Source organism: Bradyrhizobium sp. (genome assembly GCF_035570375.1).
In the GTDB taxonomy this organism is placed as follows: Bacteria; Pseudomonadota; Alphaproteobacteria; order Rhizobiales; family Xanthobacteraceae; genus Bradyrhizobium.
Map to the genome: position 1 here is coordinate 1 of NZ_DATMLW010000137.1, position 57,671 is coordinate 57,671.

Annotated in this window: 47 protein-coding genes (1 of these 47 running past the window's edge); 16 read left to right on the forward strand and 31 right to left on the reverse strand. The window is 61.3% G+C overall.

Annotated elements, in window-relative coordinates; all coding sequences use genetic code 11:
* Positions 1-413 precede the first annotated feature (413 nt).
* Positions 414-1,262 carry a metallophosphoesterase family protein gene (locus tag VNX23_RS14680; protein ID WP_325631140.1) on the reverse strand — a complete coding sequence of 283 codons (849 nt, stop codon included), beginning with the start codon at positions 1,260-1,262 and terminating at the stop codon, positions 414-416.
* A 308-nt stretch (positions 1,263-1,570) separates the two neighbouring features.
* Here VNX23_RS14680 and VNX23_RS14685 point away from each other — a divergent pair, with 308 nt between their 5' ends.
* Positions 1,571-2,482, forward strand: coding sequence for a tetratricopeptide repeat protein (locus VNX23_RS14685; protein WP_325631141.1), 912 nt, complete (start codon positions 1,571-1,573; stop codon positions 2,480-2,482).
* Between the two features lie 286 nt (positions 2,483-2,768).
* On the opposite strand, the gene ispG is transcribed toward VNX23_RS14685, so the two are convergent.
* From ispG to VNX23_RS14705, 4 genes are read right to left on the reverse strand one after another with little or no spacing between them, the layout of a single operon-like run.
* Positions 2,769-4,049, reverse strand: a complete 1,281-nt coding sequence (ispG, locus tag VNX23_RS14690; protein WP_325631142.1) for a flavodoxin-dependent (E)-4-hydroxy-3-methylbut-2-enyl-diphosphate synthase — start codon at positions 4,047-4,049, stop codon at positions 2,769-2,771.
* A 6-nt stretch (positions 4,050-4,055) separates the two neighbouring features.
* Positions 4,056-5,009, reverse strand: coding sequence for a DMT family transporter (locus VNX23_RS14695; RefSeq protein WP_325631144.1), 954 nt, complete (start codon positions 5,007-5,009; stop codon positions 4,056-4,058).
* A gap of 20 nt (positions 5,010-5,029) precedes the next feature.
* Positions 5,030-5,518, reverse strand: a complete 489-nt coding sequence (locus tag VNX23_RS14700) for a Fur family transcriptional regulator (protein ID WP_325631145.1) — start codon at positions 5,516-5,518, stop codon at positions 5,030-5,032.
* The gene (locus VNX23_RS14705; RefSeq protein WP_325631147.1) at positions 5,515-5,730 is read right to left on the reverse strand and encodes a hypothetical protein; all 216 of its coding nucleotides are present in this window, start codon (positions 5,728-5,730) and stop codon (positions 5,515-5,517) included. Before VNX23_RS14705 ends, VNX23_RS14700 begins: the two co-directional genes overlap by 4 nt.
* 122 nt (positions 5,731-5,852) lie before the next feature.
* On the opposite strand from VNX23_RS14705, the gene VNX23_RS14710 reads away from it, so the two are divergent.
* Genes VNX23_RS14710 through VNX23_RS14720 form a run of 3 tightly spaced genes read left to right on the forward strand, consistent with a single transcriptional unit; the run spans position 5,853 to position 9,048 of the window.
* The gene (locus VNX23_RS14710) at positions 5,853-6,329 is read left to right on the forward strand and encodes a MarR family transcriptional regulator (RefSeq protein WP_325631149.1); all 477 of its coding nucleotides are present in this window, start codon (positions 5,853-5,855) and stop codon (positions 6,327-6,329) included.
* Positions 6,322-7,482 (forward strand): HlyD family secretion protein, encoded by a 1,161-nt coding sequence (locus VNX23_RS14715; RefSeq protein ID WP_325631150.1) that lies wholly within the window; start codon positions 6,322-6,324, stop codon positions 7,480-7,482. Before VNX23_RS14710 ends, VNX23_RS14715 begins: the two co-directional genes overlap by 8 nt.
* A 6-nt stretch (positions 7,483-7,488) precedes the next feature.
* Complete coding sequence (locus VNX23_RS14720; RefSeq protein ID WP_325631151.1) at positions 7,489-9,048, forward strand: MDR family MFS transporter; 1,560 nt, start codon at positions 7,489-7,491, stop codon at positions 9,046-9,048.
* Between the two features lie 45 nt (positions 9,049-9,093).
* Here the strand turns inward: VNX23_RS14720 and VNX23_RS14725 are convergent, their stop codons facing one another.
* The 5 genes from VNX23_RS14725 to pcaF all read right to left on the reverse strand — a co-directional run bounded on the left by VNX23_RS14725 (position 9,094) and on the right by pcaF (position 14,488).
* Positions 9,094-9,492, reverse strand: coding sequence for a hypothetical protein (locus tag VNX23_RS14725; protein WP_325631152.1), 399 nt, complete (start codon positions 9,490-9,492; stop codon positions 9,094-9,096).
* A 325-nt stretch (positions 9,493-9,817) separates the two neighbouring features.
* Entirely contained in the window at positions 9,818-11,536 is a 1,719-nt protein-coding gene (locus tag VNX23_RS14730; protein WP_325631153.1) for a methyl-accepting chemotaxis protein, read from the reverse strand.
* Positions 11,537-11,794: 258 nt separating this feature from the next.
* The gene (gene pcaG, locus VNX23_RS14735; protein WP_325631155.1) at positions 11,795-12,400 is read right to left on the reverse strand and encodes a protocatechuate 3,4-dioxygenase subunit alpha; all 606 of its coding nucleotides are present in this window, start codon (positions 12,398-12,400) and stop codon (positions 11,795-11,797) included.
* 2 nt (positions 12,401-12,402) lie between these two features.
* The gene (pcaH, locus tag VNX23_RS14740) at positions 12,403-13,095 is read right to left on the reverse strand and encodes a protocatechuate 3,4-dioxygenase subunit beta (RefSeq protein WP_325631157.1); all 693 of its coding nucleotides are present in this window, start codon (positions 13,093-13,095) and stop codon (positions 12,403-12,405) included.
* Positions 13,096-13,279: 184 nt separating this feature from the next.
* Positions 13,280-14,488: a 3-oxoadipyl-CoA thiolase gene (gene pcaF, locus VNX23_RS14745; RefSeq protein ID WP_325631158.1), complete on the reverse strand. Its 1,209-nt coding sequence runs from the start codon at positions 14,486-14,488 to the stop codon at positions 13,280-13,282.
* A 338-nt stretch (positions 14,489-14,826) separates the two neighbouring features.
* Here pcaF and mutS point away from each other — a divergent pair, with 338 nt between their 5' ends.
* Entirely contained in the window at positions 14,827-17,589 is a 2,763-nt protein-coding gene (gene mutS, locus VNX23_RS14750; protein WP_325631160.1) for a DNA mismatch repair protein MutS, read from the forward strand.
* A 4-nt stretch (positions 17,590-17,593) separates the two neighbouring features.
* Here mutS and VNX23_RS14755 read toward each other — a convergent pair whose 3' ends face one another.
* The 5 genes from VNX23_RS14755 to VNX23_RS14775 form a co-directional block, all read right to left on the reverse strand.
* The gene (locus VNX23_RS14755) at positions 17,594-18,469 is read right to left on the reverse strand and encodes a hypothetical protein (RefSeq protein ID WP_325631162.1); all 876 of its coding nucleotides are present in this window, start codon (positions 18,467-18,469) and stop codon (positions 17,594-17,596) included.
* A gap of 180 nt (positions 18,470-18,649) precedes the next feature.
* Entirely contained in the window at positions 18,650-19,159 is a 510-nt protein-coding gene (locus tag VNX23_RS14760) for an OsmC family protein (RefSeq protein ID WP_325631164.1), read from the reverse strand.
* A 57-nt stretch (positions 19,160-19,216) separates the two neighbouring features.
* Positions 19,217-20,005 carry an ABC transporter ATP-binding protein gene (locus VNX23_RS14765; RefSeq protein WP_325631166.1) on the reverse strand — a complete coding sequence of 263 codons (789 nt, stop codon included), beginning with the start codon at positions 20,003-20,005 and terminating at the stop codon, positions 19,217-19,219.
* Positions 20,005-20,850, reverse strand: coding sequence for an ABC transporter permease (locus tag VNX23_RS14770; protein ID WP_325631168.1), 846 nt, complete (start codon positions 20,848-20,850; stop codon positions 20,005-20,007). Before VNX23_RS14770 ends, VNX23_RS14765 begins: the two co-directional genes overlap by 1 nt.
* Before the next feature lie 246 nt (positions 20,851-21,096).
* Positions 21,097-22,071: an aliphatic sulfonate ABC transporter substrate-binding protein gene (locus VNX23_RS14775; RefSeq protein WP_325631170.1), complete on the reverse strand. Its 975-nt coding sequence runs from the start codon at positions 22,069-22,071 to the stop codon at positions 21,097-21,099.
* A 591-nt stretch (positions 22,072-22,662) separates the two neighbouring features.
* On the opposite strand from VNX23_RS14775, the gene VNX23_RS14780 reads away from it, so the two are divergent.
* Positions 22,663-25,446, forward strand: a complete 2,784-nt coding sequence (locus VNX23_RS14780) for a [protein-PII] uridylyltransferase (protein ID WP_325631172.1) — start codon at positions 22,663-22,665, stop codon at positions 25,444-25,446.
* Positions 25,447-25,459: 13 nt separating this feature from the next.
* Here the strand turns inward: VNX23_RS14780 and VNX23_RS14785 are convergent, their stop codons facing one another.
* Positions 25,460-25,897: a DUF1330 domain-containing protein gene (locus VNX23_RS14785; RefSeq protein WP_325631174.1), complete on the reverse strand. Its 438-nt coding sequence runs from the start codon at positions 25,895-25,897 to the stop codon at positions 25,460-25,462.
* A gap of 277 nt (positions 25,898-26,174) precedes the next feature.
* On the opposite strand from VNX23_RS14785, the gene VNX23_RS14790 reads away from it, so the two are divergent.
* The 3 genes from VNX23_RS14790 to VNX23_RS14800 all read left to right on the forward strand — a co-directional run bounded on the left by VNX23_RS14790 (position 26,175) and on the right by VNX23_RS14800 (position 30,629).
* Positions 26,175-26,537 carry a DUF1304 domain-containing protein gene (locus tag VNX23_RS14790; protein ID WP_325631176.1) on the forward strand — a complete coding sequence of 121 codons (363 nt, stop codon included), beginning with the start codon at positions 26,175-26,177 and terminating at the stop codon, positions 26,535-26,537.
* Between the two features lie 457 nt (positions 26,538-26,994).
* A complete protein-coding gene (locus VNX23_RS14795; RefSeq protein WP_325631178.1) occupies positions 26,995-28,221 on the forward strand; it encodes an ABC transporter substrate-binding protein in 1,227 nt (408 codons plus the stop codon).
* Between the two features lie 209 nt (positions 28,222-28,430).
* Positions 28,431-30,629, forward strand: coding sequence for a penicillin-binding protein 1A (locus VNX23_RS14800; RefSeq protein WP_325631180.1), 2,199 nt, complete (start codon positions 28,431-28,433; stop codon positions 30,627-30,629).
* An 80-nt stretch (positions 30,630-30,709) separates the two neighbouring features.
* On the opposite strand, the gene VNX23_RS14805 is transcribed toward VNX23_RS14800, so the two are convergent.
* The 5 genes from VNX23_RS14805 to VNX23_RS14825 form a co-directional block, all read right to left on the reverse strand.
* The gene (locus VNX23_RS14805) at positions 30,710-32,098 is read right to left on the reverse strand and encodes a TolC family outer membrane protein (RefSeq protein WP_414643000.1); all 1,389 of its coding nucleotides are present in this window, start codon (positions 32,096-32,098) and stop codon (positions 30,710-30,712) included.
* 215 nt (positions 32,099-32,313) lie between these two features.
* Positions 32,314-33,153, reverse strand: coding sequence for a SprT family zinc-dependent metalloprotease (locus VNX23_RS14810; RefSeq protein WP_325631184.1), 840 nt, complete (start codon positions 33,151-33,153; stop codon positions 32,314-32,316).
* A gap of 238 nt (positions 33,154-33,391) precedes the next feature.
* Positions 33,392-34,735: a polyhydroxyalkanoate depolymerase gene (locus tag VNX23_RS14815; RefSeq protein ID WP_325631186.1), complete on the reverse strand. Its 1,344-nt coding sequence runs from the start codon at positions 34,733-34,735 to the stop codon at positions 33,392-33,394.
* Positions 34,736-34,865: 130 nt separating this feature from the next.
* On the reverse strand, positions 34,866-35,633 hold the full coding sequence (locus tag VNX23_RS14820; RefSeq protein ID WP_325631221.1) for an ABC transporter permease: 768 nt from the start codon (positions 35,631-35,633) through the stop codon (positions 34,866-34,868).
* 47 nt (positions 35,634-35,680) lie between these two features.
* Complete coding sequence (locus VNX23_RS14825; protein ID WP_325631188.1) at positions 35,681-36,475, reverse strand: ABC transporter ATP-binding protein; 795 nt, start codon at positions 36,473-36,475, stop codon at positions 35,681-35,683.
* 410 nt (positions 36,476-36,885) lie between these two features.
* Between VNX23_RS14825 and VNX23_RS14830 the strand changes: the two genes are divergently transcribed.
* Both VNX23_RS14830 and VNX23_RS14835 read left to right on the forward strand, forming a co-directional pair.
* Positions 36,886-38,208, forward strand: a complete 1,323-nt coding sequence (locus tag VNX23_RS14830; protein WP_325631190.1) for an ActS/PrrB/RegB family redox-sensitive histidine kinase — start codon at positions 36,886-36,888, stop codon at positions 38,206-38,208.
* A gap of 118 nt (positions 38,209-38,326) precedes the next feature.
* Positions 38,327-38,881, forward strand: coding sequence for an ActR/PrrA/RegA family redox response regulator transcription factor (locus tag VNX23_RS14835; RefSeq protein WP_325631192.1), 555 nt, complete (start codon positions 38,327-38,329; stop codon positions 38,879-38,881).
* A 174-nt stretch (positions 38,882-39,055) separates the two neighbouring features.
* On the opposite strand, the gene VNX23_RS14840 is transcribed toward VNX23_RS14835, so the two are convergent.
* The gene (locus VNX23_RS14840) at positions 39,056-39,541 is read right to left on the reverse strand and encodes an MmcB family DNA repair protein (RefSeq protein ID WP_325631194.1); all 486 of its coding nucleotides are present in this window, start codon (positions 39,539-39,541) and stop codon (positions 39,056-39,058) included.
* Positions 39,542-39,693: 152 nt separating this feature from the next.
* Between VNX23_RS14840 and VNX23_RS14845 the strand changes: the two genes are divergently transcribed.
* Positions 39,694-40,368 (forward strand): MBL fold metallo-hydrolase, encoded by a 675-nt coding sequence (locus VNX23_RS14845; protein ID WP_325631195.1) that lies wholly within the window; start codon positions 39,694-39,696, stop codon positions 40,366-40,368.
* Between the two features lie 10 nt (positions 40,369-40,378).
* On the opposite strand, the gene VNX23_RS14850 is transcribed toward VNX23_RS14845, so the two are convergent.
* Both VNX23_RS14850 and VNX23_RS14855 read right to left on the reverse strand, forming a co-directional pair.
* Complete coding sequence (locus VNX23_RS14850) at positions 40,379-41,641, reverse strand: PHB depolymerase family esterase (protein WP_325631197.1); 1,263 nt, start codon at positions 41,639-41,641, stop codon at positions 40,379-40,381.
* 180 nt (positions 41,642-41,821) lie between these two features.
* Complete coding sequence (locus tag VNX23_RS14855) at positions 41,822-43,291, reverse strand: glycosyltransferase (protein WP_325631199.1); 1,470 nt, start codon at positions 43,289-43,291, stop codon at positions 41,822-41,824.
* A gap of 229 nt (positions 43,292-43,520) precedes the next feature.
* Here VNX23_RS14855 and VNX23_RS14860 point away from each other — a divergent pair, with 229 nt between their 5' ends.
* Entirely contained in the window at positions 43,521-44,765 is a 1,245-nt protein-coding gene (locus VNX23_RS14860; protein WP_325631201.1) for an LLM class flavin-dependent oxidoreductase, read from the forward strand.
* 221 nt (positions 44,766-44,986) lie between these two features.
* Positions 44,987-46,363 (forward strand): cytochrome P450, encoded by a 1,377-nt coding sequence (locus VNX23_RS14865; RefSeq protein WP_325631203.1) that lies wholly within the window; start codon positions 44,987-44,989, stop codon positions 46,361-46,363.
* Positions 46,364-46,386: 23 nt separating this feature from the next.
* Here VNX23_RS14865 and VNX23_RS14870 read toward each other — a convergent pair whose 3' ends face one another.
* Positions 46,387-47,229 (reverse strand): glucose 1-dehydrogenase, encoded by an 843-nt coding sequence (locus tag VNX23_RS14870; protein WP_325631205.1) that lies wholly within the window; start codon positions 47,227-47,229, stop codon positions 46,387-46,389.
* A gap of 206 nt (positions 47,230-47,435) precedes the next feature.
* On the opposite strand from VNX23_RS14870, the gene VNX23_RS14875 reads away from it, so the two are divergent.
* Positions 47,436-48,398: a sensor histidine kinase gene (locus VNX23_RS14875; protein WP_325631206.1), complete on the forward strand. Its 963-nt coding sequence runs from the start codon at positions 47,436-47,438 to the stop codon at positions 48,396-48,398.
* A gap of 103 nt (positions 48,399-48,501) precedes the next feature.
* Positions 48,502-48,906 carry a YccF domain-containing protein gene (locus VNX23_RS14880; protein WP_325631208.1) on the forward strand — a complete coding sequence of 135 codons (405 nt, stop codon included), beginning with the start codon at positions 48,502-48,504 and terminating at the stop codon, positions 48,904-48,906.
* Between the two features lie 160 nt (positions 48,907-49,066).
* On the opposite strand, the gene VNX23_RS14885 is transcribed toward VNX23_RS14880, so the two are convergent.
* The 6 genes from VNX23_RS14885 to VNX23_RS14910 all read right to left on the reverse strand — a co-directional run.
* Positions 49,067-50,782, reverse strand: coding sequence for a SulP family inorganic anion transporter (locus VNX23_RS14885; protein WP_325631210.1), 1,716 nt, complete (start codon positions 50,780-50,782; stop codon positions 49,067-49,069).
* 727 nt (positions 50,783-51,509) lie between these two features.
* The gene (locus VNX23_RS14890) at positions 51,510-53,282 is read right to left on the reverse strand and encodes an adenylate/guanylate cyclase domain-containing protein (RefSeq protein ID WP_325631212.1); all 1,773 of its coding nucleotides are present in this window, start codon (positions 53,280-53,282) and stop codon (positions 51,510-51,512) included.
* Positions 53,283-53,318: 36 nt separating this feature from the next.
* Positions 53,319-54,602: an NAD(P)-binding domain-containing protein gene (locus VNX23_RS14895; protein WP_325631214.1), complete on the reverse strand. Its 1,284-nt coding sequence runs from the start codon at positions 54,600-54,602 to the stop codon at positions 53,319-53,321.
* Positions 54,603-54,630: 28 nt separating this feature from the next.
* Positions 54,631-55,188: an OsmC family protein gene (locus tag VNX23_RS14900; protein WP_325631216.1), complete on the reverse strand. Its 558-nt coding sequence runs from the start codon at positions 55,186-55,188 to the stop codon at positions 54,631-54,633.
* 84 nt (positions 55,189-55,272) lie between these two features.
* Positions 55,273-55,440, reverse strand: coding sequence for a hypothetical protein (locus VNX23_RS14905; RefSeq protein WP_325631218.1), 168 nt, complete (start codon positions 55,438-55,440; stop codon positions 55,273-55,275).
* A gap of 35 nt (positions 55,441-55,475) precedes the next feature.
* Positions 55,476-57,671, reverse strand: part of the annotated coding region (locus VNX23_RS14910) for an AAA family ATPase (protein ID WP_325631219.1) (this coding region is incomplete at its 5' end). Its footprint extends 467 nt past the window's final position; 2,196 of its 2,663 annotated nt are in view.

The following is a 57,671-nucleotide window of genomic DNA, read 5'->3' on the forward strand; positions in this document are numbered from 1 at the left end:
TCGGACTTTTCCGCGCGGCAAGCGCCGTGCCGGGACTCGATCCTATCATTGCCTCGTTAGCCAGTCATCGACCGTTCGGCTTTCCCCCACCCTAGTCCTTCGAGTTGTTTCATCTTCTGCGACGCCAACGGCTAGGCGCTCCGCCTTCGAGGAGGAGGAGCCACGGGCGGCGGGCAGATCGTACTCGATCCACCATTTGTCGCCCCGATTGCGATGATTACCCACCTTCAGACCCAGCGTCTGTTCGTAGAACGTCCGCGCTCGCCTTATGTCAGTGACCGGATATATGACGACCAAGCGACCACACAGGAACTTCGCTAAGCGTTCATCTTGATAGTGAGCGCGAACTTTCTTGAGCCGAACTCGTCCTTTCAACAGAGGGGGCGAAAAGCACGGTCCAACGCGAGCCCATGTCAGCCAGCGTAGGGCGGAGGAGAAGGCGGCATATCGCGCAGGAACTGATAGCGGCCGTGCCCCTTGATCGCGGCCAGATCGTGCGAGATCAATCCCCGCGGCCGTTCGATGGTGACTTCGACATTGTCTTGTGAGAAGTCGAGCACGGTGACGCCGCAACGGCCGTCACCGCCATGCGCCTGCGGGGCAGCAAAGGCAACAGCAGGCAGCCACAGATGCCGCTGGCCGCCGAATGTGCGATCAAGATGTTGATGCAGGTGACCGCTGACGATCAGGCGCACGCCGTAACGGCTGAGTTTGTCGAGCAGTTGTGTCCGAACCGACGGTACCATGCAGGCGGGACTCACGACATCGTCGGTTGGACGTTCCAGGAAGAGAGGCTTGTGCAGGAACAGAGCGGTGGGCCGTCCGGCGGTACGTAACTGCTCGTCGAGCCACTGATCCTGTGCCTGTTCCCGCTCCAGGCCCGAGCCGAAAAGCTGCGCGTTGACACCGACCAGGCGCCAGTCTCCGGCGTCAAGGTTAAAGCGATCGGTGGCAAAAGAGCGGTTCCATCGTGCGAGCCGATCTGCATCGATGATCTGGTCAGGGTCCTGGCCGGGTGGCTCGTCGCCGACGTCGTGGTTGCCAGGCAGGGATAAGGCATGCGTGCGCAGCTTCCCCAGCGCGGAAGCCGCGAAGGCGATTTCGAAGTCACTGTCAGGCCCGTTGATCGTCAAATCGCCATTGACGATCACCGCATCGGCCTTTGCCGTATTGGCAAACTCGCGCGCGACGCACCAGTTATCCCAGAAGAAACCGTGTGTCGGCGATAGGTGGATATCCGAGAGGATGACGATACGGGCCATGCTGGCTCCTACGCTGTGCAGGGCAGGCTAGGACACCGAGGCAACACTGATGTGAAAAAAGATTACCGTTGAGGTTTACCCGGGGTGCCAGCCAGTTCTGCCCGCCATTTGATGCCCGCTCGGCGCCGAAAGCGACCTGATTATTGCACCACGTGAAACGACGCCATGGGCCAGGAACATGCAAGGCAGCATTTTCGACGAGGTTCGCCGCAATGTTTGAGCAGGTCCGTACGGCGGGCCAGCCCGGAGGTCAGCTATTGACGCGCCATTTTAAGCCAACATAGTTTTCAGACAGATCAGAACCCGAAATGGTCGTCGTGTTCAGAAATCCATCTATATCGTTTGCCGTCACTTTATGGACCTTGGCGTCTGTCCTTCCTGTTCACGCAGGCCAGTTCGAGGACGTGGAGGCGGCGATCAATATTGGCGACTACGTCACCGCGCTGCGACTGCTCGGGACCCTGGTAGATCAAGACAACACCTATGCCGAGCGGCTTCTCGGGATCATGTACATCAAAGGCCGTGGCGTCCCGCAGGACTACGCTTTGGGAATGAGGTGGATGCGAATTGCAGCGGACAAGGGACTGGCGGACGCGCAGAATGAGGTTGGGATTTTGTATCAGCGAGGCTGGGGTGCCGAGCGAAACGAGGCCGAGGCGGTGAAATGGTTTCGTCTTGCTGCGGATCAGGGCCTGGTCCTGGCCCAAAACAATCTCGCGGATACCTATGCTCTGGGACTCGGCGTGTCGCAAGATTTTGGCGAAGCCCTCAAGTGGTATCGCCTCGCCGCGGATCAAAGCTCTTCTTACGCGGAAAATGTCATTGGCATCGCCTACGAACAGGGCCTTTACGTTGCACAGGACCATGCCGAGGCATTTCGATGGTACCGGCGTGCGGCGAACAAGATTTACGAGCGACCCGGTAACACGTGGATACACAGTCCGCAGTACAACATCGGCGCCATGTATGCGTCAGGTCGCGGCACGGCTCAGGATTATGTCCAGGCACTCATGTGGTTTACTTTGGCCGCAGCGTTTGGGGATACAAAGCCACCTGGTCCGCTTGGCATCAAGCTGGTCGATAGGTCGAAATACACAGCGTTGGAACAACGAGACAGGCTCATGGCGCTGATGACGAGCGCGCAAATCGCGGAGGCGGAAAGGTTGGCGCGCGAGTGGAGGCCACATCCAATCGTGACAATTGAACCCGGAGTAAAATAAATCCCCACTGCCGGCTGAAATTTACAGTCTGGACCGATCCGCCCAACGTCACTCCCTGAAAAGCACCGACAGTGCCCGCTCCGACATTTTTTGCGAGCGACTTCCGCAACGGATCATTCGCGCCTTTTCGGCGGTCCGCCGCCCAATTCCGGTCTTCGCCGCCAAGAGACATATCTGGATCGCTCGGCATGTCGCTGGGGACCAAAAAACGGGCCTGCGCCAGTCGTCGCCCGTCGCCTTGAGGCCGTCGATATCTGTCGTTGAGATATCCGAGCGCGCCGACAGCCTACTCCGCCGCCTCCGGCGGCTTGGCGCCGGCACCATAGCGCTGGTCGATGTAATCGATGACAAGCGCCTTGAACTCGGCGGCGATAGTCGGACCGCGTAGGGTGCGGAACTTCTTGCCGTCGACGAACACGGGCGCAGCCGGCGCTTCACCTGTGCCGGGCAGCGAGATGCCGATATTGGCATGCTTGGATTCGCCGGGACCGTTGACGATGCAGCCCATTACCGCGACGTTGAGGGATTCGACGCCGGGATAACGCGTTTTCCAGTTCGGCATTTCGTCGCGGATGAAATCCTGGATCGAACGCGCCAGTTCCTGGAATGTGGTCGAGGTGGTGCGGCCGCAGCCCGGACATGCCGCCACCAGCGGCACGAAGGTGCGAAAGCCCATGGTCTGCAACAATTCCTGCGCCACCTGGACTTCCAGGGTGCGATCGCCGCCGGGTTCGGGCGTCAGCGAAATGCGGATGGTGTCGCCGATGCCGTCCTGCAGGAGGATGCCGAGCGCGGCAGAAGAGGCGACGATGCCCTTCGATCCCATGCCGGCTTCGGTCAGCCCGAGATGGATGGCGTAGTCGGAACGGCGGACGAGTTCCTGGTACACCGCGATCAGATCCTGCACGGCGGAGACCTTGGCCGAGAGGATGATGCGATTCTTGGCCATGCCGAGTTCCTCGGCGCGCGCCGCCGACAACAGCGCCGACTGCACCATGGCCTCGCGCGTAACCGCGCGCGCATCGCGCGGATTGGGTGACGCCGCGTTCTCGTCCATCAGCTTGGAGAGCAGTTCCTGATCAAGCGAGCCCCAATTGGCGCCGATGCGCACCGGCTTGTTGTTCTTGTTGGCGATCTCGATGATGTCGGCAAATTGCGTGTCGCGCTTGTTCTTGAAACCGACATTGCCGGGATTGATCCGGTATTTGTCCAAGGCCTCGGCGCAGGCCGGGTATTCGGCGAGCAGCTTGTGGCCGATGTAATGGAAGTCGCCGATCAGGGGCATGGTGATGCCGCGCTTGCGCAAGCCGTCGCGGATATGCGGGACGGCGGCGGCGGCCTCCTCCCGGTCGACCGTGATGCGCACCATTTCCGAGCCGGCGCGCGACAGCGCCGCGACCTGGGCCACCGTGCCCTCGACGTCGGCGGTGTCGGTATTGGTCATCGATTGCACGACGATCGGCGCGCCGCCACCGACGGCGACATTGCCGACCATGACTTTTGTGGTTTTGTGCCGGTTTTTGGGGCCGGCGATATCGCTTTCGAGCGGCTTTATTGGCTTGTTCATGGCGTCTCAGATATCGGTTTTGGTGACGGACAGCAACGGATCAATGGAACCGGAATTGGGCCGATTCACGAGGTAAAGACCCGCAATCACCAGCAGCGCGGCGGCGCCGAAGGCCGGTGTCAGGGCATCGTGCAGGATGAAATAGCTAGCCACGACACCAAACAAAGGGGTGATGAAGGTAAATGCCGACAATTTGCTCGCCGAATAGGTCTTTACCAGCCCAAACCACAGCAAAAACGTCAGTCCGACCACCCAGATCGCCTGATAAGCCATAAGCGATAGCGCCAGAGGGCCGGGAACCCGGGACAGCGTTTCGCCGAAAATGGCGGCCGCCGAACCCAGAATCGGGATCGATATCGCTACCTGGTAGGCGAGCGCCTTCTCCGGCGGCGCGTAAAGCAGGCGGGTCGCCTTCACGAGCAGGGTGGTGGCCGCCCACAGGGCTCCGCCGCCGACGATCAGGAGGTCGCCAACGAGCACGTTCGCGTCCACATCGCTCTGCGGGACCCCGATCGCAAGCGCGACGCCCGCAAAGCTCAAAGCCAGTCCCAGCCATTGCGAGGCGCGAAGCCTTTCGCCGAGAAACTGATAGGAACCAAGCGCAACGAAGAACGGCGCGATATAAAGGAAGACCACGGCGCGCGAAGCCGAAGTCTTAAGCAAGCCGCGATAGATCAGCACGAATTCCAACCCAAACAACAGCCCTGCCACGAGACCTGCCGCAAGCGTGCCGTCGGAGGCAAAGAGTTTTACGCCGCGCAGCCGCGCGATCAAGAACAGCACGGGCAGGGCGCCTGCGGAGCGGATGGTGGCCTGCAGTAGCGGTGGAATGTCGGGCAATGCCAGTTTCACCGCGACCTGGTTGAAGCCCCAGCTGACGCAAAGCATCAGCACCAGCGCGATCGCGCCTGCGGTGAGCGGACGCTCAGCCGATTGCACCCGCAATCTGTTTGAAGACATGAACCCCCGCGCCAGAAACTTCAGTTTTGCTGGCAATGCGCGCAAATGCCGGTGATCTCGACCACCGACATTTTTGGCGCAAAACCGGTGGTGCGCGCGGCCGCATTGAGGCTTTGCGCCACTACCGCCGCCGGGATTTCCCCGACCGAGCCGCAAAACTCGCAGATCAGGAATGCAACCATCGCCGCCGCGTCATGGTCATGGCCGCAGGCGAGAAACGCGTTGCGGCTTTCGATGCGATGGACGAGTCCGTTCGCAATCAAAAAATCGAGCGCGCGATAGACCGTGATCGGTGCCGGCAGCGGCATCGATTTGGCGAGTTCGTCGATCACCTCATAGGCCCCAAGCGGCCGGTGACTCAAGAGCAGCGCTTCAAGCACCTGCCGGCGAATCGGCGTCAATTTCTGCGCCCGAACCTTGCAGACCTTTTCGGCATGCTCGATCGCATCCGCGGTGCAGCGGCCATGATCGTGGCCGGGGGCGGGAAATGTCGGTTTTGTCAGCCTCATTTGCGCCAATCTAGCACTTCGGCCGGCAAACCCAAATCCCGGAAGGGTTTTTGAGGTTCCGTCGGAGGAGCCATGCCGTTGGAGCGGATCAGCCCTTCGCTGGCCGGGACGTGAAATAATTCATAAGCAAGCTTATTATTGTCAAAGCTTAAGGAAAACGCCGGCGCTGCCGATTTGAAGTTCCGGCGATACCCGCCGCAAAGTTCGCTCATCGGAACTTCAAATCGAAAAGCAGCTCCGGCAAACCCAAAATTTTTCTGTTGCCCCTCTTCTTTCGAAGTTCGTGTCAGAGGGGCCGCAAAGTCTGACGAACTTCGAAAGAAGGGTGCAACGCATGCCCCGTGGCTCCGTGGATATGAACTTCCTGTTCGCGCTGGCCGAACTGCAACGGCTGGTACGGGCCTATGCCGACAAGCAGGCGGCGCGTTACGGCATTACCCGCGCGCAATGGGCGGTTTTGGCCAAGGTGGAGCGCAACGAGGGGCTCAAACAGACGGAACTCGCCGAGCAGATGGAAATGCAGCCGATCACGCTGACCCGATTGATCGACCGGCTTTGCGACAATGGCTGGATCGAACGCCGCAGCGACGACAGCGATCGCCGGGTCAACAGGCTCTATCTGCGCAAGGCCGCGCGGCCCTTGCTCGCCAAACTGGCCGGCTTGCGTTCCGAACTCACCGCGACTGCGCTCGATGGCATCAATCCGTCGGAGGCTCATCGACTTCTCACCCAGCTGGAATTGATCAAGGAAAACGTCCGCAACGCGATCCAGGGTGGAGAAACTGCAGGGAATGAACGGCGCTATGGCTGACCATGTATTGAAATTTCCCCAGGAACAGAAAGGCAGTCCGCACGAGCCTGCTCCTGGCAGGGGTTCGGCAAAGCCGCGCCGTTTGATGGGCGCGATGCGGCGATATCGCCGTACGCTGTTGCTCGTGGTGTTGCCGCTTGCCGCACTCCTCGGCGGGATCGTGTTTTATCTCAACGGCGGCCGTTACGTCGCAACCGACGACGCCTATGTCGGGGCGCAAAAGGTTCTGATCACGCCGGACATCTCCGGCAAGATCGAAAAGGTCGTGGTGCGCGAGGGCCAGCGCGTCACGCAAGGCGACGTGCTGTTCGAGATCGATCCGGTGCCATTCCGTCTTGCCGCGGATCAGGCCAGGGCCACGCTCGACCAGGCCCGCACGACTTACGACAATCTGGTCGCCAACGTTAAAATCTACACCCAGATGCAGGATCTCGCGCAGCAGGCCGTCGACCTCAAGCAGCGTGACGTCGACCGCAAGTCGACCCTCGTCAAGAGCAGTTTCGGTTCGCAGCTCGACCTCGACAACGCCTCGAACGCTGTGGTTACGGCGAAAGCGCAGCTCGAATTCCTCAAACAGCAGCTTTCGAGCGCCAAAACCCAGTTGCTCGGCAATCCCGATCTGCCGCTCGATCAGTTCCCGCCTTATGCGCAGGCCAAGGCGGCGCTCGCCCAGGCAGAGCGCAATCTCGATCACACCGAGATGCGTGCTCCGATGGACGGCATCGCGACGCAGGTCGATCAGATTCAGCTCGGCCGCTTCGTCGCGGCCGGAACGCCGGTGTTTTCGATCATCGACACGTCAAAGCCCTGGGTCGACGCCAACCTGAAGGAATCCGATTTCACCTATGTCACCGAGGGCCAGCCGGTTGAAATCGAAGTCGATGCGTATCCCGATCACGTCTTCAAGGGAACCATCGGGTCGCTCAGCCCCGGGACAGGCGCGCAATTTGCGATCCTGCCGCCGCAGAACGCCACCGGCAACTTCGTCAAGGTGGTGCAGCGCCTGCCGGTGCGAATCTACTTCGACGGCCGCGACAGGTATGTGCAGAAACTGAAAGCCGGCATGAGCGCCTATACCACCATCGACACCGGTCACCGCCGCTCGCTCGCGGTCCTGCTCGGACTTTCTCCGGCGGCCGCCAGGCAGGATTAGTTGAACATGGAGACGTCCGCCTCACCTCCGAGCGCGGTCCCCGGGCTGCGCCGCAATATGGTGACGATCTGCGCCATGACCGCCACCATCATGCAGGCGCTCGACACCACGATCGCCAACGTCGCGCTGCCCTACATGCAGGGCAGCCTGTCGGCGTCGCAAGACCAGATCAACTGGGTGTTGACCTCCTATATCGTCGCCGCCGCGATCATGACCGCGCCGGTGGGGTGGATTGCCAACCGCTTCGGCCGCAAGCGCATCTTCATCATCTGCGCCGCTGGATTTACGGTCGCCTCGGTGTTGTGCGGACTGGCGCAGGACATCAGCCAGATGGTGCTGTTCCGCCTGCTGCAGGGCGTGTTCGGCGCGGCGCTGGTGCCGCTGTCGCAGGCGGTGATGCTGGATTCCTACGCGCTGCACGAGCGCGCCAAGGCGATGTCGATCTGGGGCATGGGCGTGATGATGGGACCGATCATGGGCCCGTCGCTCGGCGCCTGGCTCACCGAAACCTATTCCTGGCATTGGGTGTTCTTCGTCAACCTGCCGTTCGGCATCATCACCGTGCTCGGGCTGCTCGCGTTCATGGATGAAACCAGGGCGAACCGAGCCTTGCGATTCGACTGGTTCGGATTTGCAGCGCTCGCCCTCGGTATCGGCGCCATGCAGCTCGCGCTCGACCGCGGCGAACAGCTCGGCTGGCTGGAATCCAACGAGATCATCGCCGAGATCATCGTCTCGATCGTCGGCTTCTATTACTTCTTTGCGCATTCCCTGACGACCGAAAAGCCGTTCATCCAGTTTGCGATCTTCAAGGACCGCAATTTCATCGGCGGCTGCGTGTTCATGACCGTGATCGGCCTCGTGCTGTTCTCCACCATGGCGCTGGCCTCGCCTTATCTGCAGAGCGTGATCGGCTATCCGATCATCACGGCAGGCCTTTTGCTTGCAAGCCGCGGCTGCGGCACCTTCGTCGCCATGATGCTGGTTGGCCGATTGATGCGGCATATCGAGGCGCGCACGCTGATCATTGCAGGTCTTTGCCTCACCTGCCTGTCGCTTTACTACATGACCGGCTGGACCGATCAGACCGGCGTCGGCGAAATCGTCACCTTGAGCATCCTGCAGGGATTCGGATTCGGTCTCGTCTTCGTGCCGCTGAGCACCGTGGCCTTCCTGACCCTGCCCAACCACTTGCGAACCGACGGCACGGCGATGCTCACGCTGCTGCGCAATGTCGCAAGCTCGATCGGCATTTCCGTCGTCATCGCGCAACTCACCGAAGGTTCACGGCGCGCCTACGCGGTGCTGGATGAGCATGTCACCCCGTTCAACCATGCCATGCAGATGCCGGACGTGCACGGCATCATCAACATGGGCACCGATGCCGGGCGTGCGCTCGCGGACGTGATGCTGAACCTGCAGGCGCAGATCATCGCGTTCTCGCACGACTACCAGTTGGTGATGATCGTTACGTTGTGCGCGATCCCGCTCACGCTGATCATCGGCTCGACCAAGGCCGCGCTGCGCAAGCAGGCCGCGGGGCCGGAACATGCGGTAATGGAATAGCGGACACCGGCGACCCTTACTGCGTGCACGCGGAAAAAGCCGGGCTCACTTCGACCTGGTTTTCCTCTTCGCGGCTTTCTTGACAGCCTTCTTGGCCCTCTTGGCCGACTTGATCTTCAAGCCCTTCGGCTTGTGCTTGATCAGGCTGAAAGCCGTTAATAGCATATTTGATTTTTCCGTCGCGCTGGCCGGAAGGTCTGTGACGACGACGGTCGCCGAGAACGGGTCATTGCCCGAATTTACACGAAACACGTGAAACCGCGTCCGCGTCATCTTCGGAACGACCGTGCCGTCGCCTTTATGAAGCTCCGCCGTGTCCTTTGCCGTGATGACATGAACGTAGACGTCGGGCGCGCTGGTGGCCGAGCAGAGGACAGAGCTATCCTTCACAATGCCCCGAACTACTTCGCGATGGTCGCGGTCGAGATTGATCGTTTCGCTCATGACAATTCCTTATCGAAAATTGATTTATTCGGGCGGTGCCGCAGTCGGTCAAATACCACCACAGGCTGTGGTCGTATGTCCAGTGGATTTGAAGGTGATTGGCTCAATGCGTCGCTAGCCGGCGATCATGATCGAGGCAGGCCGCGGGGCCGGAACATGCGGTAATGGAATAAATCCGCGCACGAGAAAAAAAAAGAGCGTTGCATGCCGCAGCGTCGACCTCGACCGATGCTGCGCTACGAAAGCGAGGGGAGGGAACCGGGCATGCTGCGATCGATCACTAACCTGCCCAGGTTCTGCCGGAGGGCAAGAGCCGCATCGCCGGTCAGGCGGCCCGTTCCCTTTGGTCTGAACCCGATGCTGTCATCGATTGACGAACCGTGCGAATTAGAACGGATCGCAGTGATGTCAAATTACCCGATACACTCGAAATCGCCTGACGGACCTCCACCGTCCGACTGTCTACGGAATCGGCGTCGCGGCTGACATCGGCGATTTTGGAAGAGACTTCCCTTGCGGCTGCCGCCGATTCGGAAATGGAGCGCGCGATCTCGCGTGTTGCCACGTCTTGCTCTTCCATCGCCGCCGCCACAGAGGCTGCAACGGCATCGATTTCGACGATATGGCTTCCCATTTCCTCGACTGCATCGACTGTGGCCTGCGTCGACGTCTGCACTTCCGAAATCAGGCGCGCAGTCTCGTCGGTCGACTTCGCCGTTTGGTTGGAAAGCGATTTCACTTCGGCGGCCACGACGGCAAATCCGCGGCCCGCGTCGCCGGCGCGCGCAGCCTCGATGGTCGCATTCAAGGCAAGCAGGTTCGTTTGACCGGCGATTCCCCCGATGAGGTCGCTGACTTCGGCGATCTTCTGGACTGCGCTCGACAACTTCTGAATGGTCGACCTTGCGTACTCGCGGCCTGCCACCGCTGACTTGGTCGCCGAACTCGTCCGCGCGACCTGAGAGGCGATTTCCCGGATCGATGACGTCAGCTGCTCCGCCGCGGAGGAGACGGTTTCCGCGTTCGCGAGCGCCTGCCCTGAGGCGGCGGCTACTGCTTGCGATCGCTCCGACAGGGTGCGCGCGATTTCGGAAAGGCTAGACGCCGCCCGCTCCACGTCCGCGGTTGCCCTCGCTGTGGTCTCGACGGACGTATTTGTTTCGCGTTCAACGGTATCCGCCATGCCCAGCAACGCTTTTTGCTGGGCCTTGGCCGCTTCATCCTCGGCACGGACCTGTTCGTCCCGAAGCCGGGCGTTTTCGATCGCGGCTTGCCTAAAGACCGTCAGTGCAGCCGCCATCGAGCCAACCTCGTCCCCTCGATTGGCGAACGGGATATCCGTCGCGAGATTGCCGGTCGCGAGTTGCCGCATTGTATCAGTCATCCGCACGATCGGGCGAACGACTCCCAATACCACCGACAGCAGACCGGCAACGATCAGCGCGAGCACGACTGCGGACACGGACCACAGCACATAGGAAATCGAACTGTCGCGCTGTGATGCCAATCCCTCGATCAGGGCATTCTGCCTGTTGGCGCTTTCGACGATTCCGTCGATGATCGCGCGGTGCGCTGTATAAACACCTTTCAATTTTGCGTAGGCGAGCTCGGCCCCTCTGGAATCCTGGGCTTTGAGCGCTGGCAACAGCTCATCTGCGATCAATTTCCAGAATTTCTGCACCTCCGCATCGGATGTGGATACAAGCCGCGCCTTGAGTTCGGGTGCAAGATTCGAGGCGGCCCAAAAAGCCTTGCGATCTTCATAGTCTTTCCGGAGCTGGACCAGGCGCTCGCCATGCGCCATGAGCTGATCGGGCTCGCGCATCGCCAGCGTGGCTTCCAGATAGGCTTCGAGAACGTAGGCGGGCGGCGGAAGAATATCTGCGACCAGATCGTTGCCAAGCTTGATCTCGGAATACAGCGACCCGCCAATTTTCAGTTGCCGAAGCGCGTAGACGCTTGTCGAGACAATGGCTGTGAAACCGACGAGAAGAACAAGACCGAACACGGCGATCGCCGAGGCGATGGTAAGATGTCGCTTCATGTGAACTCTCGGTGTGGCGCCAACGACGTAGGAGGTATCAACGAACGGTTAATATTCGCTGAAGGGTTGCATTGTTTTCAGGCTCAACCTTGGTTGCGCTCGATAGCGCACATTCGCCACAAGCTCTCGTCGTGTGTCGTTCAATTGCCTTTTGAGAAGTTTGCAAAGACCCTTGATCGGCGAGTCTTCTGGAGCAGGCGCCGCTCGTTCAACGGATTGTACAGGTTCTCCTGTGAGCGAATCGATCGGGTGGGAGACTCAAATCTCGAAAAACACGGTTTCGTCATCCCCCTGGAGATGGATGTCGAGATGATAAATCGCGTTGCTGCCGCTTGCCTCGCGCTTGGCAATCAACGTGGCGCGGCGATCAGCTGGCACCAGTGCCAGTACGGGGTCGGAGGCGTTGGCAGCCTCGCCGTCGAGATAAATACGGGTGAGGTTATGCAACAGCATGCCGCGCGCGAAGATCGCGAGCAGAATGTGCGGCGCCTGCGGCTTGCCGTCGGGATCGGGCACCGAGCCCGGTTTGATGGTGTCGAAGGCGTAGCCGCCGTTTCCGTCGGTGCCGCAGCGGCCAAATCCGCGAAATTTGGAATTCGGCATCGCGCGCTTGTCCTTGGGGTCCGCGAATCGACCCTGCGCATCTGCCTGCCAGATTTCCAGCATGCAATCGGGAACCGGCTGCCCGTCGCCATCGAACACCCGTCCTTCGATCCTGATACGCTCGCCGGTCGCATCCACCGTCACCAGATTGTTGCTGAACGCGTCGTTCCAGTCGTATCGCCCCGTCGGCGTCAGGCCATAGGCGAAAAACGGGCCGACGGTCTGCGACGGCGTAATTCCCTTTACCTTGGTTTCCGGCACGATCAGGTCTCCATCGGCGTGGCGTTGCGGCCGCGCAGCACGATGTTGAAGCGATAACAAAGCGCCCATTCCGGCTGAGTATTTTCCAGATCGAAGGCGGAAATCATCCGCGCGCGCGCGTTGGCGTCGGTGACCGAATTGAAGATCGGGTCGAACGGGAACAAGGGATCGCCGGGGAAATACATCTGCGTCACCAGCCGCGAGATGAAGGCATGGCCGAACACCGAAAAATGGATATGGGCCGGCCGCCATGCATTGTGATGATTGCCCCAGGGATAGGCGCCGGGCTTGACGGTGACGAACCGGTAATAGCCTTGGGCGTCCGTCTGCGCGCGCCCCGCCCCGGTAAAATTCGGGTCGAGCGGCGCAGGATGCTGGTCGCGGACATGGATATAGCGGCCGCAGGAATTGGCCTGCCAGATCTCGAGCAGCGTGTGCGGTACGCCGCGACCTTCCTCATCGAGCACATGGCCGTGCACGATGATGCGTTCGCCGAGCGGCTCGCCCTTGTGCTGCGTGGTGAGGTCATTGTCGCCATCGCGAACGGTCTCGTGGCCGTAAAGCGGACCGGTCAATTCCGTGAGCGTGTGGCGCATGACGATCAAGGGCTTTGCGGGCGAACGCTTCACCGTGCTCTTGTAGGCCGGCGACAGCCGCGGCGGGTGCGCCGCAGCGATGGGATAGGCGAGTGTCATGTTTTCATCCTCCACGTCATCAATTGCGAGGAGCGTAAGTAATCTACCTCCGTCATTCGGGGGCGATGCAAGGCATCAAACCCGGAATCTCGAGATTCCGGGTCTGGTGCTAACGCACCATCCCGGAGTGACGAACGTGGATTGCTTCGCTTCGCTCGCAATGACCCGTTGCTAGAGCGAAACCTCAGTTCAACTTCTCGATCGCCATCGCAACGCCCTGGCCGACACCGACGCACATCGTCGCCAGCGCAAGCTTGCCGCCACGCTTCTCCATTCCGTGTACCGCGGTCAACGCCAGCCGGGCGCCGCTCATGCCGAGCGGGTGGCCCAGCGCGATGGCGCCGCCATGCGGATTGACGAAGTCGGCATCTTCCTTGACGCCGAGCTGACGCAGACACGCTATCCCCTGGCTTGCGAAGGCCTCATTGAGCTCGATCAAATCGAAGTCGGTGATTTTCAGCCCGAGCCGCTCCATCAGCTTGCGTGTCGCCGGCACCGGACCGATGCCCATGATCCGCGGCGGCACCCCGGCTGAAGCCAGACCGAGAATACGCGCCCGTGGATTAAGCCCGTGCTTCTTCACCGCAGCTTCTGATGCCAGAATCATGGCGGCCGCGCCGTCATTGACGCCGGAGGCGTTGCCGGCCGTCACCGTGCCGGGATTACGCACGATCGGCTTGAGTTTTGTCAGACCTTCGATCGTGGTCTCGGGGCGCGGGTGTTCGTCCTTGTCTACCGTCACCGGTCCGGCCTTGCCGCCGGGCACCGAAATCGGCGTGATCTCCTCCGCAAAATAGCCGGAGGCGATCGCCTTTCCCGCGCGCTGTTGCGAGCGGATCGCGAATGCGTCCTGATCGGCGCGGGACACCTGGAACTCCTCGGCGACATTCTCGCCGGTTTCAGGCATCGAATCGACGCCGTACTGCGCCTTCATCAGCGGATTGATGAATCGCCAGCCGATGGTGGTGTCGAAAGTCTCGGCCGAGCGCGAAAACGCCTCCTGGGCCTTGCCCATCACGAACGGCGCCCGCGTCATCGATTCGACGCCGCCGGCGATGGCAAAATCGATCTCGCCGGCGCGAATCGCCCGGCCCGCCGTCCCCACCGCATCAAGGCCCGAGGCGCAAAGGCGATTGAGCGTCTGGCCGGGAACCTGTTCCGGCAGACCCGCGAGCAGAAGCGCCATTCGCGCCACGTTGCGGTTGTCCTCGCCGGCCTGGTTGGCGCAGCCGAAATAGACCTCGTCGACGTCGGACCAATCGACGTTCGGATGTCGCGCCATCAAGGCCTTGATCGGAGCGGCCGCCAGATCGTCGGTACGCACCTTGGCCAGCGAACCGCCGAAGCGGCCGATCGGAGTCCGCACGGCATCGCATACGAATACATCACCCATCGCTCTCTCCCTGGACACCCGGTTTCGCGCCGCCCGACTTGAATTGAGGGCAAGTTTTAGGAGCGCATATGCAACAGGTCAATTGACAGTGATGGTATCAGCGGCGCATTGGCGCAAGGTCGGTCATGCCAATAAATCAGGCGTCGCGCGAACGGCCTGGCGAGCGGGAGTGGAAAACACGCTTTGCCAGAGCAAACTGAATAGGATCGGTGGCCGAAATTTTGTAGTTTGCGCGGCCGGAGCTCGGTTCTGATTGGATCAGAACCGAGCTCCGGATTTCTCATTTTGACGCGTTTTCTTCACGCGAACCGGAACCCACTTCACTCGAAAACGCTTTGATGACCATCCACCCCCCATTGCCGCCGCCGCCGGATGCCCAGCCTCCCGCCGAGGCGTCATCGCGCGTCACGCCGATGATGGAGCAATATCTCGAGATCAAGGCCGCCAATCCCGGATTGTTGCTGTTTTACCGGATGGGCGATTTCTACGAATTGTTCTTCGAGGATGCCGAGATTGCCTCGCGCGCGCTCGGCATCGTGCTCACCAAGCGCGGCAAACATCAGGGCGTGGATATCCCGATGTGCGGCGTGCCGGTGGAGCGTTCGGAGGACTATCTGCATCGCCTGATCGCGCAAGGCCATCGGGTCGCGGTATGCGAGCAGACCGAGGATCCGGCTGCCGCGCGCGCCCGCGGAGCCAGGAGCGTGGTTCGCCGCGACGTCGTGCGCCTGGTCACGCCAGGCACGCTGACCGAAGACACGCTGCTCGACGCCAAAGCCAACAACTATCTGCTGGCGATCGCTCGCGCGCGAGGCTCGAGCGGAGCCGACCGTCTCGGGCTTGCCTGGATCGATATTTCCACGTCTGAATTCATTGTCACGGAATGTTCGACACCTGAACTCGCCGCTACGCTTTCGCGCATCAATCCCAACGAGGTGATCGTCACCGATGCGCTGCTTGGCGATGGCGATCTCGGCCCCATCCTGCGCGAATCGCTCGCGGTAACGCCGTTGACCCGCGACGTCTTCGACAGTTCCACTGCCGAACGGCGGCTCTGCGATTATTTCGCCGTTGCCACCATGGACGGGCTCTCTGCAATGTCGCGGCTCGAGGCGACGGCTGCGGCTGCCGCCGTCACCTATATCGATCGCACGCAAGTCGGAAAGCGTCCACCACTGTCGCCACCTTCGCGCGAAGCAGCCGGAACCACCATGGCGATCGATCCGGCGACGCGCGCCAATCTCGAATTGACCCGGACATTGGCGGGCGAGCGGCGCGGATCGCTGCTCGATGCCATCGACTGCACCGTCACGCCCGCGGGATCGCGGCTGCTTGCGCAACGGCTTTCGGCGCCGCTCACCGACAGCGGAGCCATTGCAAGGCGGCTGGACGCGGTGGCGGCTTTTGTTGCGGACGCGGGCCTGCGCGACGAAATTCGTCAAACGCTGCGCGCGGCACCGGACATGTCGCGCGCGCTGGCGCGCTTGTCGGTCGGCCGCGGCGGCCCGCGCGACCTCGCTGGCTTGCGCGACGGCATTCTTGCTGCCGATCGTGCGCTGGCTCGGCTCGCGAGCCTGCAGCAGCCGGCGCATGAGATTTTGGCCGCGGTGGAAATGTTGCGCCGCCCGTCGCGCGAAATTTGCCGCGAGTTCGAGCACGCGCTTGCCGAGCAATTGCCCCTGATCAAGCGCGACGGCGGCTTCGTCCGCGAAGGCTACGAGCCGGCGCTCGATGAGGCGCGCAGCTTGCGCGATGCCTCACGCCTTGTGGTGGCTTCGATGCAGGCGCGATATGCCGACGATACCGGCATCAAGGCCCTGAAAATCCGGCACAACAACGTGCTCGGTTATTTTGTCGAGGTTACGGCACAGCATGGCGAGAAGCTGATGGCGCCGCCGTTGAACGCGACCTTCATTCATCGGCAGACGCTGGCGGGCCAGGTCCGCTTCACGACATCCGAACTCGGCGAGATCGAAGCCAGGATCGCCAATGCCGGCGATCGCGCGCTCGGCCTGGAACTGGAAATCTTCGAACGGCTTTGCTCCCTTGCCGTTGCGGCGCAGGACGATCTGCGCGCCGCCGCGCAGGCGTTTGCAATTCTCGATGTCGGAAGCGCGCTGGCGAAACTCGCAGTCGACGATAATTACGTGCGACCCGAGGTCGATGGTTCGGTCGCTTTTGCCGTCGAAGGCGGCCGGCATCCGGTGGTGGAGCAGGCGCTGAAGCGCGAGGGTGCGCCTTTCATCGCCAATGCCTGCGATCTTTCGCCGGTACCCCCTCCCTACCCTCCCCCGCAAGCGGGGCAGAGTGGAATGGGGCCAGGCCAGATCTGGCTCATCACCGGTCCCAACATGGCAGGCAAATCGACCTTCCTGCGCCAGAATGCGCTGATTGCGCTGCTGGCCCAGACAGGCAGCTTCGTGCCGGCGTCGCGGGCGCGGATCGGCGTTGTCGACCGGCTGTTTTCGCGCGTCGGCGCTGCCGACGATCTGGCGCGCGGCCGCTCCACCTTCATGGTGGAGATGGTGGAGACCGCGGTCATCCTCAACCAGGCGAGCGAGCGCTCGCTGGTGATCCTCGACGAGATCGGCCGGGGGACGGCGACGTTCGATGGACTGTCGATCGCCTGGGCCGCGATCGAGCACCTGCACGAGGCCAATCGCTGCCGCGCCTTGTTCGCAACCCATTATCACGAGCTTACCGCGCTCTCCTCGAAACTGCCGCGGCTGTTCAATGCCACGGTCCGGGTCAAGGAATGGCAGGGCGACGTCGTGTTCCTGCATGAAGTGTTGCCGGGCTCGGCCGATCGCTCCTACGGCATTCAGGTGGCAAGGCTGGCTGGGCTTCCGGCGCCCGTGATTGCGCGCGCCAAATCGGTGCTTGCGAAACTGGAAGCGCAGGACCGTGGCCAGACCGCGCGCGCGCTCGCCGACGATCTTCCGCTGTTTGCCGTGCCGTCGCGCGCCGCAGCCGAGCCCGCGCCGCCGAGCGAGGCGGAAAAGCTGTTTCAAGCGGTGAAAGCGCTGCATCCGGATGAAATGTCGCCGCGCGAGGCGCTCGAGGCGCTCTATGCACTGAAGGCGAAATTGGCGAAGGGATAACCCGTCATTCCGGGGCGCGAGTGAAACGAGCGAGCCCGGAATCTCGGGATTCCGGGTCTGGTGCTAACGCACCATCCCGGAATGACGGCTTTACCGCCCGCCTTCTTCCCAGCCACCACAATCCGAGATTCCAGATAAGGCAGGTCGCAAGCGTAAGGGTAAGCGCGATCGCGGAGCCGAGCCGTGGTGCGGCGAGATGAAGGACGGCAAACGAGAGTCCAAATCCCATCAATCCCCAACCGCCATTCGCGATCAGGGCCGCCGTCGCCGGTCCGCCGATGCGCGGGTGCAGAATCAGCATCATGCTGGTCAACACGATCGGAATCAGCGCGATGGTGCCGCTCAGCTCGGGTCCGATCCAGCCGGACAGGGTGACGACGGTAGCCACCAGCGTTGCGACCAGGCCGGCACGGAGCGGCACGTCGTACCATCGGCGCGTGATCAGCGGCATCTTGGCGTGGCGATAGCCTCGCAGCAGCGGCAGGCAGACGGCAAAGGCGACCGCATTCGCGATCAGGCCGCTCGCAAGCGTCCAATGTACGGTTCGCTCGATCGCGGCGAGCAAAATCCAGACCCCCATGGCGCCACCGATACTGACAAAGGCGTTGCAGCGCTGCGCCAGCACCACATAGGTCAGCATGAGGAAGAGGGTCGCGGCATTGATCGCAAGGCTCGCCAGCGCGCCTTCGGCGATGAAAGCGGCACTGTGATCGAGCGCGAGAAACACGTAGGAAGGACCGGCCGAAATCGGCAATGTCGCGATCAATGCGCCGATCACCGGGCCGGATCGCTCGGTGACGACGGACGCCGTCACCACGAAGATGGCCGCCACCGCCATGCGCAGCGCGAGCAAAAGGATGAAAGAAAGATCGGGGGACATTTGGGCCTTCTTAACCCTCCCCTTGAGGGGGAGGGTCGTCTCACATCGAGTGCAGCTCGATGTGAGACGGGGTGGGGTGATCTCTCAATACCTGTGGAAACGACAGGCTATCACCCCACCCCGCCGCTCATTTCATTCGCGTCGACCCTCCCCCTCAAGGGGAGGGTGACGACGGGTTCCTCACACCGTTCGCATCGTCACCGAGACCTTGGGGCCGTTCCGGATGGTCTGGTAAACCACGCAATAGCGCTCGGTGAGTTTCAACAGCAGATCGAGCTTGTCCTGCGGTGCAGAAGTATCGACGTCGAAGCGCAGCCGGATTTCCCGAAAGCCAACCGGCGCTTCCTTGTCGACGCCGAGCGTGCCACGAAAATCGAGATCGCCTTCAGCGCTGACGATCCCCGTTTTCAACGGCACCTCGATCGCGGTCGCCACCGATTTCAGGGTGACGCCGGCGCAGGCGACGAGGGCTTCCAGCAGCATGTCGCCGGAACACAATTCAAGACCGGAGCCGCCGGTCGCCGGATGCAGGCCAGCCACCGCGAGCGCACGACCGGTTTCGACCTTGCAGGCGATCCCTTCGTTGTCGATCGAGCCTTTCGCCTTCAGCGTGATGAGGGCTGCTTTCGGATCGGTCTTGTATTTTTCCTTGATCGGTGCCTGCGTGGCGCGGAGTTGGGCGGCGTCCATGTTGGTTTTCTCCCGGATAAAAACAAGTGCTGGATTTAATGGCTTCGGAAGCGGATGTCACCACCACATCGCATCGCCCGGTGAATTCGAATTCGGATCGATGTCCGGCACGTTGCGGTCAAGAGATCGGTCGAGCGCGGTCATCACGCGCCGCTTGAATTTGTCGAACAGCGGTGAATTGCGATCGCGCGGCCGCCCCAGGTTGACCTTGATCTCCGCGAACAGACGGCCCGGCCGCGGCCGCATCACGAAAACGCGATCGGCCAGCACCACCGCCTCGTCGACGTCGTGGGTGACGAGCACCAGGGTCGGCCTCGTATCCGCCCAGAGATCGAGCAGGTGATCCTGCAAATCCCTCCGGGTGAAGGCGTCGAGCGCCGAGAACGGTTCGTCCAGCAGCAGCACTTCCGGCTGCGGCACCAGCGCACGCGCGATCGCGACGCGTTGTGCCTGACCGCCGGAAAGCTCACGCGGCCATGCGCTGGCCTTGTCGGTCAGGCCGACCCTCGTCAGCGCGCGCGCGACCGTTTCGCGCCTGATATCGGCGCTCAGGTCGGACAGCCCGAAGCCGATATTGTCGGCGACGCTGAGCCACGGTAGCAGCCGCGGTTCCTGGAAGATGATTCCGATTTTCGCGTGCGGCGCGCAGATCGCTATTTCATCGAGGGTCACCCCGCCTGAGGTGGCGAGGTCGAGACCGGCGACGGCGCGCAACAGCGTCGACTTTCCACAGCCGGAGCCGCCGATAATGGCAACGATTTCTCCGAGATTGATGCGGGCGGAAAAGCGCTCCAGCGCATGGACGCCGTTGGGGTAGGTCTTTCCGATTGCGTCGAGCACGAGCATCAGGCGGCCTCGCTTTGGCGGCCGAACGCATCCTGCCATCGCAACATCGGCGCCGTGGCGGTCACGATCAGCCAGTCGGTGATTTTGCCGAGAACGGCGAAAACCACGATCGCCGCCAAAATCTGCGCCGGTTTGCCGAGTTGCTGGCCGTCGAGCAGGAGAAAGCCCAGTCCTTCGGACGCGCCCATGAGCTCGGCGGCGACGACGAACATCCAGCCCAGTCCGAGGCCTACGCGCAGCGCGACGACATATTCTGGCAACACCGCGGGCAGAAGGATGCGCCGGATCATCGCTGGTCCCGAGAGGCGGAAGGTGCGCCCGACCTCGACGATCTTGCGGTCGACCGACAGGATTGCGCCCATCACGCCGAGATAGACCGGAAAGAAGACGCCCACCGCGATCAGGGCGATTTTCGAGGTTTCGAAAATGCCGAGCCACAGGATGAAAAGCGGCACCCACGCCAGCGAAGGGATCGCGCGCAGTGCCTGGACCGTCGGGTCGAGCAGCCTTCGAGCCAATCCCCAATAGCCCGAGATCGCGCCAAGGATGGTGCCCGCGATCACGCCGAAGCCGAATCCGGCCAGAACACGCGTCAGCGTTGCCGTAACGTGAAGGGCCAGTTCGCCGCTGCGCGCCAGATCAAACAGTTCGGTGAAGATCCGCGACGGCGGCGGCACCAGCCGTCCGCTCGACAGCCCGAGCCGGACCACGGTCTCCCAAGCGAAGGCGGCGGAAAGCGGGAGCACCAGGCCCAAAGACCAGCGCGCGTACCCGCGCGGCCGGCCCGAGGCGGCCGGGCTAAGCTCGATCTCAGGCTTGGCAGCCGAAAAGGTGTCCACCGTCATGACCAGTAGCAAAACCGCGTCCTGCGGGAGATTGCAAGCTGGAGGTGCGGTGTAGCCGCGTCGTTACCCTCTCCCCCTGCGGGAGAGGGTGGTTTCGAGCGCTAGCGAGAAACCGGGTGAGGGGATTGGCTTCCTTGAGCGAAATAGCCCCCTCACCCGGCTCGAATTTCGCTTTGCTCATTCTCGCCACCCTCTCCCACAAGGGGAGAGGGTAAGACCGTGCTCGTGCTTCGTTTGCGAGGAAGGTTAGTTCGTCGGCAGCGGAACCTGATCGTCGATGAGTGCGTCGAGCGCGGTCCTGACGTCGACCTTGGCGTCGATGACGCCGGCCTGCTGCAGCGCGAGCCCCGCGGCAAGGATCGACTCCCGCTGCGGCGTGCCGATCCGGCTGTAGGAAAGATCGGTCCGCTCCTTGAATTGCCTGTCGGCGACCGCGTCGGTAAGCCGCGTGGCCGCGATGAACGACTTCTTCAACGCGTCATAATTGGCGAGCGCATATTTGCGCGCCTCCTCGTAAGTGGCGAGCACGCGGCGCGCTTCGTCGGGATGCTCCTTCAAGAACTGTTCGCGGACATTGAGGATTCCCCAGGTGTTTGCCTCCGCCTTGCGGAAGAACAGCCTGGCGCCGTCCTCGATTTCCGCCTGCGCCATCATCGGATCAAGCCCCGCCCATGCGTCCACGTCGCCGCGGATCAGCGCGGTCTTGCCGTCGGCGTGCTGCAGCAATACTGGGGTGATGTCCTTTTCGCTCAGGCCGGCAGCCAGTAGCGCCCGCACCAGGAAGATGTGCGGGTCGGTGCCGCGCGTTACCGCGACGCGTTTGCCCCTGAGGTCGGCAACGGTCTTGATCGGGGAATCTTTGGTCGTGACCAGCGCGGTCCATTCCGGGCGCGAATAGACATAGATCGATTTGATCGGGTTGCCGTTGATCCGGGCAACGAGCGCGGCGGAACCGGCGGTCGAACCGAAATCGATCGATCCGGCATTGAGGAATTCCAGCGCCTTGTTGGAACCGGCCGATTGCACCCAGACGATCTTGATGCCGTCCTTGGCGAATTCCTTCTCCAATAGCCCATTCTGCTTGAGGATCATCGAGACGGGATTGTAGGTCGCCCAATCCAGCCGTATTTCCTTGAGCGCGTCGGCAGCGGAGGCGCTTCCCGGGATCAGCGCGGCCAGCGCCATCATCGCGACCAAGACGCGCCGTAAAATGAAGGACATGGTTGAACTCTCCGTCTAGTGCGGCGAATTTGAAGTTCCTATCGGTATCGCGGCAAGTTGGTGATAGGAACTTCAAATTCAAAGCCGCACTAGCATTAAAAAGTTGGTAGAGCTCCTTTGATTCCGAAGTTCGCATCAGAGGTCGCCGCGATAGCTCGCGAACTTCGGAATCGGAGCTCTAATGCGGCGAATTTGAATTTCCTATCGGTATCGCGGCAAGTTGGTGATAGGAACTTCAAATTCAAAGCCGCACTAGCATTAAAAAGTTGGTAGAGCTCCTTTGATTCCGAAGTTCGCATCAGAGGTCGCCGCGACAGCTTGCGAACTGCGGAATCGGAGCTCGAGGGGCGACCGCGATCAAAAGCAGATCGCACGCCCAGGCGTCAACGCGACTTTCGCCCGTCCTCGCCCGGACACGATAAGCCATTTTGTTTCAATTGGTTAATTTGACACTGGGTCGGAAAATCTCACCCTTTGACCCCTCAAAGGCGGCGCATACCTTATCCAGAATGAAGAGAACGGAGCATGGGTCTTTTGCCCACCATGGAATGTCCGTGACAGCGTGCGAGCCGTCCGATATCGGGGTGGGCGATGGATAATGTCGTCATTCAGACCCGACCCGAGGCCGACGAACGTTTCGATACCGTGAGGATCACGGCCGCGGTGGACGCGCTTGCCGGAGAACATGCCGGACGCGAAGACGTCTTTCGAGCCGCGGTCGCCAGATTGCTGAAGGCCGAACTGATCGCCGCGCGCGAGACCGCGCAGGCGGTGTTGTTGAAGGATCGGCACGGTCGGCGCTGCGCCGAACGGCTCTGTTTCGTCCAGGACGAGATCATCCGCATCCTGTTCGCTGCCGCCACGCGCCATCTGTACCGTTCACCGATCCCCTCGGGTGCCGAACGCATGGCGGTCGTCGCCACCGGCGGTTATGGCCGCGGCCTGATGGCGCCGGAGTCCGATATCGATCTCCTGTTCATCCTGCCCTACAAGCAAACCGCCTGGGGCGAGCAGGTCGCCGAGGCCATTCTCTATTGTCTGTGGGACATGGGATTGAAGGTCGGTCACGCCACGCGTTCGGTCGATGAATCGATCCGGCAGGCACGCGGCGACATGACCATCCGTACCGCGATCCTCGAGACCCGGTTTCTGACCGGGGACCAGCCGCTTTACAACGAACTGGTGGAGAGGTTCGACAAGGAGGTGGTGCAGGGCTCCGCGGCCGAGTTCGTCACCGCCAAACTTGCCGAGCGCGAGGAGCGGCACCGCCGCGCCGGCCAGTCGCGCTATCTGGTCGAGCCCAACGTCAAGGACGGCAAGGGCGGCCTGCGCGACCTGCATACGCTGTTCTGGATCGCAAAATATGTCTACCGCGTTCGCGAAACCGACGAACTGCTCGAGCGCGGCGTATTCGACGCGCAGGAGTACCGCACCTTCCGCCGCTGCGCCGATTTCCTGTGGTCGGTCCGATGCAATCTGCATTTCTTCGCCGGCCGCGCTGAAGAGCGGCTGTCATTCGACATGCAGCGCGAGATCGCGGTGCGCCTGGGCTACACCTCGCATCCCGGCATGCAGGACGTCGAACGTTTCATGAAGCACTACTTCCTTGTCGCCAAGGATGTCGGCGACCTCACCGCGATCCTGTGCGCCAAGCTGGAAAACGAACAGGCCAAGCCTGTGCCGGTGCTCAGCCGCGTGATGGCGCGGTTCCGGCCGAGCGTCCACCGGCGTCGGGTGCCCGAAAGCGACGACTTCATCGTCGACAACAACCGCATCAACCTCGCCGCGCCCGACGTCTTCAAGCAGGACTCGGTCAATCTGATCCGGATTTTCCGTATCGCGCAGAAGCACAATCTGGCCTTCCATCCCGACGCGATGCGCAATGTGACGCGGTCCTTGAAACTGATTAACACCGAGCTGCGCGACAATGGCGAAGCAAACCGGCTGTTCATGGAAATCCTGACGTCAAACGGCGCGGAAGTGGTGCTGCGGCGCATGAACGAAACCGGCGTGCTCGGTCATTTCATCCGCGCCTTCGGCAAGATCGTGTCGATGATGCAGTTCAACATGTATCACCATTATACGGTCGATGAGCACCTGATACGGTGTATCGGTTTCCTCCAGGAGATCGAGCGCGGCGGCAACGACGAATTCATCGTCGCCAGCGATTTGATGCGCAAGATCAGGCCCGAGCACCGCGCGGTGGTCTACGTTGCGACGCTGCTCCACGATATCGCCAAGGGCCGCCCCGAGGATCACTCGATTGCCGGGGCAAAAGTGGCGCGGCGGCTTTGTCCGCGGCTCGGCTTCAGCGCTGCCGACACTGAGCTCATAGCGTGGCTGATCGAGGTACATCTGACGATGTCCACGGTGGCCCAATCGCGCGACCTGTCGGACCGCAAGACCATCGAGAATTTCGCAGCCGTGGTCCAGTCCGTCGAGCAAATGAAGCTTCTCACCATCCTGACCACCGCCGACATCCGCGGTGTCGGTCCCGGCGTGTGGAACGGCTGGAAAGCGCAACTGTTGCGCACGCTGTATTATGAGACCGAGCCGGTGCTGACCGGCGGCTTCTCTGAGGTCAACCGCGCCCGGCGCATTGCGCTGGCGCAGGCGGAATTCCGGGCCGCCCTTACCGATTGGCCGGAGCAGGAACTCAACACCTACGTGGCGCGGCACTATCCCGCCTACTGGCTCAAGGTCGAACTGCCCCGCAAGATTCGCCACGCCCGCTTCCTGCGCGCCAGCGAACAGGCGGGCCACAAGCTCGCGATCAATGTCGGTTTCGACGAGGCGCGCGGCGTCACCGAACTCACGATCCTGGCGATGGACCATCCGTGGCTGCTGTCGATCATCGCCGGTGCGTGCGCGTCGGCCGGCGCCAACATCGTCGATGCGCAAATCTACACCACGACCGACGGCCGCGCGCTCGATACCATCGCGATCACGCGCGAATATGATCGCGATGACGACGAGGGGCGGCGCGCGACGCGGATCGGCGACATGATCGAGGACGTGCTCGAGGGCAAGCTGCGACTGCCCGAAGTGGTGGCGCGCCGCGCCGCGGCGCGCGGCAAGGCGCGGCCTTTCGTGGTCGAGCCGGAAGTGACCGTCAACAATCAATGGTCGGATCGCTATACGGTGATCGAGGTCTCCGGCCTCGACCGGCCGGGGCTGCTGTACGAGCTGACCACCGCGATTTCGAAACTGAACCTCAATATCGCCTCGGCCCACGTCGCGACTTTCGGCGAGCGCGCGCGCGACGTCTTCTACGTCACCGACCTGCTCGGTGCGCAGATCACGGCGCCGACGCGGCAGGCCGCGATCAAAAGCGCGCTGCTTCACCTGCTCTCCAGTGAGCAGGTCGCTGCATAACCGACCCGAAAGATCACCGCGGCTTTTGGGGAATCTCGCCAAAGGTCTTGCCGGGTACGAGCGGCTTGAGGCGGATCAGCCGGGAATCTTCCACCGCCGCCTGCCGGTGCTTGACCGCCTCGCGATAGACGGGGTCGCGGATCATCTCGACAAACGCGGCGACGCTCGGGTATTCCGCAATGAAGCAATGATCCCAGCGTTCGTCCGACGGCCCGATCAGCATCAATTCGAAGCCGCCCATCCAGGCGATCCTGCCGCCGACGCGCGTGAAGACCGGCCCGCTTTCGCGGCCGTAGGCAGCATAGGCTTCCGCGCCCGTGGCGGTCCTTCCATCGCCATAGGCGGCGCGATCGCGCAAGCGCACCAGGTTGAGCATGTGAATCGGCCCGGCGCGATCATTCTCGCGGAATTGCGCGAATACTTCCTTGGTCGGATCTATGTAACCTGTCATCGTCGGTGCCTCGCTGGCAGATGGTTGCGTTCTTGCGTCCTGTCGGCAGGCTAGTGGAGCGGATTTGACATTCGCTACCCACCTTAGCCCAAGCTCGTCAAGCGAATGTCAAATCCCAAGCTCCACTAGAATTTCATATTTTCTAGTGGTCTTTCGATTCTAACGTTCGCAAATGTGTCCGCCGCATCGGGATGGGAATGTTAGAATCGGACCACTAGCATGATGAGGGTGATCTGCTCGACATCATGCGCCGGAAAAAAGCAACGGGGGATGCAAAATGAGCGCGATTGCCAATGCCCTGGTAGCGCTGGTCGCAGCGCTGCATGTGTATTTTCTGATCCTGGAAATGTTCCTCTGGACCAAACCGCTCGGCCTGAGGATTTTTCGAAATTCCCCCGAGAAGGCGGCCGATTCCGCGGTGCTGGCCGCCAATCAGGGCCTTTATAATGGATTTCTCGCCGCCGGGCTTGTTTGGGGATTGGTGCAGCCAAACATCACCTTCGCCTTCCAGATCAAGGTATTTTTCCTGGCCTGCGTGATCGCCGCCGGCATTTATGGCGCGGCCACCGTCAGCCGCAGGATCCTGCTGGTGCAGGCTGCGTCCGCGGCAATCGCCCTTCTTCTGCTTTGGCTATCATGAGGCAAGGCTTCCTGGTGGAGTGGATTTGACATTCGCTACCCGCCTAGTACCCACTTTCCGAAGTTCGTGTCCTGTTTCAGCGCCCACCTTTCACGAACTCCGGAAAGTCATGGGCACTAGCAAACCTATGACTCTAGTGCCGCTTTTCGATTTGAAGTTCCTGGATCGAATACGCCGCTTGCACCACAGGAACTTCAAATCGGCGCCACTAGCCCGCAAGCTCGTTGAGCGAATGTCAAATCCCAAACTCCACTAGAATCTTGTACTTGCTAGTGGTCCTCTGATTCTAACATTCGCAAAAAAGCCCGCTGCGATGGGAAGCGAATGTTAGAATCGAACCACTAGCCATCACCTTGCTTTGCCATAATCGTTCATCCACACTCGGTGGATAGCGCTGACCCATCACGGTTGGACGCTATCATCGGCAAAAATCAAAAACATCAGGTGAGGCAGCGACATGAGGAACAGGCTTTTTCATCTCTCAACCGCAACGATGCTGGCGCTTGCGCTGTCGGCCTCATCGGCCCTGGCGCAGAAGAAGTATGATCCGGGTGCGAGCGATGCCGAAATCAAGATCGGCCAGACCGTGCCATTCAGCGGACCGGCTTCCGCCTATGCCACCATCGGCAAGGCCCAGGCGGCGTATTTCAACATGATCAACGAGCAGGGCGGGGTGAACGGCCGCAAGATCAATCTGATCCAGTATGACGACGCCTATAGTCCGCCCAAGGCCGTAGAGCAGGTGCGCAAGCTGGTCGAGAGCGATGAGGTGCTCCTGACTTTCCAGATCATCGGCACTCCCTCGAATGCGGCCGTGCAGAAGTACCTCAATGCGAAGAAAGTGCCGCAATTATTCGCCGCCACCGGCGCGTCCAAATTCACCGATCCGAAGAATTTCCCCTGGACACTCGGCTTCAACCCGAACTATTTCGTCGAGGGCCGCATCTACGGCCAGTTCATTCTGAAAGAATATCCGAACGCCAAGGTCGGCGTGCTCTACCAGAACGACGACCTCGGCAGGGATTATCTGAACGGCATCAAGGCTGGCCTCGGCAACAAGGCCGCAACCATGATCGTGGCGGAAGCCTCCTACGAAGTCTCCGATCCGACGGTTGACTCGCAAATCCTCAAGCTGAAATCGGCTGGCGTCGATCTGCTGTTCAGCGCATCGACCCCGAAATTCGCGGCGCAGACCATTAAGAAGAACGCCGAGCTCGGCTGGAAGCCGGTGCACATCCTCGATATCAACGCCACTTCGGTCGGCGCGGTGATGCAACCGGCGGGGCTCGAGGCCTCCAAGGGCGTGATCAGCGTCAACTACGGCAAGGACCCTCTCGATCCGACCTGGAAAGACGATCCCGGCATGAAGAGGTATTTCGAATTCATGGCGAAGTACTATCCGGAAGGCGACAAGAACTCGAGCTTCAATACCTACGGCTATGGCACCGCTCAGCTCATGGTTCACGTCCTGAAGCAATGCGGTGACGATCTTACCCGCGAAAACGTGCTTCGCCGAGCCACCAATATCAAGGACTTCCAGGCCGATCTTGCGCTGCCGGGAATGACTGCTAACACCACGCCGAACGATTACCGGGTCAACAAGCAGCTGCAGATGATGCGTTTCAACGGCGAGCGCTGGGAGCTGTTCGGTCCGATCATGGAGGACAGCAGCCCGGCGGGCTGAGGCGCGCCGCTCTTTTGCTCGGCCACGGCGAAGAGCCTTTCGCCCGCGCACCCCAAATTCCGGGGCGCGGGTAGGGTTAAGCGTGGGTGAATGCCTTACCGGTCAGGCCGCTACCAAAGTCAGGCGTGATCGCAATTAACCATCGTTTAAGACGGCTTTAAACCAGCCCCGTTACCGTGCCCGCAGCAGCAGGATGTGGGCGTTCGCGGATGGCGTGGGGACGAAAAAAGAGCGGCGGACGCAAGGAGCCGGTATTCGGCCTTGGCGCATCGCTGGCCGAATTGCGCTTGACGCTGAAGGACCGGATCGCGCCAGCCGAAGAAGACAGGCCGAAGAAGCAAGCCCTCAAACGCAAGATCGTCGAAACCGACGATGAGGACGAGGACGAAACCCCGGTCGAGCGAAAGCCGCGTGCAAGCCGGAGCGCGCGCAGGCGAAGGTCGACCCGGAGCCGCCTCAGGCTGTTGCGCCTGGTCTATTGGGGCGTGGTGCTCGGCCTGTGGGGCGCGATCGCCGCGGTCGGCGTCATCGTGTGGGTCGGCGCGCATCTGCCGGCGATCCAGTCGCTCGAAATCCCGAAAAGGCCGCCGACGATCCAGATCACCGGGGCCGACGGCAGCGTGCTGGCCGTCCGCGGTGAAATGCCCGGCGCCAATGTCGCCTTGAAAGAGCTTCCGCCCTATTTGCCGAAGGCTTTCATCGCCATCGAGGACCGTCGGTTCTATTCCCATCACGGCATCGATCCGATCGGCATCGCGCGCGCGGCGGTGGCCAATATCCTGCATCGCGGCGTTTCGCAGGGCGGATCGACCCTCACCCAGCAGCTGGCCAAGAATCTGTTCCTGACCCAAGAGCGCACGTTTCAGCGGAAATTGCAGGAAGTCGAACTCGCGCTTTGGCTGGAGCGCAAGCATTCCAAGGGCGAGATTCTCGAACTTTACCTCAACCGTGTCTATTTCGGCTCTGGCGCCTACGGCGTTGAAGCTGCCGCCCAGCGCTATTTCGGCAAGTCGGCCCGGAACGTGACCCTGGCCGAGGCCGCGATGCTCGCAGGTCTCGTCAAGTCGCCGTCGCGCCTTGCGCCCAACCGCAACCCTGACGGGGCCGAGCAGCGCGCGCAAACCGTGCTTGCCGCCATGGCGGAAGCCAAGTTCATCACCGAAGCTCAGGCGCAGGCCTCGATCGGGCATCCCTCCTACAATGTGAAGCCGGCCGGCGCCGGGACGATCAATTATGTCGCGGACTGGATTGGCGAGGTGCTGGATGACCTGATCGGTCAGATCGACCAGAACGTCGTGGTGGAAACCTCGATCGATCCGAAACTGCAGGCGGTCGCCGAAGCCGCCGTGATCGATGAACTTGCCGCCAAAAGCGTGAGATTCAACGTGACCCAGGGAGCCCTGGTGGCGATGGCGCCGGATGGCGCGGTGCGCGCCATGGTGGGGGGCCGCAACTATGCCGAAAGCCAGTACAACCGCGCGGTGACTGCCAAGCGCCAGCCGGGCTCGGCGTTCAAGCCCTTTGTCTTTCTCACCGCAATCGAATCCGGCCTGACCCCGGAAACCATCCGGCAGGATGCGCCGCTCGATGTCAAAGGCTGGAAGCCCGAGAACTACACCCATGAGTATTTCGGCCCGGTGACGCTGACCCAGGCGCTGGCGATGTCGCTCAATACGGTTGCGGTGCGGCTCGGATTAGAAGTCGGACCCAAGAATGTCGTGCGTACCGCGCACCGGCTCGGGATTTCATCGAAACTGGATGCCAATCCGTCGATCGCGCTCGGGACCTCGGAGGTCTCGCTGGTCGAACTGGCCGGCGCCTATCTGCCGTTTGCCAACGGGGGCCTCGCGGTCTCCCCGCACGTCGTCAACAAGATACGCACCGCCGACGGCAAGGTTCTCTACATGCGGTCCGCCGATCAGCTTGGCCAGGTGATCGAACCGCGCAATGTCGCGATGATGAACACCATGATGCAGGAAACGCTTTTGAGCGGTACCGCTCGCAAGGCCGAGCTGCCTGGCTGGATGGCCGCCGGCAAAACCGGCACCAGTCAGGATTTCCGCGATGCCTGGTTCATCGGCTACACTGCCAATCTCGTGACCGGCGTCTGGCTCGGCAATGACGACAATTCGCCGACCAAAAAGGCGACCGGCGGCGGCTTGCCGGTGGAAATCTGGACCCGCTTCATGCGGGTGGCGCACCAGGGCGTGACGGCGACGCCGTTGCCGGCTTCGCAAGGAAACGGCTTCTTCTCGACCATCGCGCAGGCCAGCCCGCTTGCGAACGTGGGCGCCAATCCGCCATCAACCCCTGTCGCGACCAAACCTGCGCCGACGCGGGCCTCCGTTCGCCCCGAGCCGGCAAGCGGGCTGGATGGCTGGCTGATCAATCACCTGTTCGGACACTAGTCTAGCGCGAGCGGAAGTCGGTGCACGTCTCCCAATGTGGAGAGGGGGCACACTTTCGACGGTTCGACGTCCGCCAACTTTCAACGGCCGTCCGGCGCCCGAACGCCAGCCCAACTGTCGCGCACCTGAAAATAGTGAACGCTTGGATCGTGAACTGGGGTCGGCAGACGGAGCACCTGCGGCGAGAGCCTCCCCATGGTGCTCAGGACGGTATAGGAAGCAACCACGCGATCATGCTGCGCGGTCACGAGCGCCAGGCGCGCGTTGACCAGCGCCTGTTGCTGATTGAGGACATCGAGTGTCGTGCGCTGGCCGACGCTTGCTTCCTTGCGAACGCCTTCCAGCGCAATCTCGGAGGCATCGACCTGGAACTGCGAGGACGCCACCTGCGACTTGCTTGCCACGAGCTGACCCCATGCCGAGACGAGGTCGGCACGGGCTTGGTCGCGAACCTGCTCGAGATTGAGGCGCTGCTGGGCCAGGCTCTCCTTCGACTGCCGTATCAGCGAATATTCGGCGCCGCCCTGATAGATCGGCACGGTTACCTGGGCGATCGCCGATGCGGTGAACTGGCTGATCTGCGTGATGGTCTGCTGCCAGGTCTTTTGCACGGTGGCTTGCACCGAGACGGTTGGAAACAATGCGCCTTCGTTGATCTTCACGTTGAGAAAACTGACGTCGATCCCGTACATGGCCGAGGTCACGTTCGGGTTTTCCACCAGCGCGATATTGACGGCATCGCCCAGCGTTGCCGGAAAGAAGCGGTCCACGGGCGAGCCCGGCGCGAGCTGCGAGGGTTCGTTGCCGATGATGCGGCGAAAATTCGCGCGCGTCGTGTTCAACGTGGCTTCGGCGGCAAGTTCCTGGGTCTGGCCTGCCGCAAGCTGCGCCTCCGATTGCGCCACGTCCGTCGGGGTGACAAGGCCGACGCTGTAGCGGTCACGCGTCTGTTTCAGGGTCTGCCCGAGAACCCTGGTATTGCTGCGCTGAACTTCCAGGATCGCTGCGTCGCGCAAATAGTCCATGTAGATGGTGGCCGCCGCAAGCAGGACCGATTGCTCCAGCAGGCGCAAGGCCTCGCGCGCGCCGAACACCTGGCTTTCCGCGGCGCGTGTCTTGTTCGCGGTCTGATTGCCGTTGAAGAGCGTTTGGGTCGCGCTCAAGCCCACGGCGTGAGGTCCCTGCGGACCCTCCTCGACTTTCTGGCCTGTCGATGACGTGACGAGCTGATTGGTATATTGGCCTCCGGCGCTCGCGGTCACCGCCACCTTGGGGCGGTAGCCGGACAAGGCCTGTGGCACGTTTTCATCGGTGGCCCGTACCGAGGCTCGCTGGGCGTTGAGCTGCGGATTGGTCTGGTAGGCGCGCATCAGCGCGGCCTCCATGGTGTCGGCGCGGGCGGATGTTGCGGCCATCTGAATGAGAAGAACCGTCGCTGCGATTCGGCCCGAAGCTGTCACCCCTTGCATGAACAGACTTATCCGATGCGGCGTGGCGCCTGACAACAGCCCTGAGCCAGTCGTGAACCGGGAAGATGTGCATAGCTTTCGATAGATCGTTCATGGCGGAGGCCGTCGTGACGGCCTCTCGGCAGCAACCGGTGCTGCTCCTGGTAGAGCTCCGATGCCCACTGAATCAATGGATGAGCCGACCCCTGCTCAGCGAACGAGCTGAAGCGCGCGGGCTAGTCCTGGATGCCGTAGCGATGCAGGTCGTTGCCGTGGGTGTCGAGCCAGGTCTTGGCACGCTCGACATGGTCGCACACCCTCGCCACCACCCGCCAGAACCGCGGCGAATGGTTCATCTCCACGAGATGGGCCACTTCGTGGGCGGCAAGATAATCCAGCACGTAAGGCGGAGCGAGGATCAGTCGCCAGGAGAACGACAGCGAGCCCGCGGACGTGCACGAGCCCCAGCGGCTCGACTGGTCGCGGATCGACAGCCGGCGCACCCTGACGCCCAAGGCTTGCGCATAATAGGTTGCGGCCTTCTGCAGATCCTTGCGGGCTTCGCGCTTGAGGTAGTCATGCACCCGCCGTTCGGTATGTTCGGCGCCGCCTGCCGCGCAAAGAATCCGCTCGCCGCTTTCGCGCATCTCGGTCCAGACCGTGCCGCGCTGACCGGTGCGATGCACGATCCTGTGCGCGACGCCGCGCAAGGGGAGCACGGTGCCCGGTAGAAACGGTGCGGCCTTCGGCAAGCGGCCGAGGCGCGCCGCAATCCAGCCGCCGTGACGCTGCGCGAAGTCCTTGGCGTCAACGATAGTGCCGCGTGGCGGCATGGTCAGGATCGCTTCGCGATCGCTTGGATGAATGCGCAAGGTGTAACGACGCGCCCGCCGATGTCGGCGCAGCCGAACCGAATAGATTTGCGAGCCGTGCTTGACCAGAATGCGAGAGGGTTCGTAAGGCCGCCGATAAAGAAGGGCGCGTTTGGCCATGTCTGCTAGTCCGGGGGTAAGAAGTTCCCCCGGATTCTGCCACATCCGCTGCCAGTGAAATCGCTCGGCGCAAAAACAAATCATTTGCCCAATATACAGGGGTAGGAGGGTTAACGGACCCTATAGGATGGGGTAGGAACCCGAGAAAAGAGGTCGGAACCGCCCCAACAGGGGCTGTTAAAGAATGAAAGAGAGCTCATTCTTTCAAACAGTCGAGAATCGGCGCTTCCAAGGCCGATTCAGAGGTGCGGCCGGCAACCGGAATCGCAACCAATCCAGAGCAAAACGCGTGATTTGGTGTCGAACTTCGCGAAATTGCGCATCATTCAGCTGCATAAGCGAGTGAAGGCTTCACTGCTGAAGATTTCACATTCGCCGCCGACGTCATGAAGTCGGAAATGCGCGGCACGATCTCGGATTTGAAGCGCGAGCCGTTGAACACACCGTAATGGCCCACTCCCTTTTGCACGTAATGCACCCGGCGATGTTCCGGAATAGCACCGCACAGCGAGTGCGTCGCCTCGGTTTGACCTAGTCCGGAGATATCGTCGTTCTCGCCTTCCACCGTCATCAGCGCCACGCGCCTGATCTTTGATGGATCGACCGGCTTGCCGCGATGGGTCATCTCGCCCTTGGGCAGCGCGTGCTTGATGAAAACTGTATCGACGGTCTGCAGATAATACTCCGCCGACAGGTCCATGACCGCCAGATATTCGTCATAAAAATCGCGGTGCTTGTCGACCAGGTCACCGTCGCCCTTCACCAGGTTCCTGAACAGATCCTTGTGGGCGTCCATGTGACGGCCGAGGTTCATGGTGATGAAGCCGTTGAGTTGCAGGAAGCCCGGATAGACGTCGCGCATGACGCCAGGATGCGGGAACGGCACCTTGGTGATGACGTGATTGCGAAACCAGTTGATGCCGCGCTGGGCCGCAAGATCGTTGACGGCCGTCGGATTGCGGCGGGTATCAATCGGGCCGCCCATCAAGGTCATCGAAACCGGAACAAAAGGATCGTTTTCGGCTTCCATGATGGAAACCGCCGCCACCACCGGCACCGAAGGCTGGCACACGGCGATCACATGCATGTTGCCGCCAAGCACGTGCAACATCTCGATGACGTAATCGATGTAGTCATCGAGATCGAAACGGCCTTCGGTCAGAGGCACCATCCTGGCGTCGGCCCAGTCGGTGATGTAAACCTCGTGCCTCGGCAGGAAGGCCTCGACCGTGCCGCGCAGCAGCGTCGCATAGTGACCGGACATCGGCGCGACAATCAGCACCCGGGGCTGGGGCGCACGCAACGGCCGCGTAATCTTGCGATCGAAGTACAGCAGGCGGCAGAACGGCTTTTCCCACACGACGCGGATTTCGACCGGCGTGCGCACGCCATTCACGTCGGTGTCCTTGATGCCCCATTCGGGCTTGCCGTAACGGCGGGTGGTTCGCTCGAACAGTTCGCAGGCGGCGGCAACCGATTTTCCGAACTCGGTGTGCGACCACGGATTGAGCGGATTCTGAAACAGGATTTTCGTGGCATCGGTAACGGCGCGCGCGGGGTTGAGCGAGGCGTGCGCCATTTCGTACATCCAGTACATCGGCGTCGTAAGGGCCGGACTGCCTTCAGCTACCAGAGGCGGTGCGCCGCCAAACTCACCAATCGCCATCTATTCTGGTTCCTCATCCCTTTTGCATCGCAGCATAGTGCCGAATGCGTAATAAAGCGTCAATGCACAGATCAGCACTTTCGTCACGGTGCACAAGCTAAAGATGGCTCAAATCCACGAGAATAAGCGTTCATTCACCGCTCTGAAGCAGCGAACCGTGCTTTCTCGCACTGCGCAACAGCACAAGAAATATCGTAAATGACGCAACAAGCAGCAGGACATTGATGGCGAACGCTTCCGCCATCAGGTCGCCGCGAAACTCCTGCCGCGTCAACAGCGTCCGCATGCCCTCGAAGGCGTAAGTCGGTGGCAACGCCCAGGCGACGTATTGCAGCCAATGCGGCAGCACCGTCACCGGGTAGTAGACGCAGGCCAGAGGCATCAGGCCGAACATCAGCGTCCAGACGATGCTTTCGGCGCCGAGCCCATGGCGAAGCACCAGCCCCGAGACGAAAATGCCCACCGACCAGCTGGTGAAGATCAGGTTGCAGAAAAAGGCGACCAGCGGAAATCCGATGCCGTAGAGATTGAAGTCGAAGAAGATCATGGCGAGCAGCGTCATCGGAATGACGCCGATCGCGAGCCGGATCAGGCTCATGACCATCAGCGCGATCAGAAACTCGATCGGCTTTAACGGGCTCATCATCAGGTTGCCCATGTTGCGCGCCCACATCTCCTCGAGAAACGAGATCGAAAAGCCGAGCTGGCCGCGAAACAGGATGTCCCACAGGATCACCGCGCCGACCAGGGTGCCGCCGGCGCGGGCGAAAAAGCCGGCGTTCTGGGAGATGTAGTTCTGCAGGAATCCCCAGGTGATGATCTGCAACGCGGGCCAGTAGACGAGCTCGAGGAGCCGTGGCCATGACGACAGCAACAGGTACCAGTAGCGCAGGACCATCGCGTTGATCCGGTGCGGCGCTATACCGCCTGCAAGCGCGTGTGTGCTCACGAAGTGCCCTCCTGAACGCGACCGCGCGCAACGTCGAGAAACACTTCCTCGAGCGTCGTGCGATTGTAGCGGGCCATGATCTGTTCCGGACTGTCGTCGTCCTCGATCCGGCCGCGCTTCATGATGATGACGCGGTCGCACAGCCGTTCCACCTCGGGCATGTTGTGGGAGGCCAGAAGGATGGTCGCGCCATTTTCCTTGCGGTAGGTCTCGATGTGCTCGCGGACCCAGTCGGCCGTGTCGGGATCAAGCGATGCGGTCGGTTCGTCGAGCAACAGCAGCTCCGGCTGATTGATCAGCGCCTTTGCGAGTGCCACGCGGGTCTTCTGCCCGGCGGAAAGCTTGCCGTTGGTGCGGTCGAGGAAGTCGCCGAGATCGAGATCGGAGGCGAGCCTCTCGATGCGACCGTGCAGGTTCTCCACCGCATAGAGGCGGCCGAAGATGGTGAGGTTCTGACGCACCGTGAGCCGCATCGGCATGTCGACATAGGGGCTCTCGAGATTCATACGGCCGAGCACCGCGGCGCTTTGCTCGGGCATCGAATGGCCCAGCACCCGGACGTGTCCGGAACTCGGCAACACCAGTCCCATGATCATCGCGATCGTCGTGGTCTTGCCGGCACCGTTGCCGCCGAGCAGGCCCGTGATGCTGCCGCGCGCAATTCGAAACGACACACTGTCGACAGCGCGGGTTGCCTTGTAGAATTTTGTGAGCTGCGCGACCTCGATCGCAGCCTGCCGATCGCGGCCGGGTGCGGGAAACTGAGCCTTGATGGTGCCAGCCTTCATCATGCCGGCCGTTCATTGAGCCAACGGCGGGGCAAGCGCAAGGCGCTTACGAAAATTTGTGGCTATTCGACACAGGCTAGTGTCCCGGTTCTGACATTCGTATCATATCGCGGTGGGCACTTTTACGAATGTCAGAACCAAAGGGACACTAGCAAATCTATGATTCTAGTGTGGCTTCTGGTTCAGAAGTCCGCATGACGAACTGGCGGCAATGATGATGCGGACTTCTGAACCAGAAGCCACACTAGCACAGGCCGGTTTGTCGGACGCCACATGCGCAGTTAAACTCCGCTACGTGGCATCGAAGTTCCCCGCGCCATTGCCATCATGCAGGCTCGGAGATCTCGAATGGGCCAACCTGACGGCAGAGCTGCCCGCCATGTCACGAACTTCGAAAGGCCTTTGCTCCCGGCATGACCGACGTCGCCGCCTCTGATTTTCGCCATCCGCGCCGCTATGTCCGCCTCGACACCATATTGCGGCTGCGCTGGCTTGCCGTGCTCGGCCAGCTCGCGGCGATCTTCATCGTGGCGCAGGGGCTGGAGTTCGATGTCGAGGTGGTTCCTTGCCTTGCCATTGTCGGCCTTTCTGCGTTGCTCAACCTCGTCCTGCAGATCAGGTTCGATCCGATGCAGCGGCTGGAGCCGGCATGGGCCGCAGCGTTGCTCGCGTCCAACATCATCGAGCTGGCCGGCCTGTTGTTCTTCACTGGCGGCCTTCAGAACCCCTTTTCATTTCTGTTTCTCGCTCCGGTTCTGATCTCGGCGACGGCGCTGCCGATCCGCTTCACCATCGCACTCGGCCTGCTGGCCGTCGCCTGCGCGTCCCTGCTCGTGTTTTTTCATTTTCCGTTGCCGTGGGACAGCGACGATCCGCTGGCGTTGCCGCCGATCTATTTGTTCGGCGTCTGGCTCTCGATCGTGGTCGCGATCGGCGTCACCAGCCTTTATGCTTTCCAGGTCGCCGAGGAAGCGCGCAAACTGTCGGACGCGCTGGCGGCCACCGAGCTGGTGCTGACGCGCGAGCAGCATCTCACCCAGCTCGACGGCCTCGCCGCCGCCGCCGCCCATGAGCTCGGCACGCCGCTGTCGACGATCTTCCTGATCTCGCGCGAACTCGAGCGGAGCCTGCCGGAAGACGGTCAGGTCGCCGGCGACATCAGGACCTTGCGTGAACAGGTGCAACGCTGCCGCGACATTCTGGCCAAGATCACGCAGCTTTCCTCAACCGGCGCGCCGTTCGACCGCATGCCGCTGTCAGCCTTGATCGAGGAAACGGTGGCGCCGCATCGCGATTTCGGGGTGGCGATCAAGGTCCGCATCGCCGTCTCCGGAACGCCCGAACCGGTCGGGACACGAAATCCAGCCATCCTGTACGGCGTCGGCAACATTCTGGAAAACGCCGTCGATTTTGCGCGCACGACCGTGGAGGTGAATGCCTGGTGGAACGCCGAGACCGTGGAAGTCATCATTTCTGATGACGGCCCGGGGATTGCGCCCGACATGCTCAAGCGCATCGGCGAACCCTATGTGTCGCGGCGGCGCGATGCAGACGAGGTCCAGGGCGAACGCTCAGGGCTGGGTCTCGGGGTTTTCATCGCCCGCACCCTGCTTGAGCGCACCGGCGCCAAGGTATCCTTCACCAACCGGGTTTTTCCGGATCACGGCGCGGTGGTCCAGATCGTCTGGCCGCGCAGCCACTTCGAGGCGCGCGAAACGGCTGCAAAACCTTCCTGAATATCAATTCCACTCACCTTCCGCCGCTCCACAGAGTTGCCCAATACCTTGAGATGGTCTTGGCAGCAGTGGTCGCGACGCCATATGCTGGGAAGTCCGACACAGGGATACCTCAATCGTGAACTCCATCGCCGAACTGACTGAGCACACCGACCGCTCCCTCCTGATCGTGGAGGACGACAAGCCCTTTCTCGAACGCCTCGCGCGCGCCATGGAGAGCAGGGGTTTCAGCGTGACCTCCTGCGACAGCGTCTCGGAGGGGCTGGCGCAGATCGGGCGAGCGGCACCGGCCTTTGCGGTGGTAGATTTGCGGCTCGGCGACGGCAATGGCCTCGACGTGGTCTCCGCGCTGAAGCGCAAGCGGCCCGATGCGCGGGCGATCATCCTGACCGGCTATGGCAATATCGCCACTGCCGTCACCGCGGTGAAAATGGGTGCGGTGGATTATCTTTCAAAGCCGGCGGATGCGGATGACGTGGTTGCGGCCTTGCTCGCAAGCGGCAACCAGAAGTCGGAGCCGCCAAGCAATCCGATGTCGGCGGATCGGGTGCGCTGGGAACACATCCAGCGCATTTACGAGATGTGCAACCGCAACGTCTCCGAAACCGCGCGGCGCCTGAACATGCACCGCCGCACGCTGCAGCGGATCTTGGCCAAGCGGGCGCCGCGGTAGCTTCTCGACTAAACCAGTGCGGCGAATTTGAAGTTCCTATCAGTGCTGCTGCCTCGTCATAGGAACTTCAAATTCAAAAACCGCACCAGAAACATTAATTTGCTTGTGCTCCCTTGATTCCGAAGTTCGCATCAGAGGTCGCCGCGAATGTTTGCGAACTTCGGAATCGGAGCACTAGAACTCGGCGTGACCTTGCGGGTCGAGCAGACGATTGAACCGCTGGGCGGCGGCGATGGCGAAGCGCACCGTCATCAGTTTCCGCGTCGGTGCGGGAAGGCGGTGTTCTGGCGCCGTGCAATGCATATGCGCCCCGTAGGCATCGGCGACGATCAGGCCGGTGTCGGGGGGAAATATCTCGCAGCTCAAATCCTGGGTGAAGGCGAAGAACAACTGGTCGCAATGAGCCCGGTATTCCGGCCATTTCTGGTCGGCGCGCAAATCCTCCACCGATGATTTGATCTCGACGATCCAGATCTCGCCGCGTTCGTTGATGGCGACGATGTCCGCGCGTCGGCCGGACGGCAGCGGCAATTCGCTGATGCAGGCAAATCCGAGCGAGCGCAAGAGCCGCGCCGTGCCTCGTGCGATCGCAAGCGCGGTCTCTGACTGACGGCCGTCCGGCGCGGGGACGAGCTTGACCTGGCGAGCCTGCGATTCCATCGGCCAAGCATAGAGGCTGGATCGAAAACTGGAAACGGATTTTGCACCCAAAAGCCGCTGTTGCGCGTGGTTTCGGAAGTCCCTCACGATGTTCCGCGGCGGGGGCTAAATCTTTCCTTGGCGAGGCGTCAAAAAAAGGCTTTGTTCGACCCATGACACAGCAATCCGAAACCGAGACCCAGGCAAAGGCCGGCGCCATCATCATTCCGGTCACGCTGTTCGAGCAGAACTGCATGCTGTTGTGGTGTGCGGCGACCAGAAAGGCCGTGGTGATCGACCCTGGCGGAGAAGTGCCGAAAATCCAGGCCGGCATCAAGCAGGCCAATGTCACGGTCGAGAAGATCTGGCTTACTCACGGTCATATTGATCACGTGGGAGGAGCGGCCGAGCTGCGCGATGCGCTCAAGGTGCCGATCGAGGGCCCGCACATCGACGACAAATTCCTGCTCGACAATGTGGTTTCGAGCGGGGCGCGCTTCGGCATGGCCGGCGTGCGCAATTTCTCGCCGGATCGCTGGTTGGAGGAGGGCGATTCCGTTTCGATCGGCGAATTGACGTTCGACATCCTGCATTGTCCCGGTCATTCGCCCGGCAGCGTCGTGTACTTCAACAGTCCAATGCGCTTTGCCCATGTCGGCGATGTGCTGTTCAACGGCTCGGTCGGACGCAGTGATATTCCGGGCGGCGATCATGCGACCTTGATCAGGTCGATCAAGGACAAGCTCTTGCCGCTCGGCGACGATGTCGGGTTCATCTGCGGGCACGGTCCGGGTTCAAGCATCGGTCAGGAGCGGTTGACCAATCCGTTTCTCACCGGCGCGATGTGAGACGGAGGGCTTATTTCTTCCGCGCCCGTTTCTTCAGCCCGGCCGCGGTGAGCGCACGCGTGATCACGGCGCCGACGTCAATGCCGCGCCGGCGCTTGGTCTGCGGCTTCTCCGGCTTCTTCTCGATGTTCAATGGCCACAATACCGGTCCAAGGTCGGGCTTCCATGCCGGTACCGGAGAGGCCAGCGGGATCAGTTTTGCGCTTGGCGATTCGGTCGGCGCACGCGGCTTCTTTTGCACGACTCGCTTTGGTGCGGGCCTGGCAGCCTCCTGAGGCTGGCGAATCCATTCGGTCAGGCCGAAGAAATTCGCAATGTGATATGACGACGAGATGCCCGCCTCGATCAGGAACGCGCCCTTCGTCCCATAGCGCTCGTCGTTTTCAGCGATGCCGACCGGCGTGCCGTGCGCCATGTCGGTGATGGTGTAGGATTCGACGATAGTTTCGCCATCCGCGTCCCACCAGATCTGGTGCGGGTAGCCGTTGACGGTGCCTTCCGACATCGGTGAAGCTGGTAGGCGATGCACGTCGAGCCATTGCTTGACAATCTCGTCGGCATTGGCCGGATTGACCGTGCGATCCGCGCTGCCGTGCCAAACCGAAACCTTTGGCCAGGGGCCGCGGTGGTTCGAAGCCTTGCGCACGAGGTCGCCCAGTTCGCGCCCCGGTCGGGTCGGCGATTGAAACATTCCGTTCAGCGCTTCCCTTATGTTCTTCGCCACGCCGTAGGGCAGGCCGGCGATGATGGCGCCTGCGGCAAACACTTCGGGATAGGTGGCGAGCATCACTGAAGTCATGGCGCCGCCTGCGGATAGCCCGGTGACGAAAACGCGATGCCTGTCGATCTTGTGCTCGCTCGTCATCCGCGCGATCATTTGCCTGATCGAGCCGGGCTCGCCGCGGCCGCGCCTTGTGTCGTCCGCATTGAACCAGTTGAAACAGCCATTGGCGTTGTTTGAGATCTGCTGCTCCGGCATCAGCAGCGCGAATCCGTAATGCTTGGCAAGCGTGGACCAGCCGGCGCCGAAATCGTAGCCAGCAGCATTCTGGCCGCAGCCGTGGAGAACCACGACCAGAGCGGGCGAGGGCTGCAGTTTCTCAGGCACGAAGGAGAACATCCGCAGATTGCCCGGATTGGTCCCGAATCCCGTCGTCTCGACCAGTGGCGTGCGGATTCCCCGTCGCGGCCCGCGCGCGAAGCCGTCCAGGACATCGAGTCCGGGCATCTTGGGCAGCTGCTGCAAGAATTCGATGTTTTTCGCGAGAGACACCCGTAGCTCCTAGGCGAACGAATCCACAAGGCCGATGACAAGAGATAGTTGCTGCACTGCGAAATGGAAAGGCCGCATACTGACGGTCAACAGGATTGTGATTCCTGTGAAAGGTTACGGTAACGCGTGACGCATCCATGACGGAAATACGGCAGGTGCAACCAGCCTGACTCGAGTGATTCAGACCGCTTTCAGTTTGCGATAGGCAAACCACACCATTTTCAGGAGCAGCCATCCGTCGCGAAACCGCGAGATCTGCGTCTCGCCAAAGGTGCGCGCCTTGTAGTGGATCGGTGTCTCGACGATTTTGAGATTCTGTTTGGCCGCGCCGAAAATCAGATCGAAATCGCCGAATGGATCAAAATCGCCGAAGTAGCCGCGCTCTCTCGCCAGCACTTCATAATCCTTGCGCAGCAGCACCTTGGTGCCGCACAGAGTGTCGGTCAGGCGCGTGTTGACGAGGTAGCTGAAAAGATAGGCAAAGAAGCGGTTGGCAATCAGATTGAGCGGGCGCATCGCCTCGCGCTCCATCGGATAGACCAGGCGAGTGCCATTGACGAACTCGGCCTTGCCGGTCTCGATCACCGCGTGAAATTTCGGCAGCGCTTCCGGCGGCATTGTCAGATCGGCATCCAGAATCATCAGCACGTCGCCGGTCGCGGCAGAAAAGCCCTTTCGTACCGCGTCGCCCTTGCCCTTGCCGTCCTGCTTGAGCACCTTGATGTTCCAGCGGTCCTGGTAGGCGTCGCGGACACGTTCGCATTCCTCGAACGTGCCGTCGCTGGAATTTCCCTCGACGAACAGGATTTCCTGCGAGCTGCCGAACCGGGGCATGCGCAGGATCGCACTTTCGATATTGCCCCTCTCGTTGCGGCAGGGGATCAGAATGCTCACGGAAAACTTGCGGTCGGGAAATTGTCGCATCGGGCGACCGACCAGATAGGTTCTCAGGCAGAGCTTCCTCACGCCGGGGAGCGGCGCGATGAAGCGGTTGATGAATGGACCAAGCCCGAGCCACCGGCGCGGCAACAACTGCCGCTGCTCCTGGCTGATCATTTCGAAATCCGCCAGATCCATCAGATTGAGGAAGTCGGCGGTGGCGATATAGTTGATCTTCGGCTGCCTGGCGCGCAGGTGCAGCGCCTCGGCAAGCTTGAGCACCGGCTCCCACAGATGCGAATAGTAGGAGATGATGATCCGCGTCGACGGCTCGCACAGGTGATGCACCAGCCTCAGGGTGCCGTCGATGTCCTCGAACATCCCGATGGTGTCGGCGATCACGATGTAGTCGAACGGGCCCCGGATCGAGGCCAGCGTCGCCGGGTCCTCGACGTCGCCCAGCACGAAATAGAGCTCGGGATGCAGCTCGTTGGCCTTGGCGATCGTCGCTGCACCGAAATCGACGCCGACGCCGTAGGAAGGTTTCAGCGCCGCCAGCAGGTCGCCGCGGCCGCAGCCCAATTCCAGCACCCGCTTGCCCGGCGGAATCAGGAATTTCATGAATTTGAAGTCGTCTTCGTGGTAAGCGGCGTTGAATTTTCGCCAGCGATCGAGTTCGTCGCCATGGGCCTCGAAGTGGTCGACGAGGTCGCGCTTCCGCTGATTTGAAAGCGGCAAGGAAGCAGCGGAATCGGATTGCCTCAGATACATCCTCGCCCTCGGTTGCGAAAAGAACGAAAGGCCGTCTTAGCGGAACGGCCGGGGGGTGTAAATTCGGCCAGTGTGGCGGTTCAGAAGTCCGCATCGGGCCGGAATCGTGTGCGATTTCGCGTGCTGCGAACGGAAATCGGCTGTGCTGTTCCTTTGCTCTTTCCTCGGTCCTTCCCAGCCCGTAGTTTCACATCAGCCGAGCATAAACAATCGTCCGGAGAGAACGTCCATGCCCCGCCTGAAATTCGGAGCTTTCCTCGCGCCGCATCATCCGATCGGCGAGCATCCGATGCTGCAATTCCGCCGCGACCTCGATCTCGTCGAAGAGCTCGATGCGCTCGGTTACGACGAGTTCTGGTGCGGCGAGCATCATTCCTCGGGCTGGGAGATGATTGCTTCTCCCGAGATGTTTCTGGCCGCAGCCGGCGAACGCACCAAGCGGATCAAGCTTGGCACCGGCGTGATCTCGCTGCCCTATCACCACCCGTTCAACGTCGCCCAGCGAATGGTGCAACTCGACCACATGACGGGAGGCCGGGCCATCTTCGGTTCCGGTCCCGGTGCCCTTGCCTCCGACGCACATACGCTCGGCATCGATCCGATGGTCCAGCGCGATCGCCAGGATGAGGCGATTGCGATCATTCGCCGGCTGTTCCAGGGCGAGCGCGTCAGTGCAAAGAGCGACTGGTTCACGATGAACGATGCCGCACTCCAGATCCTGCCTTTGCAGGAAGAGATGCCGTTCGTGGTGGCCTCGCAGATCTCGCCCTCGGGAATGACGCTGGCCGGCAAATACGGCATCGGGATCATTTCGCTCGGCTCGATGTCGACGCAGGGTCTGATGGCGCTGCCCACCCAATGGAGCTTTGCCGAAGACGCCGCAAAAAAATACGGCACCAAAGTGAGTCGCTCCGATTGGCGCGTGCTGCTCTCCTGGCACATTGCCGAGTGCAGGGAGCAGGCCGAGCGCGAAGCCGGCGCCGGACTGATGCGCTGGCACAACGAGTATAATGTGCGCACGCTGCAGCGGCCCGGGTTGAGCCCGTTCACTTCGCCTGAAGACGCGATCGAAAAAACCGTGCGCGGCGAGTTCGCCGCTTCGACCATCGGCACGCCCGACGATCTGGTCAAGACCATCAAAAACCTGATGGAGGTTTCCGGAGGCGTAGGCCACATCATCGGCTTCGTCCACGACTGGGCCAATCCGGAAAACACCAGGCGCAGTTGGGACATGGTGGCGCGCTATGTTGTGCCGGAGATCAACGGCCATATCGATAAGCTGCGCCAGTCGCAGAAATTCCTGATCGAGAACCGCGCGGTTTTCGAGCGGGCCGGGCAGGCGGTGATGGCGAAAATCATGGAGAATGAAAAGGCGGCCGCAGCCCTTCCGCTCACCGGCCCCGGCCGCGTGGCGATCCCGCCCGTCAACGCGCCGGATTTGCAGAAGGAAGCCGCCAAGCAGGGCAAGGGCTAGTGTCCCGATTCCAATGCGGACTTCTGAACCGCCACACTAGCGCTTCTTGCGGCAGTGCTCGTGCAGGGTTTCCCCTGACGAGCGGTATTCGGCGTCTTTGCACGAAGACGACAACGGTTTATTACGAAAGCGGGGCTTAAACCGATGACACCAGGCGTGACCCGCGGCGGCAAAGAATACCGCCGTTTGGTGATCCCCGGCGGATGACCGGAGCTATTGCCATGTCGATGCAAAGTATGGCTTCCCCCGCGATCACGCCAAGTCGGCCCAGACGCGACTTGCTCGGGCACATTCCCGGCGACGAGGGCTGGCCGGTGATCGGCCGCACGCTCGCAATCCTCAAGGATCCCAAAGGGGAAGTCGAACGGATGGCGGCGAAACACGGCCACGTCTATCGCGGCCGCGTGCTCGGTGAAACCAGCGTCACTCTGCTCGGTCCGGAAGCCAACGAACTCGTGCTGTTCGACCAGGCAAGGCTTTTCTCATCCACTTACGGTTGGGAGACGATCCTCGGACGATTGTTTCCGCGCGGCTTGATGCTGCTTGATTTCGACGAGCATCGTCTGCATCGGCGCGCATTGTCCGTTGCCTTCAAGTCCGGCCCGATGAAATCCTATCTTGCGGCGCTCGATGCCGGCATCTCGAGGCGCGTGGCGCAGTGGCGGCAAAAGCCAGGTCCCATGCTGTTTTATCCGGCGATGAAGCAGCTGACGCTCGATCTGGCTGCCACGTCGTTTCTCGGCACCGGTATCGGGCCTGACGTCGAGCAGATCACGCGTGCGTTCGTCGACATGGTTGCGGCATCGGTCGCGCCGATCCGCCAGCCATGGCCGGGAACGCAAATGGCGCGGGGGGTCAAGGGCCGCGCCCGCATCGTGGCCTATTTTTCGGAGCAGATTCCGATCCGACGCGCTAAAGGTGGCGAAGACCTTTTCTCACAGCTCTGTCGTGCCACCCACGAGGACGGCGCCTTGCTCTCGACCCAGGATATCGTCGACCATATGAGCTTTCTGATGATGGCCGCGCACGACACGCTGACTTCGTCGCTCACCTCCTTTGTGGCCGCCATTGCCGCAGATCAGGAGTGGCAGCAGAAGCTCCGGGACGAGGTCACCGCGCTCGGTGTGGCGAGCGATGCGCCGACCAGCTTCGACAATCTCGAAGCGATGAGGCTCACCGAGATGGCGTTCAAGGAGGCGATGCGGATAAGGCCGCCGGTGCCGTCGATTCCGCGGCGCGCCACACGCGACTTCAGTTTTGGCGGCTATCCAATCCCTGCCGGCACTTTGGTCTCGGTCAACCCGCTGTTCACCCACCACATGCCGGGCATTTGGCGCGATCCCGACAGCTTCGATCCGTTGCGGTTCACTGACGAGGCCCAGCGCGGCCGCCATCGTTTTGCCTTTGTGCCGTTCGGCGGCGGCGCGCATATGTGCCTTGGCCTGCACTTCGCCTATATGCAGGCGAAATGCTTTGCGCGGCATTTCCTGCAAAATCTCAGCGTCAGGTTGACCCCGACCACCACGCCGGAGTGGCAGATGTGGCCGATCCCGAAGCCGAAAGACGGCTTGCGCGTCACGCTGGCGCGGCGAATTTGAAATTCCCTTCAGTTCTGCCGCAATCAACCTCTCGCCTGATCGAATGCCTTGCGCAAGGCGACGTAGCCCTGCTGCTGCGCGGTCCAGTTGCGGCCGCCGGTGATGGCGCCATCGACCACCAAATCATGACCGTTGATGAAGGTGGATTCGTCGCTGGCCAGAAATACGGCGGCGTGCGCGATATCTTCGGGCAGGCCCGCGCGCGGAATCGGCTGTGCGCTCTTGTAGACCTCCCGCATGACGTCGGGAGTTTTCTCTGCCGCCTCGACAGAAAGCCCAAGCGCCTTGCCGAAAATTCCGGTGGCGATCGCGCCCGGCGAAATGCTGTTGACGCGGATGCCCGCTTCACCGAGTTCCATCGCCACGCATTTGGTGAGGTGAATGACCGCAGCCTTGGCGGCGCCGTAGACGATCGACGATGAAAAGCCGGCGAGCCGGCCGGCGATGCTGCCGTTGTTGATGATGCTGCCGGAGCCCTGGCGGCGCATATGGGGGGCGGCGTGTTTCATCCCAAGCATCACGCTGCGCACCAGCGTCGCCATGGCGGCATCAAAACGTGCCACCTCCAGCCCTTCGATGCCGCCGGTTTGTGCCGGTCCGCCGGCGTTGTTGAACAGACAGTCGATGCGGCCGAATTTCTCGACGGCCTCGCCGATCAGCGCGCGCATTTCGTCCTCGATGGTGACATCGGTGCGGCGGAACAGACACGCGGGGCCTAACCTCCTGGCCAACGCCTCGCCTTCGACCGCCCGGCGGCCGGCGATGACGATTTTCGCTCCTTCAGCGACGAAAATCTCCGCAGTGCGCAGTCCGATGCCGCTGGTCGCGCCGGTGATCACCGCAACCTTGCCGTTCAGCCGTCCCATATTGATCTCCTTTCGACCATGATCGGGTTACAACTATCCCGGGCTTTGGGGGACGACGCAAGCCATGGTGCGTCCCGCCCCGGTTTCCAATTCGACAATTGTCCTCGTCGAGTGCCGAAGGGTAGTACATTTTTCTCACACGGGAAGTGGCACGATTTCTGCCGCGCTTGCCTGATGCTGTATTTGCTGATCATCTGATGCGACCCATGGTGAAAGTGATCGACGAGTTGCGGCGCGGCTGGCGAGGAACGTCCCGGCCATCGTTGCCGTTCGCGCTGTGTTTCGCCGCGTCGTGCCTTGCTATTTCGACGGCGGCGCGCTGGCTGTTGTCCATGATCCGGACGGACATCTATTTCACGCCATACATTCCGGCGGTGTTCTTTGCCACGGCTTTCGGCGGATACCGCATAGGCATGGCGACGGCCGGTTTGGGCGGGTTGCTCGGCATATTCATAAATTTCGGTCAAGCTCCGACCGATTTTGCAAGGCTGGTACTGTTGACCATCTTTCTGATCGTGTGCGGTCTCACGATCTGGGGCGTCGAGCATTATCGGCTGCTCGCCTCAAAGCAGCGGGAAATTTCCGAGCGGCTGATCCGTGAACGGGAGTATCGCAGACTCGTCGTGGAGGAGCTTCAACATCGGCTGAAGAACAAGGTATCGACCATTCATGCTGTGCTTCACCAGGTTCTGCAAAATCAGCCGCAAGTCTGGGCCGGTATCGATCACAGGATGCGCGCGCTCTCGGCAACCGACGATTTGATCGCGAAGGTGGATGGCCGTGGCTGCGACATCAAGGAGCTCTTGCTGTCCGAACTCGGGCCGTACGGGCACGTCCGCTTTAGCTTGAACGGCGAACGGCTGTTTCTGCCCGCCAAGCTTGCCGTGAGCCTTGCGCTGATTTTTCACGAACTGGCGACGAACGCGGGCAAGTATGGTGCGTTTTCCTCCGCGCGGGGGTTGTTGCAGGTGTCGTGGTCGGCGACCGACGGCCGCCTCAACATCACCTGGGACGAGACTGAAGGGCCTTCGATCGGAACGGTGGGCGAACCTGGCTTCGGCACCAAATTGTTGCAATCCGCACTCAAGGCTTTCGACGGCAAGACCGAGATCACCTATTTGAAAAGCGGCCTTCATTGCACGATGCAATGCCGAATTCCCGCAAGCTGAAATCGTTCCGGTTTGTCCCTTTCCTTGCTATCGTCGTCATGTTGAAAGGCTTATAAACGCTTGCGGATTGTTTTGGAGCCTTACCCGTTTTCAAAGAGATCAAATGCCTCCGGTTTCGATATTTCTGAACATACTCTGGCTGTTGCTCGGCGGGCTGTGGATGGCGTTTGCCTGGGTTGTCGCCGCCGTCATCATGGCCATCACCATCATAGGTCTGCCGTGGGCGAGAGCTGCGTTCAATATCGCCGTCTACACCTTGCTTCCGTTCGGCCAGAAGGCCGTGCGCCGCGATAGTCTGACCGGCCAGTCCGACATCGGCACCGGGCCGCTCGGTTTCATCGGCAATCTGATCTGGTTGCTGCTGGCCGGCTGGTGGCTGGCGCTCGCGCATCTCGTTACCGCGGTCGTCCTTGCCGTGACCATCATCGGCATTCCGTTCGCCTGGGCCCATGTGAAACTCGCCGGCATTGCGCTATGGCCGATCGGCAAAGCGATCGTTCCCGCCTAGGCCATAGTCCGGAAAAGCAGGAGCCGGTTTTTCCTCGCGACAAACGCAAATGCGTTTGCGCAGATCATGCTCAATAATCTAAAGCGCGATCACGATTGGACTCGAAATTATCGCGCTCTGGAGCAGCATCAAAGCTTCGGATGCATCGGCTGATCGCGCTTCATGGCATCGAAGATTTCTTGCCGCGCGCCCTGATCGCCTCCTCGACGCTTCGGAACTGATGGTCCGGGCCCAACAGCGCGCCGATGCCGAACCGCACCAGGGCGTCCTGCGCGCGCGGCGATTCAAGCCGCGCCAGCACAAAATCGACGCCATCCTGACGACAGTCGCGGATAATCCCGGTCAGGACCTGCGACGCCGTAAAATCGATCTCGACAATGCCTGTCGCCTCCAGCACGAGAAGCCTCACCTTTTGGGAAGAGGACTTGATGGCTGCCAGGATGTCGTGGCGGAAATGATAGGCATTGAGAAAAGACAGCGGCGCCTGGAATCCGATGACGATAATGCCGCTTTCCCGTTCGCCTGGAAAATGCCGGCTCGCCGGCCACCATATCGAGGTTCCGGGCACCCGTTCGAACACCAGCGCGCGGGCGCGCGTCGTGCTCCATAGGCCATGCAGCAGCGAAAGCGCGATGCCGATGCCGACGCCCTGCTCGATCGGCAGCACGATGATCGCCACGGCGGTGAGCAGGATCAGCAAAAACTCCCACCGCGTCTGCCGGTAGACCGCCATGATCTGGCCGAAGCGGATGATCCTGAGCGCGACGAACAGGAGGACTCCGCCTAGCGCCGCGTTGGGAATCCGGTGCAGCAGCGATGCGCCGAATGCCAAAAGCAGGACTATGATTGCCACGGCCGCCAGTCCTGCGATCTGGGAGCGGCCACCGGTCTCGGAAACCACGCCTGTGCGTGGCGGGCTGGCATCGACGGGAAACGCGCCGATCAACCCAGACAGCACGCTGCCGGCGCCGACGCCGACGAAATCACGGTCGACGTCCGGCGGCTCGTTGGGGTCGGACGGAAACGATCGCGTGGTTGCGGCCGTCTGCACCATGACGACGATCGAAATGATCAGGCTGAGCGACACCAGGCTTGCCAATTGCCTCGCCGTGACAAAGGGAATTCCGAACGCCGGCATTTCGACGGTGATGGCGCCGAGAACGCTTACGCCCCTGTTCTCGAGCCGAAGCAGGATCACGGCCGCGCCCGCCAACGCAAGGCCGATCAACGCGCCTGGAATCCGCGCGTCGATCCGCTCGGAGAGTGCGATGATCGCCAGAACGCCAAGACCAATGACCAGGGTAAATCCGTTTGCCTGGTCGACATTTTCGGCGATGGTCGCGAGCCGCTGCAGCATCGGACCATGGGGTTCCGGCAGCCCGAGGATGGCCGGCAATTGCGAGATCAGGATGTGGACCGAGATTCCGAGAAGAAAGCCGATCGTCACCGGTATCGAGAGCAGGTCGGCAATCCAGCCCAGCCGGAAAATTCCGGCTGCCAAAAGCAGTAGCCCGACCATGAGCGCCAGCGCCGCGGCAAGCACCGGGTAATCCGGCGAGGTGGAAGCTGCCAGGGCCGCAAGGCCTCCGGCGAAGATCGGCGTGATCGTCGAATCCGCGCCCGACGAAAGAAAGCGATTGCTGCCGAAGGCCGCGAAGGCAAGCGAGCCCGCCACAAAGGCGAAAAATCCAATCTGCGGGGCGAACCCGCCGAGCCGTGCTGTCGCCATCTGTTCGGGGATGGCAATCGCGGCAAGGGTCAGGCCGGCGAAGAGATCGCGGGTGATAAATTCAAAGCGATAGCCGCTCAAAGAGCGAAACACCGGCAAGACCGACCTTGCCCGTTCGGATTTCGCAGATCCGGAAGTATCCGCCATGCCCGCTATCCCCTGATGGACGCCAGGTTTGAGCAGCGCCCTTTTGCATTCGCAACGATCGGGTCCGCCATCTTTCCGGGGCCGCGCGAGGCGTTGAACGCCCGAAATCCGCGCGGGATCAAAATCAAGCTATCACGAAGCTTTCGGTCCGGAAATAAACAGGAGTACGCGCCGAGCCAGAGCTGACGGTCCGGTAAGAGTTTTGAGCGGAAAGCCCGGCTTTCACCCGAGAATGCCGAACTCTGCGCATCCGAAGTTCCGGGGGGCTGCCCCGAACGCGGGGGATTTAGCCTTCGGTAACCGGTTTCCCCAAACTGTTTTGGCTGTCCTTCCGGTCACTGATTGTCCCTGACTATCTTGTTTTGTTGGAGTTTCCGAGGCGTTCGGTTTTGCTGGTGCCCGGTGGTCCCTGCCCATTTTATTGAGTTGGGTGCCAATTGCGGTGCCAACTTAGCCTCGCCGATCAGCAAAAAAAACCTAGCCAGCGAACCAGCACTTGTCGGCCCGCCAGCAGAAAATCACCTTCGCCGAGATGCGCGAGAGCGGTGCGCGCGGACTGCTCGTGTACTGCGCGGACTACCGCTGCAGGCACTCGATCGCCGTCAGCGGCGACCGTTAGCCAGATGTGTGTTCGCGGAGCGAGCGGATGTGCCGACTTCGTCAGCGCCCATCAGACGCGAGTAGCCGGCGACATCAACCGCGAGCACTGCCGCAGACAGCAACGGTCTCACGCCGGCAATTGGGCCTTAACTAGCGCGGCACGGTGGTGCTCGCGGTCGCTTTCGTGCTGGTAGTGCTGCGTCGCGATAAAGCGCTCGATCGAGAAGTCCGGCGCCCGTTGCAGTAGCTCCTGGGCCGCGCCCTTAGCCGCCGCAGCGTCTCCGAGCTGCGCGTAGCATGCCGCAAGAAACGCCCAATGGGTTTGGCTGGTTCGACTACGCCGTTGGAACGCTTTGATCGCCTCACCGTAGCGCCGTCTGACGAAGTAGGCGCGGCCGAGAGAACCCCAAAAGTGCTCGGGATGATAGGGATTGAGGCGCATCGCCTTCTGGATCCATTCGATCCCTTCTTCCGCCCGGCCGATCCAGGTCAGCACCTCGCCCTGCTGCACGACAATGAGGTCGTCGTTCGGATTGAGCGCCAGCGCCCGCTCCTGGTGGTGGAGCGCCTTGTCGTGGTCGTGGTGTACCGTCAGGTTCACGGCGGCGAGAACGCGGTGCACGTCGCTGTCGTTCTCGTCGAGCGACAGGGCCTTCGTCAGTTCCCTAATCAGCGCAAGCCTTGTGGTCTTGACATCAGCGCACCAGCCAGTGACGGTCGATTGTCCGAGTACGCAGGCCTTCCAGGCATGCGCGTGCGCATAACCGGGATCGAGTGCGATTGCGCGCTCAAGCATCCGCAGCGCCTCTTCATTATCCGCTCGTGTGGAACGGTGGTGGAATAGCTTGCCTGCGAGCACGCATTCGTAGGCCACTAGGTTTTCCGGCGGCTTGCGCTGCACGCGGCCCTGCGCCGCGGCCGCGACGCGGCCCGGTAGGATCGAAACGATTGACGACGTCACCTCATCCTGGATGGCGAAGATGTCGGCGAGTTCCCGGTCGTACCGCTCGGCCCAGAGGTGGCGGTCGGTCTCAGCGTCGATCAGTTGCGCGGTGATGCGAACACGGCTGCCCGACTTGCGCACGCTACCCTCGACAACGTACTGGACGCCAAGCTCCTTGGCGACCTTCTGCACATTGATCGGCTTGCCTTTGTAAGCGAACACGGAATTGCGCGAGATCACAAGCAGCTCGCGGAAACGCGACAGCTCAGTGAGAATGTCCTCGGTGATGCCGTCGGCAAAGAATTCCTGCTCGGGCTCTCCACTCATATTGACAAAGGGTAGCACGGCGATCGCCGGGTTCTCGGCGACGATCGGAGTCTGAACACGGCTCTCGGATTTGTGCACGGCTTTCGCGGTCACGTCGCGGTCTTCCGCGATGATGCAGAAGACTTCGATCGGTCGCGCTATGTTCTTGACAGTCTGCTCCCCGCGCGTCTCGATTTTGATCGGGACCTTGTCACGCACCTGATCCGCAGCACCGCGAGATATGTAGATGCCGCCGGGGTCCGCCAGCGCCTGGATCCGAGCTGCGACGTTCACGCCATCACCATAGATGTCGTCGCCGTCGACGATGACGTCACCGACATTGATGCCGATCCGAAACTTTATCCGAGAGTCTTCGGGGCTGCCCGCGTTGCGTTGTTGGACCTTCTTCTGAACCTCGATCGCGCAGGTGACAGCATCCACGGCGCTCCCAAACTCAACCAGCGCGCCATCGCCCATGAGCTTGAAGGTCCGGCCAGAATGGGCCGCAATCAGCGGATCGAAGAGGTCGTGCCTCATGGCCTTCAACCGGGCGACGGTCCCCGCCTCGTCGATCCCCATTAGGCGCGAGTATCCGACCACATCGGCTGACAGAATAGCTGCGAGCCTCCTTTGGAGGCGCTCTTCGGTCATGCAGACTCCTCTGAACCACGGATACAACTTTATGGCTCACTGGGCAATGTTGACCATCGTGGTGCCAATGCCATCGAGATAAGACGTTAAATGGGCGCTGAGGTCGCGGGCGTCGTCGCCCGCACCATCGATCAAGGCGGATTTTCGACGGCGCATGAACTGAGCCCCCATGAGATACATTCCCGGCGATGAGACTACCCCTCCATCGTGCCGGAGCCTGCCCTTCCGATCGAGAACTGGCAATTCAAGCCAAGAGTAGTCGGGTCGGTAGCCCGTGGCCCAAATAATCGCTTTGATCTCGCCAGACGCCAGATCCACTCCGAGTGGCGGCGCCGGCTCCACGCGGGTTGGCGGCAGGCGATGTGGCGGGTTGGCTTTGGCATCGAAGCTGTTTCTTTGCGCCCACTCGTCGATACGGTCTAGCAATCTTCCCATCTTGAGATCGGAAAGCACGCACACGTTGCGCAATGATCCGGAAAACTGCGCCTTACCGTTTTCGCTGATACCGCCAATGCGGCCAACAAGCTTCACGCCTGTTTCGGTGAGGGCGTTAAGGTCGAGGGTAGATCGATCGGGCGTGCCGGCAAGTTGCAGTGAAGCAACCCGTCGTGCTCTGGCAAGATCGTCGACTTCGTCGTAGCGGTCGTCGAGCACACCGGCGGCATCCATCCACCACTCCAAATCTTTGCCACGATAAACGCGCGGCGCTCGAATGTGCTCGCCCACCGACAAGATGACCGGTCGGCCCGAGCGGTGTATTTCATGGGCGATCTGAGTACCGCTCGAGGATGCTCCAACGACCAAGACGCCACTATCGGGGGCGAGTTGTTCAGGATTGCGGTAGTTCTGGGCGGTCAGTTGCATGATTGACCGCGGTACCTTGTTGGCAAACCTGGGAACGTCAGCGACGTTGCATGCCCCGGAAGCGACCACGACCGCCCGGCATAGCCAATCGCCTTGGTCGGTGCGCACTAGGTATCCCGTCTCCGTGCTGCGCACCGATGTGACCGTCGTGTGGGTTAGTACCGGGGCCGAGATCGCCCTGGCGTAACTCGCGATGAATTCGATTACCTCGGCCACGGTCCTGTAGCCGTCCGGATCGTCACCATTGTAGGTAAAGCCAGGCAGTCGGCTCTGCCAATTAGGCGTTAACAGTCGCAGCGAATCCCAGCGTTCAGTGCGCCACGTGTGAGCAATCTCACCGCGTTCCAACACCACGTGATCGATGGAACGGTCGCAGAGGCAACGGCTCGTTGCCAGGCCGGCGTGCCCCGCACCGATAACGACTGTGGTGACGTTGCGAATGGCGGTCGTTCTCAATCTAGTGCGGCAATGGGCCTGCGCCGGTTCAATCCACTACGACCGTGACATTGGTCGGATTGGTCACGATGTCATAGACTGCCGATCGCTTCTGCGATTGCGCGACGAGGGCTTCGATGTCTTCGCGCTTTGCATCGGCGTCGATCTTGTAGGTCACCTTTATGCCGCCGAAACCATTGCGCACGTCGTCTATGCCGAGAATGCCTTGGAGGTCCATGTCCCCTTCTAGGGTCGCGGTGACCGAGCGCAGCTGAATGTTGCGGTTTTGGGCAATCGCGGCGATACCTGCGGTCAGACAACTTGCCAACCCAACTAAGACGTACTCGACCGGCGTGGCACCTTTGTCCTCGGAGGCGAAAATTTCCGGGTGGTCAGCATCGAAGGTAAAAGTTCTCTTGTGATGCTGTTCTTCCCCTAAGCCGTAAAAACCTTCAACCGTAGAGTGACTGTGAGTGCCATCCTTCCATTCGCAGGCGGCGCGCCATTTAAACTGCGCAGCAGCAGGAGCTTTAGTAAGCTCTTCACGGGCAGCAAGCAAAGCTGCGACGTTCACGCCGTTATTAGCAATGCTCCTAGCATCGGCCATCGGTACCCTCCATAGGTGCGGTTGATGAATTTCGATCCTATTCAATATAGCATTGAGGAATTATCCAAATCAGTGAACTATATCTCAATCCAAACCTGCTCCTTCCAAACCTGCAGGGAAAATTTCCCTTATTTTCAGGTCTCCTGCGAATTTGCCGCCGTCGACGCGCGCCCCATGCGGACCATTCGGTCCCCCAAACACATGCCCCACCATTGCGAACAGGATCGGACAACATTCGACCAATTCGACCATTCCGCGCGTTCGGACGTATTGCAACCACGCAGCGCTCATGTCGCCGATTCGTCGAGCAACGACTTGGCATCTTTCAGGTCGAGCGTGTCGAAGCCTTCGGTGAACCAGCCGTAGATCGGAGCGAGCAGTTCGCGGGCCTGCTGCGACTTGCCCTGAGAACGCCATAGCCGCGCCATGCTCATTGCGGCGCGCAGCTCCCAGGATTTTGCTTGCTGCTGACGCGCAACAAAGAGTGCGCGATCAAAATATTTTTCTGCTTTTTCCGTATCCGGCGCGAGCGACTTGAGTGCAATTTCCCCAGCAATGCGGTGTACCTCGGCCTCGCACCATTTCTCCTTCGACTTTTCTACTTTGTCTATCGCGTCGTCAATGCAACGCCTCGCATCGTCAAGCTGATCAAGTTCCGTGTAAGCCATTGCCAAATTCCACAGATACCGCGGTTCATAAAGAGTTGCTCCAATTGACCGAAGTGAGGTCATCCCCGATGTGATCGCCCGAACTGCATCCGAGGCATTTCCGGTTAGTGCAAAAAGCCAACCGCGCTGTAAGGCTCCAAGTGCTTTCCCTTTTTCGTCTGCCAAGGCGGTGAGCTCGTCGAGCTGCGCATGTGCAGCGGCGTAATTTCGGCAGAGGATGTAGCAAGTAGCTGCGCGGGACAGCGCATACACCAATGTGGTAGCGTGGCCAATCTCGCGCGCATTCTTGACTGCGCGCTCGGCGTCATTGCGTGAAGCCGCGGGATAACCAAGTTGCCAAACACAGTTCGAACGAAACGACAAGAGGGTCACTCCGACATCCCGGCCAGAACGCGTCGTAAGCGGACGGTGTTCAGCAGGATCATAAATAGCGAGCGCCCGGTCGTAGTGCTCTTTGCCATCCAAAAGGTCACCCGTGAGCGCTAGAACATTGGCGAAAGCGACTTCAAGTTTGATCTCTTCGCGACGCAAAGCCGGCGTGACCGGCAAGGTCGCGATCTGGTTAAGCGCCCGTTTGAGCTGCTCTGCGCCTTCAAGAAGCGCGGATCGCGCCAGTGAGCGCTGTCCCGCTGTGCCCCACCATTCGACAGCGGCTTCGGTCAGCCCCGCTTCCGTGAAGTGGTGAGCGATTAACTCCGGCTCGGCTGCAGCAGTGGCAGTAAACTGATCGCGCAGAATCTCACCCGTGCGGCGGTGCAAAGCCTGCCGACGGCTCTTGAGCAAGTTCTCATGGGCCGCATCCTGAATAAGCGCATGCTTAAAGCGGTATTCGGATTCCGGCGGAAGACCCTGTACCAGGAGTATGTCAGCCTCCGCCAACCGTTCCAGCGCCGTCTGCAGTGCTTCGTCCTCCATTCTGGCGACGGCGCGGACGAGCGGGTAGGAAAAGCCGCGCCCGATTACGGCAGCGATCTGTGCCACCTCACGGGCAGGTCCTAACCGGTCCAACCGCGCGGTCAATGATTGTTGCAGCGTCGGCGGGATTGCCTGAATGCCGCCCTGCTCATTGCGCTCCAATAGGAGCCGTGTGACTTCCTCGATGAACAGCGGCACGCCGCCCGTGCGCTCGGTTACGCCTTCGATCACCTCCTTCGCCAGTGCGTGGCGGGCCGCAAGCTTCTCCACCATATGTCTAACCTGACAACGGTCGAGCGGCACCAGCGAAATCGCACTATGGTGAGAACGCGCGCCCCAGGGCGGCCGGAACTCCGGCCGGGCAGTCAGCAGAACGAACAACGGCGCCAGCGCGCCGCGCTCGGCGATGCCACGGAAGAGGTCAAGCGTTGTCGGATCGGCCCAATGCAGGTCTTCAAGGGTCAGCACGACTGGCTGCGCGCGGGCGCTGGCCATTACCCAATTCGTCAGTGCCGCCAATTGCCGGTGGCGCAATTCCTCGGGCGCTAAAATTGGCCTGCGTTCGGGCGGGAGCGGAATGTCGAGTAGCGGCGCGAGCAAGGGAACGTTCTCGGCCGGATCGAGCTTGATCAGCGCCAGGGTGTTCTCCAGGTCCGAGAGCTGCCGTTCCGCCGGTACATCGGGACCGCCAAAGCGCTGGCGGCCCCATTCAGCGATCGGGTGCAGCGGCGTGTTCTGCAAAAGCTGCGAGCAGCCCCATTCGGCCCAGGTGTGCGGAGTGTCGCGCAGCCGCGCATGGAATTCTTCAATGAGGCGCGACTTGCCGATCCCGGGTTCGCCAACAATCAGCACCAATTGGCCGTCGCCCTGCCGCGCCCGCTCCCAGCGCCGCATCAGCAT

Coding starts and splice junctions, on each gene's coding strand:
- VNX23_RS14730 (WP_325631153.1), bottom strand. CDS start 11,536: ATGAAGCGACATCTTACCATCGCCTCGGCGATCGCCGTGTTCGGTCTT.
- VNX23_RS14840 (WP_325631194.1), bottom strand. CDS start 39,541: ATGGAATCGCAGGCTCGCCAGGTCAAGCTCGTCCCCGCGCCGGACGGC.
- VNX23_RS14905 (WP_325631218.1), bottom strand. CDS start 55,440: ATGGTCGAATTGGTCGAATGTTGTCCGATCCTGTTCGCAATGGTGGGG.
- VNX23_RS14795 (WP_325631178.1), top strand. CDS start 26,995: ATGAGGAACAGGCTTTTTCATCTCTCAACCGCAACGATGCTGGCGCTT.
- VNX23_RS14820 (WP_325631221.1), bottom strand. CDS start 35,633: ATGGTCCTGCGCTACTGGTACCTGTTGCTGTCGTCATGGCCACGGCTC.
- VNX23_RS14845 (WP_325631195.1), top strand. CDS start 39,694: ATGACACAGCAATCCGAAACCGAGACCCAGGCAAAGGCCGGCGCCATC.
- VNX23_RS14800 (WP_325631180.1), top strand. CDS start 28,431: ATGGCGTGGGGACGAAAAAAGAGCGGCGGACGCAAGGAGCCGGTATTC.
- VNX23_RS14680 (WP_325631140.1), bottom strand. CDS start 1,262: ATGGCCCGTATCGTCATCCTCTCGGATATCCACCTATCGCCGACACAC.
- VNX23_RS14805 (WP_414643000.1), bottom strand. CDS start 32,098: ATGCAAGGGGTGACAGCTTCGGGCCGAATCGCAGCGACGGTTCTTCTC.
- VNX23_RS14720 (WP_325631151.1), top strand. CDS start 7,489: ATGGAGACGTCCGCCTCACCTCCGAGCGCGGTCCCCGGGCTGCGCCGC.
- VNX23_RS14875 (WP_325631206.1), top strand. CDS start 47,436: ATGGTGAAAGTGATCGACGAGTTGCGGCGCGGCTGGCGAGGAACGTCC.
- VNX23_RS14865 (WP_325631203.1), top strand. CDS start 44,987: ATGTCGATGCAAAGTATGGCTTCCCCCGCGATCACGCCAAGTCGGCCC.
- VNX23_RS14765 (WP_325631166.1), bottom strand. CDS start 20,005: ATGCTCGTGCTCGACGCAATCGGAAAGACCTACCCCAACGGCGTCCAT.
- VNX23_RS14785 (WP_325631174.1), bottom strand. CDS start 25,897: ATGACAGGTTACATAGATCCGACCAAGGAAGTATTCGCGCAATTCCGC.
- VNX23_RS14700 (WP_325631145.1), bottom strand. CDS start 5,518: ATGAGGCTGACAAAACCGACATTTCCCGCCCCCGGCCACGATCATGGC.
- VNX23_RS14715 (WP_325631150.1), top strand. CDS start 6,322: ATGGCTGACCATGTATTGAAATTTCCCCAGGAACAGAAAGGCAGTCCG.
- VNX23_RS14770 (WP_325631168.1), bottom strand. CDS start 20,850: ATGACGGTGGACACCTTTTCGGCTGCCAAGCCTGAGATCGAGCTTAGC.
- pcaF (WP_325631158.1), bottom strand. CDS start 14,488: ATGGGTGATGTATTCGTATGCGATGCCGTGCGGACTCCGATCGGCCGC.
- VNX23_RS14830 (WP_325631190.1), top strand. CDS start 36,886: ATGACCGACGTCGCCGCCTCTGATTTTCGCCATCCGCGCCGCTATGTC.
- VNX23_RS14780 (WP_325631172.1), top strand. CDS start 22,663: ATGGATAATGTCGTCATTCAGACCCGACCCGAGGCCGACGAACGTTTC.
- VNX23_RS14685 (WP_325631141.1), top strand. CDS start 1,571: ATGGTCGTCGTGTTCAGAAATCCATCTATATCGTTTGCCGTCACTTTA.
- VNX23_RS14825 (WP_325631188.1), bottom strand. CDS start 36,475: ATGATGAAGGCTGGCACCATCAAGGCTCAGTTTCCCGCACCCGGCCGC.
- VNX23_RS14705 (WP_325631147.1), bottom strand. CDS start 5,730: ATGAGCGAACTTTGCGGCGGGTATCGCCGGAACTTCAAATCGGCAGCG.
- VNX23_RS14880 (WP_325631208.1), top strand. CDS start 48,502: ATGCCTCCGGTTTCGATATTTCTGAACATACTCTGGCTGTTGCTCGGC.
- pcaH (WP_325631157.1), bottom strand. CDS start 13,095: ATGACACTCGCCTATCCCATCGCTGCGGCGCACCCGCCGCGGCTGTCG.
- VNX23_RS14855 (WP_325631199.1), bottom strand. CDS start 43,291: ATGTATCTGAGGCAATCCGATTCCGCTGCTTCCTTGCCGCTTTCAAAT.
- VNX23_RS14695 (WP_325631144.1), bottom strand. CDS start 5,009: ATGTCTTCAAACAGATTGCGGGTGCAATCGGCTGAGCGTCCGCTCACC.
- mutS (WP_325631160.1), top strand. CDS start 14,827: ATGACCATCCACCCCCCATTGCCGCCGCCGCCGGATGCCCAGCCTCCC.
- VNX23_RS14870 (WP_325631205.1), bottom strand. CDS start 47,229: ATGGGACGGCTGAACGGCAAGGTTGCGGTGATCACCGGCGCGACCAGC.
- ispG (WP_325631142.1), bottom strand. CDS start 4,049: ATGAACAAGCCAATAAAGCCGCTCGAAAGCGATATCGCCGGCCCCAAA.
- VNX23_RS14810 (WP_325631184.1), bottom strand. CDS start 33,153: ATGATTTGTTTTTGCGCCGAGCGATTTCACTGGCAGCGGATGTGGCAG.
- VNX23_RS14755 (WP_325631162.1), bottom strand. CDS start 18,469: ATGTCCCCCGATCTTTCTTTCATCCTTTTGCTCGCGCTGCGCATGGCG.
- VNX23_RS14710 (WP_325631149.1), top strand. CDS start 5,853: ATGCCCCGTGGCTCCGTGGATATGAACTTCCTGTTCGCGCTGGCCGAA.
- VNX23_RS14775 (WP_325631170.1), bottom strand. CDS start 22,071: ATGTCCTTCATTTTACGGCGCGTCTTGGTCGCGATGATGGCGCTGGCC.
- VNX23_RS14725 (WP_325631152.1), bottom strand. CDS start 9,492: ATGAGCGAAACGATCAATCTCGACCGCGACCATCGCGAAGTAGTTCGG.
- VNX23_RS14790 (WP_325631176.1), top strand. CDS start 26,175: ATGAGCGCGATTGCCAATGCCCTGGTAGCGCTGGTCGCAGCGCTGCAT.
- VNX23_RS14890 (WP_325631212.1), bottom strand. CDS start 53,282: ATGACCGAAGAGCGCCTCCAAAGGAGGCTCGCAGCTATTCTGTCAGCC.
- VNX23_RS14860 (WP_325631201.1), top strand. CDS start 43,521: ATGCCCCGCCTGAAATTCGGAGCTTTCCTCGCGCCGCATCATCCGATC.
- VNX23_RS14885 (WP_325631210.1), bottom strand. CDS start 50,782: ATGGCGGATACTTCCGGATCTGCGAAATCCGAACGGGCAAGGTCGGTC.
- VNX23_RS14900 (WP_325631216.1), bottom strand. CDS start 55,188: ATGGCCGATGCTAGGAGCATTGCTAATAACGGCGTGAACGTCGCAGCT.
- VNX23_RS14760 (WP_325631164.1), bottom strand. CDS start 19,159: ATGGACGCCGCCCAACTCCGCGCCACGCAGGCACCGATCAAGGAAAAA.
- VNX23_RS14815 (WP_325631186.1), bottom strand. CDS start 34,735: ATGGCGATTGGTGAGTTTGGCGGCGCACCGCCTCTGGTAGCTGAAGGC.